The sequence below is a fragment of the Bacillus sp. FF-1 genome (genome assembly GCF_028548245.1).
In the GTDB taxonomy this organism is placed as follows: Bacteria; Bacillota; Bacilli; order Bacillales; family Bacillaceae_G; genus Bacillus_A; species Bacillus_A paranthracis.
In genome coordinates, this window is sequence record NZ_JAQQGG010000005.1 from 57,672 (window position 1) to 115,342 (window position 57,671).

At 37.1% G+C, this 57,671-nt stretch carries 53 protein-coding genes, 1 pseudogene and 1 riboswitch (2 of these 55 cut by a window edge); of the genes and pseudogenes, 23 read left to right on the forward strand and 31 right to left on the reverse strand.

The window, feature by feature from the left end; all coding sequences use genetic code 11:
• The 4 genes from celF to PQF83_RS17745 form a co-directional block, all read right to left on the reverse strand.
• Positions 1 to 56: the 5' portion of a 6-phospho-beta-glucosidase gene (gene celF, locus PQF83_RS17730; protein WP_000145757.1), read on the reverse strand. The gene continues 1,270 nt to the left of window position 1, outside the view; only the first 56 of its 1,326 coding nucleotides appear in the window; the start codon lies at positions 54 to 56; its stop codon lies beyond the left edge, outside the window.
• Between the two features lie 3 nt (positions 57 to 59).
• Positions 60 to 383, reverse strand: a complete 324-nt coding sequence (locus PQF83_RS17735) for a PTS lactose/cellobiose transporter subunit IIA (RefSeq protein ID WP_000989050.1) — start codon at positions 381 to 383, stop codon at positions 60 to 62.
• 183 nt (positions 384 to 566) lie between these two features.
• Positions 567 to 1,874, reverse strand: a complete 1,308-nt coding sequence (gene celB / locus PQF83_RS17740; protein WP_001168828.1) for a PTS cellobiose transporter subunit IIC — start codon at positions 1,872 to 1,874, stop codon at positions 567 to 569.
• Positions 1,875 to 1,890: 16 nt separating this feature from the next.
• Positions 1,891 to 2,193, reverse strand: coding sequence for a PTS sugar transporter subunit IIB (locus PQF83_RS17745; protein ID WP_001023567.1), 303 nt, complete (start codon positions 2,191 to 2,193; stop codon positions 1,891 to 1,893).
• A 383-nt stretch (positions 2,194 to 2,576) separates the two neighbouring features.
• Here PQF83_RS17745 and PQF83_RS17750 point away from each other — a divergent pair, with 383 nt between their 5' ends.
• Positions 2,577 to 3,695 (forward strand): polyamine aminopropyltransferase, encoded by a 1,119-nt coding sequence (locus PQF83_RS17750; RefSeq protein ID WP_001123973.1) that lies wholly within the window; start codon positions 2,577 to 2,579, stop codon positions 3,693 to 3,695.
• 27 nt (positions 3,696 to 3,722) lie between these two features.
• Positions 3,723 to 4,094: an adenosylmethionine decarboxylase gene (gene speD / locus PQF83_RS17755; RefSeq protein WP_000456819.1), complete on the forward strand. Its 372-nt coding sequence runs from the start codon at positions 3,723 to 3,725 to the stop codon at positions 4,092 to 4,094.
• A gap of 109 nt (positions 4,095 to 4,203) precedes the next feature.
• On the opposite strand, the gene PQF83_RS17760 is transcribed toward speD, so the two are convergent.
• The 3 genes from PQF83_RS17760 to PQF83_RS17770 are packed head-to-tail and all read right to left on the reverse strand — an operon-like array spanning position 4,204 to position 6,149.
• A complete protein-coding gene (locus PQF83_RS17760; RefSeq protein WP_000379634.1) occupies positions 4,204 to 4,521 on the reverse strand; it encodes a PTS lactose/cellobiose transporter subunit IIA in 318 nt (105 codons plus the stop codon).
• Positions 4,522 to 4,530: 9 nt separating this feature from the next.
• Entirely contained in the window at positions 4,531 to 5,832 is a 1,302-nt protein-coding gene (gene celB, locus PQF83_RS17765) for a PTS cellobiose transporter subunit IIC (RefSeq protein ID WP_000617774.1), read from the reverse strand.
• 14 nt (positions 5,833 to 5,846) lie between these two features.
• Positions 5,847 to 6,149 (reverse strand): PTS sugar transporter subunit IIB, encoded by a 303-nt coding sequence (locus tag PQF83_RS17770; protein WP_001023546.1) that lies wholly within the window; start codon positions 6,147 to 6,149, stop codon positions 5,847 to 5,849.
• Between the two features lie 223 nt (positions 6,150 to 6,372).
• On the opposite strand from PQF83_RS17770, the gene PQF83_RS17775 reads away from it, so the two are divergent.
• The 3 genes and pseudogenes from PQF83_RS17775 to PQF83_RS17785 all read left to right on the forward strand — a co-directional run bounded on the left by PQF83_RS17775 (position 6,373) and on the right by PQF83_RS17785 (position 9,418).
• Entirely contained in the window at positions 6,373 to 7,590 is a 1,218-nt protein-coding gene (locus tag PQF83_RS17775; RefSeq protein WP_000649370.1) for a dicarboxylate/amino acid:cation symporter, read from the forward strand.
• A 248-nt stretch (positions 7,591 to 7,838) separates the two neighbouring features.
• Complete coding sequence (locus PQF83_RS17780) at positions 7,839 to 8,996, forward strand: acyltransferase (protein ID WP_000194312.1); 1,158 nt, start codon at positions 7,839 to 7,841, stop codon at positions 8,994 to 8,996.
• A gap of 42 nt (positions 8,997 to 9,038) precedes the next feature.
• Positions 9,039 to 9,418 (forward strand): annotated as a pseudogene (locus PQF83_RS17785) (VOC family protein).
• A gap of 40 nt (positions 9,419 to 9,458) precedes the next feature.
• Here PQF83_RS17785 and PQF83_RS17790 read toward each other — a convergent pair.
• Entirely contained in the window at positions 9,459 to 11,459 is a 2,001-nt protein-coding gene (locus PQF83_RS17790) for a YhgE/Pip domain-containing protein (RefSeq protein ID WP_000676361.1), read from the reverse strand.
• Positions 11,460 to 11,594: 135 nt separating this feature from the next.
• Between PQF83_RS17790 and PQF83_RS17795 the strand changes: the two genes are divergently transcribed.
• A complete protein-coding gene (locus PQF83_RS17795) occupies positions 11,595 to 12,479 on the forward strand; it encodes a LysR family transcriptional regulator (protein ID WP_000421916.1) in 885 nt (294 codons plus the stop codon).
• 47 nt (positions 12,480 to 12,526) lie between these two features.
• Here the strand turns inward: PQF83_RS17795 and PQF83_RS17800 are convergent, their stop codons facing one another.
• Together PQF83_RS17800 and PQF83_RS17805 are read right to left on the reverse strand one after the other, a co-directional pair.
• Positions 12,527 to 13,612, reverse strand: a complete 1,086-nt coding sequence (locus PQF83_RS17800) for a hypothetical protein (RefSeq protein WP_001231578.1) — start codon at positions 13,610 to 13,612, stop codon at positions 12,527 to 12,529.
• Between the two features lie 91 nt (positions 13,613 to 13,703).
• Positions 13,704 to 13,853, reverse strand: coding sequence for a hypothetical protein (locus PQF83_RS17805; RefSeq protein WP_000283184.1), 150 nt, complete (start codon positions 13,851 to 13,853; stop codon positions 13,704 to 13,706).
• Between the two features lie 245 nt (positions 13,854 to 14,098).
• On the opposite strand from PQF83_RS17805, the gene cydA reads away from it, so the two are divergent.
• From cydA to PQF83_RS17820, 3 genes are all read left to right on the forward strand, one after another.
• A complete protein-coding gene (gene cydA, locus PQF83_RS17810; RefSeq protein ID WP_000381959.1) occupies positions 14,099 to 15,454 on the forward strand; it encodes a cytochrome ubiquinol oxidase subunit I in 1,356 nt (451 codons plus the stop codon).
• Positions 15,447 to 16,472 (forward strand): cytochrome d ubiquinol oxidase subunit II, encoded by a 1,026-nt coding sequence (locus PQF83_RS17815; protein WP_000544181.1) that lies wholly within the window; start codon positions 15,447 to 15,449, stop codon positions 16,470 to 16,472. Before cydA ends, PQF83_RS17815 begins: the two co-directional genes overlap by 8 nt.
• A 389-nt stretch (positions 16,473 to 16,861) precedes the next feature.
• On the forward strand, positions 16,862 to 18,220 hold the full coding sequence (locus tag PQF83_RS17820; protein WP_000021134.1) for an arsenic transporter: 1,359 nt from the start codon (positions 16,862 to 16,864) through the stop codon (positions 18,218 to 18,220).
• Positions 18,221 to 18,441: 221 nt separating this feature from the next.
• Here PQF83_RS17820 and thiC read toward each other — a convergent pair whose 3' ends face one another.
• Together thiC and lldP are read right to left on the reverse strand one after the other, a co-directional pair.
• Positions 18,442 to 20,202 (reverse strand): phosphomethylpyrimidine synthase ThiC, encoded by a 1,761-nt coding sequence (thiC, locus tag PQF83_RS17825; RefSeq protein WP_000814470.1) that lies wholly within the window; start codon positions 20,200 to 20,202, stop codon positions 18,442 to 18,444.
• Positions 20,203 to 20,314: 112 nt separating this feature from the next.
• A riboswitch (TPP riboswitch) is annotated at positions 20,315 to 20,430 on the reverse strand.
• Positions 20,431 to 20,501: 71 nt separating this feature from the next.
• Positions 20,502 to 22,160 (reverse strand): L-lactate permease, encoded by a 1,659-nt coding sequence (gene lldP, locus PQF83_RS17830; RefSeq protein WP_001099319.1) that lies wholly within the window; start codon positions 22,158 to 22,160, stop codon positions 20,502 to 20,504.
• Positions 22,161 to 22,457: 297 nt separating this feature from the next.
• On the opposite strand from lldP, the gene PQF83_RS17835 reads away from it, so the two are divergent.
• Entirely contained in the window at positions 22,458 to 22,775 is a 318-nt protein-coding gene (locus PQF83_RS17835) for a DUF4870 domain-containing protein (protein WP_001014100.1), read from the forward strand.
• Between the two features lie 63 nt (positions 22,776 to 22,838).
• Here PQF83_RS17835 and PQF83_RS17840 read toward each other — a convergent pair whose 3' ends face one another.
• Positions 22,839 to 23,330 carry a metal-binding protein gene (locus PQF83_RS17840; RefSeq protein ID WP_001139083.1) on the reverse strand — a complete coding sequence of 164 codons (492 nt, stop codon included), beginning with the start codon at positions 23,328 to 23,330 and terminating at the stop codon, positions 22,839 to 22,841.
• A 50-nt stretch (positions 23,331 to 23,380) separates the two neighbouring features.
• The gene (locus tag PQF83_RS17845; RefSeq protein ID WP_000810368.1) at positions 23,381 to 23,746 is read right to left on the reverse strand and encodes a YkvA family protein; all 366 of its coding nucleotides are present in this window, start codon (positions 23,744 to 23,746) and stop codon (positions 23,381 to 23,383) included.
• 547 nt (positions 23,747 to 24,293) lie between these two features.
• On the opposite strand from PQF83_RS17845, the gene PQF83_RS17850 reads away from it, so the two are divergent.
• The 6 genes from PQF83_RS17850 to PQF83_RS17875 all read left to right on the forward strand — a co-directional run bounded on the left by PQF83_RS17850 (position 24,294) and on the right by PQF83_RS17875 (position 33,426).
• Positions 24,294 to 26,222 (forward strand): LTA synthase family protein, encoded by a 1,929-nt coding sequence (locus PQF83_RS17850; protein WP_000665329.1) that lies wholly within the window; start codon positions 24,294 to 24,296, stop codon positions 26,220 to 26,222.
• A gap of 510 nt (positions 26,223 to 26,732) precedes the next feature.
• On the forward strand, positions 26,733 to 27,617 hold the full coding sequence (locus PQF83_RS17855) for a D-amino-acid transaminase (RefSeq protein ID WP_001998631.1): 885 nt from the start codon (positions 26,733 to 26,735) through the stop codon (positions 27,615 to 27,617).
• Positions 27,618 to 27,827: 210 nt separating this feature from the next.
• A complete protein-coding gene (locus tag PQF83_RS17860; protein ID WP_000760287.1) occupies positions 27,828 to 29,567 on the forward strand; it encodes a C40 family peptidase in 1,740 nt (579 codons plus the stop codon).
• 345 nt (positions 29,568 to 29,912) lie between these two features.
• Positions 29,913 to 31,124: a NupC/NupG family nucleoside CNT transporter gene (locus PQF83_RS17865; RefSeq protein ID WP_001051024.1), complete on the forward strand. Its 1,212-nt coding sequence runs from the start codon at positions 29,913 to 29,915 to the stop codon at positions 31,122 to 31,124.
• A gap of 248 nt (positions 31,125 to 31,372) precedes the next feature.
• A complete protein-coding gene (locus PQF83_RS17870; RefSeq protein WP_000654292.1) occupies positions 31,373 to 32,128 on the forward strand; it encodes a GGDEF domain-containing protein in 756 nt (251 codons plus the stop codon).
• Entirely contained in the window at positions 32,125 to 33,426 is a 1,302-nt protein-coding gene (locus PQF83_RS17875) for a glycosyltransferase family 2 protein (RefSeq protein WP_000988773.1), read from the forward strand. The genes PQF83_RS17870 and PQF83_RS17875 overlap by 4 nt, the downstream gene beginning before the upstream one ends.
• A 146-nt stretch (positions 33,427 to 33,572) precedes the next feature.
• On the opposite strand, the gene PQF83_RS17880 is transcribed toward PQF83_RS17875, so the two are convergent.
• The gene (locus PQF83_RS17880; RefSeq protein WP_000833067.1) at positions 33,573 to 33,707 is read right to left on the reverse strand and encodes a hypothetical protein; all 135 of its coding nucleotides are present in this window, start codon (positions 33,705 to 33,707) and stop codon (positions 33,573 to 33,575) included.
• 281 nt (positions 33,708 to 33,988) lie between these two features.
• The gene (gene opuD / locus PQF83_RS17885) at positions 33,989 to 35,506 is read right to left on the reverse strand and encodes a glycine betaine transporter OpuD (RefSeq protein WP_001230133.1); all 1,518 of its coding nucleotides are present in this window, start codon (positions 35,504 to 35,506) and stop codon (positions 33,989 to 33,991) included.
• 666 nt (positions 35,507 to 36,172) lie between these two features.
• Between opuD and PQF83_RS17890 the strand changes: the two genes are divergently transcribed.
• Together PQF83_RS17890 and PQF83_RS17895 are read left to right on the forward strand one after the other, a co-directional pair.
• Entirely contained in the window at positions 36,173 to 37,045 is an 873-nt protein-coding gene (locus PQF83_RS17890) for a cell wall-binding protein EntA (protein WP_000733324.1), read from the forward strand.
• 80 nt (positions 37,046 to 37,125) lie between these two features.
• Positions 37,126 to 37,428, forward strand: a complete 303-nt coding sequence (locus PQF83_RS17895) for a DUF3910 family protein (protein WP_001102521.1) — start codon at positions 37,126 to 37,128, stop codon at positions 37,426 to 37,428.
• Between the two features lie 40 nt (positions 37,429 to 37,468).
• Here PQF83_RS17895 and PQF83_RS17900 read toward each other — a convergent pair whose 3' ends face one another.
• From PQF83_RS17900 to PQF83_RS17910, 3 genes are read right to left on the reverse strand one after another with little or no spacing between them, the layout of a single operon-like run.
• Positions 37,469 to 38,848 (reverse strand): zinc ribbon domain-containing protein, encoded by a 1,380-nt coding sequence (locus tag PQF83_RS17900; protein WP_000666874.1) that lies wholly within the window; start codon positions 38,846 to 38,848, stop codon positions 37,469 to 37,471.
• 13 nt (positions 38,849 to 38,861) lie between these two features.
• The gene (locus tag PQF83_RS17905; RefSeq protein ID WP_000271602.1) at positions 38,862 to 40,415 is read right to left on the reverse strand and encodes a hypothetical protein; all 1,554 of its coding nucleotides are present in this window, start codon (positions 40,413 to 40,415) and stop codon (positions 38,862 to 38,864) included.
• Between the two features lie 5 nt (positions 40,416 to 40,420).
• Positions 40,421 to 40,909: a zinc ribbon domain-containing protein gene (locus PQF83_RS17910; protein ID WP_001281743.1), complete on the reverse strand. Its 489-nt coding sequence runs from the start codon at positions 40,907 to 40,909 to the stop codon at positions 40,421 to 40,423.
• 157 nt (positions 40,910 to 41,066) lie between these two features.
• On the opposite strand from PQF83_RS17910, the gene PQF83_RS17915 reads away from it, so the two are divergent.
• Together PQF83_RS17915 and PQF83_RS17920 are read left to right on the forward strand one after the other, a co-directional pair.
• Positions 41,067 to 42,686 (forward strand): SWIM zinc finger family protein, encoded by a 1,620-nt coding sequence (locus tag PQF83_RS17915; protein ID WP_000939167.1) that lies wholly within the window; start codon positions 41,067 to 41,069, stop codon positions 42,684 to 42,686.
• Entirely contained in the window at positions 42,670 to 45,426 is a 2,757-nt protein-coding gene (locus PQF83_RS17920; RefSeq protein WP_000610069.1) for a DEAD/DEAH box helicase, read from the forward strand. The genes PQF83_RS17915 and PQF83_RS17920 overlap by 17 nt, the downstream gene beginning before the upstream one ends.
• Before the next feature lie 25 nt (positions 45,427 to 45,451).
• On the opposite strand, the gene PQF83_RS17925 is transcribed toward PQF83_RS17920, so the two are convergent.
• Positions 45,452 to 45,937 (reverse strand): VanZ family protein, encoded by a 486-nt coding sequence (locus PQF83_RS17925; protein WP_001080698.1) that lies wholly within the window; start codon positions 45,935 to 45,937, stop codon positions 45,452 to 45,454.
• Between the two features lie 110 nt (positions 45,938 to 46,047).
• Between PQF83_RS17925 and PQF83_RS17930 the strand changes: the two genes are divergently transcribed.
• Complete coding sequence (locus PQF83_RS17930; RefSeq protein ID WP_000257701.1) at positions 46,048 to 46,272, forward strand: DUF1659 domain-containing protein; 225 nt, start codon at positions 46,048 to 46,050, stop codon at positions 46,270 to 46,272.
• Between the two features lie 67 nt (positions 46,273 to 46,339).
• Positions 46,340 to 46,555, forward strand: coding sequence for a DUF2922 domain-containing protein (locus PQF83_RS17935; protein WP_001197597.1), 216 nt, complete (start codon positions 46,340 to 46,342; stop codon positions 46,553 to 46,555).
• A 19-nt stretch (positions 46,556 to 46,574) separates the two neighbouring features.
• Here the strand turns inward: PQF83_RS17935 and PQF83_RS17940 are convergent, their stop codons facing one another.
• Positions 46,575 to 46,973 (reverse strand): DUF4359 domain-containing protein, encoded by a 399-nt coding sequence (locus PQF83_RS17940; RefSeq protein WP_000747726.1) that lies wholly within the window; start codon positions 46,971 to 46,973, stop codon positions 46,575 to 46,577.
• Positions 46,974 to 47,167: 194 nt separating this feature from the next.
• Here PQF83_RS17940 and PQF83_RS17945 point away from each other — a divergent pair, with 194 nt between their 5' ends.
• Positions 47,168 to 47,674, forward strand: coding sequence for a competence protein ComK (locus PQF83_RS17945; protein WP_000997432.1), 507 nt, complete (start codon positions 47,168 to 47,170; stop codon positions 47,672 to 47,674).
• A gap of 55 nt (positions 47,675 to 47,729) precedes the next feature.
• On the opposite strand, the gene PQF83_RS17950 is transcribed toward PQF83_RS17945, so the two are convergent.
• The 10 genes from PQF83_RS17950 to PQF83_RS17995 form a co-directional block, all read right to left on the reverse strand.
• A complete protein-coding gene (locus tag PQF83_RS17950; RefSeq protein WP_000801289.1) occupies positions 47,730 to 48,200 on the reverse strand; it encodes a sigma-70 family RNA polymerase sigma factor in 471 nt (156 codons plus the stop codon).
• Positions 48,201 to 48,417: 217 nt separating this feature from the next.
• Positions 48,418 to 49,086: a Yip1 family protein gene (locus tag PQF83_RS17955; protein ID WP_000449615.1), complete on the reverse strand. Its 669-nt coding sequence runs from the start codon at positions 49,084 to 49,086 to the stop codon at positions 48,418 to 48,420.
• A 16-nt stretch (positions 49,087 to 49,102) separates the two neighbouring features.
• Positions 49,103 to 49,801, reverse strand: coding sequence for a Yip1 family protein (locus tag PQF83_RS17960; protein WP_000387989.1), 699 nt, complete (start codon positions 49,799 to 49,801; stop codon positions 49,103 to 49,105).
• Positions 49,802 to 49,913: 112 nt separating this feature from the next.
• Positions 49,914 to 51,116 (reverse strand): ABC transporter permease, encoded by a 1,203-nt coding sequence (locus PQF83_RS17965; protein ID WP_000054372.1) that lies wholly within the window; start codon positions 51,114 to 51,116, stop codon positions 49,914 to 49,916.
• Complete coding sequence (locus tag PQF83_RS17970) at positions 51,113 to 51,793, reverse strand: ABC transporter ATP-binding protein (protein ID WP_000631616.1); 681 nt, start codon at positions 51,791 to 51,793, stop codon at positions 51,113 to 51,115. The genes PQF83_RS17965 and PQF83_RS17970 overlap by 4 nt, the downstream gene beginning before the upstream one ends.
• Positions 51,790 to 52,983, reverse strand: a complete 1,194-nt coding sequence (locus PQF83_RS17975; RefSeq protein ID WP_000249042.1) for an efflux RND transporter periplasmic adaptor subunit — start codon at positions 52,981 to 52,983, stop codon at positions 51,790 to 51,792. The genes PQF83_RS17970 and PQF83_RS17975 overlap by 4 nt, the downstream gene beginning before the upstream one ends.
• Before the next feature lie 239 nt (positions 52,984 to 53,222).
• Entirely contained in the window at positions 53,223 to 54,557 is a 1,335-nt protein-coding gene (locus PQF83_RS17980) for an MFS transporter (RefSeq protein ID WP_000477605.1), read from the reverse strand.
• A gap of 19 nt (positions 54,558 to 54,576) precedes the next feature.
• Positions 54,577 to 55,611: an ABC transporter substrate-binding protein gene (locus PQF83_RS17985; RefSeq protein WP_001225631.1), complete on the reverse strand. Its 1,035-nt coding sequence runs from the start codon at positions 55,609 to 55,611 to the stop codon at positions 54,577 to 54,579.
• On the reverse strand, positions 55,608 to 56,390 hold the full coding sequence (locus tag PQF83_RS17990; protein ID WP_000826595.1) for a DUF3919 family protein: 783 nt from the start codon (positions 56,388 to 56,390) through the stop codon (positions 55,608 to 55,610). The genes PQF83_RS17985 and PQF83_RS17990 overlap by 4 nt, the downstream gene beginning before the upstream one ends.
• Positions 56,391 to 56,456: 66 nt before the next feature.
• A protein-coding gene (locus PQF83_RS17995; RefSeq protein ID WP_000054049.1) for a HAMP domain-containing sensor histidine kinase crosses the window boundary here: on the reverse strand, positions 56,457 to 57,671 show its 3' portion. Its footprint extends 216 nt past the window's final position; 1,215 of the gene's 1,431 nt are visible here — the last part of the coding sequence; its start codon lies beyond the right edge, outside the window; its stop codon occupies positions 56,457 to 56,459.

The following is a 57,671-nucleotide window of genomic DNA, read 5'->3' on the forward strand; positions in this document are numbered from 1 at the left end:
AACTCTGGTGTATAACTAGATCCACCGCCGATTGTAGCAATTTTAATTCCAGTCATGCTTTATTCCCCTTTCGCTTCAAGCTTTTTATAAAGATCGATAAACTCTGCTGCTAATTCTTTTACTGTAATCGCATTCATTAAATGATCTTGTGCGTGAATTAAAAGAACACTAATCTCTGTTTTTTCTCCTCTTGCTTCTGATTGTATGAGCTCTGTCTGGAAATGATGCGCTTCATTAATCGCTTCTTTCGCCTTTACCATCGCTTCATCAGCCTCTGCCATTTTCCCCTGTTTGGCAAATTGAAGTGCCTCCATTGCAAAGCTTCGTGCATTACCACTATTTAAAATCAATTGGAATGGAATTTGTTCTGCTGTAGTCATCATAATTACCGCCCTCTCTATTATCGTTCAACCGACTTACATACCCCTTCAGTTTGAACATTTCTATTAAAATATTAATTTATGAATGATAGTTTGGTGTTCTTGTAGATGGATCTCATCTTTTTGAACATGATATAAAGGTGATTGTCCTCACAGATAGTGTTATCTGTGAGAACAATTACTGTGTTACATAGGTACAGAGTTGTTATTTCCTTGTGCTGCTGCTTTTTCAGTACGAACAACAGAACGATCGCATAATACAACGAATGGATAATAGATTACCATCGCAATTACAAAGTTGAATAACTGTAGAATTGCGCCTGAAAGATGCCCACCTGTTACAAGATAACCACTAATAATTGGTGGTGTTGCCCATGGAATCATCGCAACTGTTTTTGGTACCCAACCAATAGATATAGCTGTATAAGAAGTAATTACTAATACGATTGGTGTTATGATAAACGGCAAGAATAAAACTGGATTTAAAATAATTGGTGTACCAAAGATTACTGGTTCGTTAATGTTGAATGCACCTGGACCAATTGATAAGCGAGATACACCGCGTAATTGTGCACTTTTTGCTACAAGTAATACAACTACTAAGAACGCTAATGTTGCACCAGAACCACCCAGATATACGAAAGTATCAAAGAATGGTTTTGTAACAATGTTTGGAACATCAAATGCAGATGTACCACCTTGGAATAACTTCATGTTTTTCTCTAATGCCGGTAAGTATAATGGCTCAATAATACCACCAACGATATTCGGACCATGTAAACCGAAGAACCAAAGAAGATGAACAAGGAGTACAATGACAATTGCACTTGGTAATGTCCCTGCTAAACTTTGCAGTGGTGATTGAATCGTATTAAAGATAAATTCATGAACACTTGTACCAGCTAATTTCACTGCTAATTGAATACCTGCAACTACTGTTAAAATAACAAATGCTGGAACTATAGCTGCAAAAGATCTTAAAACTGCTGGTGGTACTCCATCAGGCATTTTAAAAGTAATGTTTCTTTGTACGAAGAAACGGAATACTTCAGTAACAAGGAGTGCCACAATAATTGCTACGAATAACCCTTGTGCACCTGTCCAAACTAAGTTCAATCCGCCTTCTTTCGGTGTTGTTGGCGTAAGAATAATTAACGCACCAAATGAAATAATACCTGCTGACAAACCATCAACGCCGTAAGATTTTGCTAAGTTATAACTTGTTGTAAATGCTATGATTAGTGCTAGAATCGCGAAAGAACCAGTCCACATTCCACCGCCAACTTGTTTCCACGTTTCACCAAACAAACCTTTCATGAAATCTTGGAAAGCTTCAGATGGAAAACCATTAATTAGTGATGCCAGTGCACCAACTAAAATAAGTGGCATAACTGCAATAAATCCGTCACGGATCGCAGCTAAGTGACGTTGCGATCCGATTTTACCAGCGACAGGAACAATATATTTCTCCATGAATGCAATAAACTTTTGCATTTTGCTTCCCCCCTAATTATTTTTTAAGTGTTAATGCGTGATCTAAAACTGCTTCTCCATTCATCATGCCGTAGTGCATTGGATTGATAACGTCAATTCCAACGTTTTTCTCATCAGCAAGCGTTTTCATTGAAGACAGCATGTAACGAACTTGTGGTCCTAGTAATAATACATCTGCTTGATCGATATTTGTTTTTACTGCATCCCCAGATACAGCCCAAATCTTTCCTTCTAGACCGCGAGCTTTTGCAGCCGCTTCCATTTTTGTAACTAGTAAACTTGTAGACATCCCTGCTGAGCAACATAATAAAATATTCATTTGAAAATCCCCCTTGTGTAGTATAAAAAATTTATATTTTATTTATTTTTCTTTACGCTATTTATTAATGCAATTAGCGTGCCAACTTTTTAAAACCACTAAAATCAGCACTTTTTCGACTATTTTCTTTGTGTGTTAACGCTTTCAATTAGTGTGTCGATCAAAAAACACACAGTGTGTTATAAAACAACACGCTTTTAACACATAACTGTATGAAAATAGATTAGTGTTTAGTTGTCTAGTTGTGTTTAAAACAAAAAAAACACTAAAAAATTTTTTTAGCGTGAAAATCTATTAAAAAAACTCCTCTATCTATTGTCCAAGCAAACTCTACTAAATCACATAGAATAGAGTAAAGTAACACAATTCGAAAGGGGATTCCTATGCCAAAACATAGAAAACAAAGCAAAATAAAGATTTATAGAATAACAAGCTATAAAAAAGACAAACGTTCTGAATTAGACTCTAACAAATTTGAACTAGAACAGCAGGAAATAGAAAATAAGCAGGACAAGCACGGTAAACAAGGCAAACAGGACAAGCACGACAAACAGGATAAACAGGACAAGCAAGCACAAACGGAAAATGTAGTCATAGTACCCACGGATTCACACAACCTAGATATATGGGATGAAATTTCTTTAAAAGAAATACAAGCTGGTGAACATACAAGTTTATTGAATGAAAAAAGCAATTATCAAAATATTCATTTGCTACAAGTAAGCGATATCCGTTTATATTTGGACAAGCAACTACAATTCAGTTCCGTCGATGAGCAAATTTATCATGAAGCACTTGTACATCCAATTATGTCAAAAGTAATTGATCCAAAACGTGTTCTCATATTAGGTGGTGGCGATGGCCTTGCCCTGCGAGAAGTTTTGAAATATGAAACTGTGCTACATGTAGACCTTGTTGATTTAGATGAGGCAATGATTAATATGGCACGTAATGTTCCAGAAATAGTATCTTTAAACAACAATGCATTTTTGGATAGTCGCGTGAATGTGCACGTATGTGATGCGAAAGAATTTCTAAATTCTCCTTCATCCTTATACGATGTAATTATTATTGATTTTCCTGATCCAGCAACAGAAATTTTAAGTACTTTATATACAAGCGAACTTTTTGCTCGGATAGCTACATTCTTAACAGAAGATGGGGCATTCGTCTGCCAATCTAATTCACCTGCTGATGCACCTCTAGTATATTGGAGTATCGGTAATACAATTGAACATGCGGGATTAACTGTGAAAAGTTATCATACAATCGTTCCTTCTTTCGGAACTGACTGGGGATTTCATATTGCCGCTAATTCTGCCTATGTACTCGATCAAATTGAGCAATTATATGTAGTGCCAACGCCTCGAACATTACCTTCCCTTCTTTCTCCTTTATTTCAATTTAGAGAAGAACATTTAGAACAACGTAATCTCGCTCTTTTAAACTCAGAATCGAATCTTATCTTGCATCAATGTTACAAACAGGAAATGGAATTTTAACAACATTATAGTAAGGAGCGCTACCTTATGGAATATTCTACTTTCGGTAAGCATATAATAGTAGATTTATGGGGAGTGGATTTTTCCCTATTAGATGATATTTACTTTTTAGAACATCATTTAGTTCACGCTGCTGATCAATCTGGTGCCCACGTTTTAAACGTAAGTACAAAAGAATTTAATCCGCATGGTGTTACTGTTTTAGTTTTACTATCAGAAAGCCACCTCTCTATTCACACTTATCCAGAAAAAAACTTTGCCGCCATTGATTGTTATACGTGCGGTACAACCGTTGAACCGCAAATAGCGATTGATTATATCGTAAGTATATTGAAACCAAATGAGATGCATATAAAAAAACTGATTCGTGGTATAGGAGAAATTGTTACTGTCGATTAAATACCACTCTTACTCATTTGTAAAAAGGAGGATTGTAAATACCATCAGTGGAACAAACACTCCACTGATGGTACAGACACATACATAAAAAACCTTGCATACGCAAGGTTCATTCAGCTACCGACATCTTCTTATATAATTCTACAAATTCACTCGCTAATTCCTTCACCGTAATTGCATTCATTAAATGATCTTGTGCGTGCACCATCAGAAGGGTAACTTCGGTCTTTTCACCACCGGCTTCTTTCTGTATGAGATCCGTTTGTACACGGTGTGCCTCTTTTAATTCCTCTAACGCTTCTTGTAATTTCGCTTCTGCTTCTGTAAACTCCCCACGCTTCGCGCAATCAATTGCTTCCATTGAACAACTTCTCGCATTTCCCCCATGCAAGATTAAGTGAAAGGCCTTCGTTTCTATCGTATCCATTTTAGTTCTTTACTCCCCCTTTTCTTCCGCCACTTTTTGTTTATCCCATATTTTTAAGAACGGTAAATAAATAAAGAATGCAAGCGCAAAGTTAACAAGTTGTAAAACAACACCTGAAATTTTCCCACCTGATCCTAAATATCCACTAAATAGAATTGGTGTCGTCCAAGGAACAGCAGCACCGCTCGGACGAGCAACTAATCCCCATTCCATTGCAAAGTAAGAAACAATTGTTAACACAACTGGAACCAATATAAATGGAATTAATAAAATTGGATTCATGACAATTGGCATCCCAAAAGTTACCATCTCATTAATATTAAATATACCAGGCGCAATTGACAATCTACCTATACTTTTTAATTGCTGACTTCGGGCAAATAATAACATTCCTACAACTAAAGCAAGCGTTGCACCAGATCCGCCCATATAAATCCATAAATCAAAAAACTGTGCAGTAATCGTATTTGGTATATCTTGCCCTGCTTGGTAAGCAATTCGGTTTTGATCCATTAACGACAACCAAACGGGACTCATTACACCACCAACAATAGTAGCTCCATGAATTCCACATGACCAAAGAACATGAACGAGAATAACAGCTATTATTGCGCCCCAAAGACTAGCACCAAGTACACTAAGTGGTTCCTGTAAAATTTGCCCTACAATATTATGGATACTGCCAAAAGAAGTATTTTCTATAATTAAGCGTAAAAGCCAAATAACCGTTACAACAATAAATCCTGGAACAAGCGCGGCAAATGAACGTGTCACAGCTGGCGGAACTGTCTCTGGCATCTTTATAATTATCTTTTTTTGTACAATAAACCGATAAAGTTCAGTAGATATAAGTGCAATAATCATTGCTACAAATAACCCTTGGCTTCCCATTAATACAGCTGGGATAGCACCTTCTACAAGTACACTCTCTTTTGTACTTGGTATAATATATGCAACTTGAAATGGTGTCGCAAGTAAAAACGTCACAAGCGACAATGCCCCGGATGCTAAAGCGTCCACTTTATAATATTCTCCAAGTCTGTAAGCGATTCCAAAAACAGCTATTAAAGCCATTATATTAAAAGTTGCACTAACTGGATACCCCAAAGCCCTCTGCCAATTCTCCCCAAACAAACCTGCCATAAAATCATTATAACCTGGTATTGGTAAAGCACTAATGATGAGGAAAAATGATCCTATAATTAAGAACGGCATCGTCAATACAAGTCCATCACGAATTGCTAGCAAATGCCTCTGCTCTGCAACCTTTCCTGCTACCGGCATTACATATTTCTCTAAAAACCGTATCATCTATCCCACTCTCCTCATGGTTTCATTGACAAAGCTGCTTGCAAGATAGCTTCCCCATTACAAAGTCCGTAATGAACGGATTGAATGACATCAACAGGTACCCCTTTCTCCTTACATAATTCCTTCATTTTCGGTAATAAATAACGTACTTGTGGCCCAAGTAAAAGTACATCGGCTTTATCAATATGGCTATTTACTTCAGAACCTGATACAGCCCAAATCTTTACCTCTATTCCTCTTGCCTCTGCTGCTTTCTCCATTTTAGTAACAATCAAACTGGAAGACATTCCCGCTGCACAGCAAAGCAAAATATTCATCTCGCTTCCCTCCCCCTTCTTCTCAACCTAAATGATGGCGCATCCCTTACCACAACTAGGTTACAAATATATATGTCTAGATTTCCTGCTGTATGCCGAGCTTAAAAACAAAAATTTCTCGGTTTTCACGCTATTCCATCTATCCGTATTCTCCTAGTAAAGAGGACTTTAACTCGCTATAATAATTCAGTATGATTTTTTTAATTGATAGGAGGATATATTTATGAAGGCATATCGCTTTCCACTTATTTTATTATCTTCTATCCTAATTGGTGGTTTCATTGGTTATTTCATGGGTGCCGATGCAGTTGCTTTAAAGCCGCTTGGTGACATTTTCTTAAACTTAATGTTTACGATTGTTGTACCGTTAGTGTTCTTTAGCATCGCGTCATCTATTGCTAATATGGATGGATTAAAACGTTTCGGTAAAATTATGTCTAGTATGGCTGGGACTTTCTTATTTACAAGTATTTTAGCTGCTATTTTTATGATTATTGTCGTGAAAGTATTCCCGCCAGCACAAGGTGTTGTATTAGAACTAACCCAACCTGACAAAGCTGAAAAAGCAGTTAGTGTTGCAGATCAAATCGTCGGTATTCTAACAGTATCTGACTTCTCGAAGTTACTATCTCGTGAAAATATGTTAGCTCTTATTTTCTTCTCTATTTTAATGGGGATTGCAACTTCAGCAGTTGGTGAAAAAGGAAAACCATTCGCTACATTCTTACAAGCTGGTGCAGAAATTTCAATGAAAGTCGTATCTTTCATTATGTACTACGCTCCAATCGGACTTGCTGCTTACTTCGCAGCATTAGTTGGTGAATTCGGACCACAGCTTCTTGGAACTTACTTCCGAGCAGCAATGGTATACTATCCAGCGTCTCTTATTTACTTCTTTGTATTCTTTACGTTCTATGCATACCTTGCAGGTCGCAAGCAAGGTGTACAAGTATTTTGGAAGAACATGGTCTCTCCTACAGTTACATCTCTTGCAACTTGTAGTAGTGCCGCAAGTATTCCAGCGAACTTAGAAGCAACGAAGAAAATGGGTATCTCTTCTGACGTTCGTGAAACAGTTGTCCTTCTTGGATCTACACTTCATAAAGACGGCTCTGTTTTAGGCGGCGTATTAAAAATTGCTTTCTTATTCGGTATTTTCAACATGGAATTCGAAGGACCGAAAACATTAGCAATCGCACTTGTTGTTTCTCTATTAGTAGGAACAGTAATGGGCGCTATTCCAGGCGGCGGTATGATTGGTGAAATGTTAATCGTTTCTTTATATGGCTTCCCGCCAGAAGCATTGCCAATTATCGCAGCAATCAGTACAATCATTGATCCTCCTGCAACGATGTTAAACGTAACAGCAGATAACGCTTGTGCCGTAATGACAGCTCGCCTTGTAGAAGGTAAGAACTGGATCAAAAACAAATTTGCTTAATAGATAGAAAGAGGATGCTCGTTTTGAGCATCCTCTTTTTGTCGTTATTTGTTGATAAGTCGATATCCCTTGTCGAAACGTCGATATATTGAAAAAATCGTTGATATATTTGAAGTTATGAACGATATATCCGAAAAATCGTCGATATAATCTATTCCGCCACAATTTTGTTAAAAACTTCACAAATATTCCACACCTCTTATCTATTCTCCGTACTATAATCATGTATGGAAAAGGAGATGGACCTAATGACACAAAGCGCACCTGAATTTAAAGTTCTGCAAAGCATTGCATTTCTTGCTGTCGTTTTGCAAAGTTCGTTATTATATACAATGAATCAAGGAAATGTCTTACTTGAGCAATCCCTCATTATGGGCATGCTATTTAACCTTGCAAAATTTTCAGCACCTGCATTCATATTTATCGTCGGCTTCCACTTAATTCGTCACTATACAAAGCAATTAGTATACAAAGAATATATTTCTGAAAAAGCCGCACATTTACTCATTCCTTATCTCTTCTGGTCTATTCTTTACTTATTAACAACAAACGATATGATCACATTACAAGGCGGAATAAAAAGTTTATTACTCGGAACAGCCGCACCCCATCTTTGGTATGTGATTATGATGTTTCAAATTCACCTACTGTTCCCTTTACTGTGCACACTATTTTATTGGTTTCAAAAACGAACAGAAAATAAAAAAGACATATATAAATATATGACCGTCTTTGCTTGCCTATATTTCCTCTTAATGTGGTATTCTTCGCACTACATTTTTAATGGCGAGAAATTGACTAGCTCAACCATTTTACATTATACAGACCGTTCCTTCTTCTTCTACTCATTTTATTTCGTCATGGGAGGAATCGCTGCTGTCGCACTAAAAGCGTGGCGTACATTTGTCATAAAACATATTCCGCTTATTACAATCTTATTTTTTATCTTATTTTTATTCATCAATTATGAGTTATTTAGTTTTTACGGAGCAAACTCTATTCATTTAACCGTTTCGACTTATTTAAAGCCATCTATGTTTTTATATATCGTATGCGAAATTATCATACTTTACGTGCTTTCTATTACAATCGTACAGAGACGCGGTTTCTTATATAAAGCTTTACGATTTATCGGGAATTACACATATGGTGCTTATTTAGCTCACTTTTTCTTCTTGCAACTATGTACAAAGTTTCTTTCTCTATTCACACTGCAAGAAAACACAATATTATATAGCCTATTATTATTTACAATAACAGCCACAATCTCGATTTCAGCAATGGTCATATGCAGTGCACTACCATTTCATACATGGATTACAGGACCTTCTCCTACGACAAATATGAGATGGGCGAAGATTGTACTTCGGAAAAATCACGAAAAGGTATTCAAACCATATCTTTGATATAATAGAATTCCATACACGAAAAGAAAGTAGGACACACCTATGATTAATCAAATTGGACAATTATGCTATATGTAAATAATCAAGATGAAGCCATGCAATTTTGGACTGAGACAGTAGGATTCCAAATTATTGCGGAAGAAAATAACGGACAAGGTTTTCGCTGGATTGAAATTGCACCGTCAAAAGAAGCAGGAACAAGCATCGTCCTTCACGATAAAGAGTTAATTGCAAAGATGCAACCTGAATTAAACTTAGGTACTCCTTCACTTATGTTCTTCTCTAACAACTTAGATCAACTATATAAAGATCTTTCTGAGAAAAACGTTACTGTTGGACAAGTTGTAGATTTACCTACTGGCAGAGCTTTTAACTTTGCTGATAATGAAAACAATTACTTTGCGGTAATGGAATGCAAATAAAAAAGAAGCTATCCGAAAAAGTCGGATAGCTTCTTTCATTTTAAGAAACTTGTTCTGCATTCGTTTCCCTATGTTGTATATGGCTCGTGATCCAAGCAATTCCACCAGCAACAACGAGATAGCATAACAATATTAAAATTTGCATTTGTAATTGCGACCAATCTCCTAAAGAAATCACATCTTGCAATCCTCTAAGAGAATGGGACATTGGGAGAAATTGTCCAATCTTGCTAAGAACAGTTATATTTAATTCTCCTGGGAAAGTCCCACCGCTCGTCGCTAATTGCAAGACGAGAAGCGTTACCGCTAAGAACTTTCCAACAAGACCAAATACCGTTACTAACATAAGAATAAACGTCATGAACGTAAAGGAAATAACGATACTTGATAAAACAAAGAGTGGCACACTTGCAACTTCTAATTTCATAACTCCTAGCACAACTACATCTACAAGCAATGCTTGAATAAGTCCAATTACATATACTAAGCCTAATTTGTTAATAAAATGTACTGTTCCACTTACTTTCATATTTTGTCTACGGCCAAGCGGTAAAATATTCGACGCCATAATTCCGCCAACATAAAATGCAAGTGATAAGAAATATGGTGCAATACCTGAACCGTAATTAGGCACGTCAGAAACTGTTGACTTCACTAATTGAACTGGCTCTGAGAACATCGTATTGCGTGCATCATCATTGCGAACATCCGCTATCTTCTCTGCGCCCTCTCCCAATTTCGTAGAAAGTTCTTTCGCACCATCGTCAAGTTTAACAAGTCCGTTCGTTAACTGATCAGCACCATGATTCAGCTCTGTTCCCCCGCTCGCAAGTTGATTTACACCTTCTTGTAATGATGTAAACCCAGTTCCCCATTTCGTAAATCCACTAGCTAAATTTGTAGCACCATCTGCTATCTTTTTCGTTCCAGCAGTAGCTTCATTTAACTTAACTCCGAATGTATTCATACCTTCTTCAACCTTATGCTGACCATCTGCAAGCTTCTGTGCGCCTTGTGTCAATTGTTTCTGACTATTATTTAAAGTGTTTGTTGCTTGAGCTAATCCATTAGAAGTAGCGATAATCTTTTGAAAAGCAGGGTCTTGCTGCACCTCTGGATGACTTTTCACGTACTCTTCTAATTGTTGTTTTACACTATTTGCTGCATTGTCCGCTTTCACTTGCCCGTCAGCAAGTTTCTCACTTCCGTTCACCCATTCATTTGTACCAGCACTTAATTCACTAACCCCTGATTGTAAGTTTTTTTCACCTTGTGCTAATAACTCCATACCACTATGAAGGGATTTTGCCCCTTCACTCAGCTCATTCGCTCCATCAGTTAAAGCTGATTGACTAGAAGCAAGTTTTTCACTTCCCTCTTTCACTTTTGATGTCCCGTCACTTAAACGATGAATACCATCTGCAAGCTGATTTGCCCCATTTCTTGCATCTGTCGTTCCTTCATGTAACTTCCCAGCACCATTACTTGCATCACTCAACCCTTGTGCTAAGTCTTGAAACTTTGAAAAGACACCTTCTGTATAAGATTTCGTAATACTATTTGAAATTTTTGTTTTCATATTTTCAACAGCTGTCGTTCCAATTTGCGCTGCTACAAAGTTTTTACCCGGATTTACTTTGTACTGCAATTGTGCTGGTTCTGGTTTTTCATCCATAAGTGTACTTACCTTTTTAGAGAAATCGGCTGGAATCGTAACAACCATATAGTACTTATCTTCTTTTAATCCTTCGTCAGCATTTTTTTCTGATACGAAATGAAAAGCCAGCTCCTTATTCTCTTTTAAATTTTTTACAAAATCGTCTCCTGCATGAATTGTTTTCTCATCCATTGCAGCACCCTTATCTAAATTTACAATCGCAACAGGTAATTTATCTAATTTTCCGTATGGATCCCAATATCCAGCTAAAAAGAACCCTGAATAAATTAAAGGAACGATTAACAAAAAAATTAAAGCGATACGCCCATGTTTATGGTGCCACATCGCTTTCCAATCTTTAAATACAAGTTGAATTCCTTTCATGAAACATACTCCTTCTCCGAATTTCACACCATTACAATGGTTTAACAGATTTACTATACACGTCCATTTCCATACTGTATAATACATCTTTAATTATCAATCCATTCCTTTTGGTCTATAGAAAGGAGAGTCAAAATGGAACTTCTTCAACTAAAATACTTTCAAACAGTTGCACGATTAGAGCATATGACAAAAGCCGCTGAAGAATTGCATATCGCACAGCCTTCACTCAGCAAAACAATTGCTAGATTAGAAAAGGACTTGGGCGTTCCGTTATTTGACCGCCAAGGGCGACAAATTACATTAAACTCTTTCGGGAAAGTATTTTTAAAACGAGTAGAGCGCATTTTTCATGAATTAAGTGAAGGCGAACGAGAAATTAAAGATTTAGCTGACTTACAACAAAGCTCTATTACGTTGGCTGTTTCTATTCCAAGAATATTACCCGAACTAATTGGTTCTTTTTTACTAGAACATCCTAACGTTCGATTCCAACAATTTCTCGCATCTACTCCTTCTATGAAACGACAACTAGATAATATAGAAATTGACTTTTGCATTTCTTCTGTGCCAATTGAAGGCGAAGAGATTATTTGGGAACCACTTATTACAGAAGAAATTTTCTTAGTCGTCCCTTCAGGGCACCGTTTATCAGAACGTGAAAGTGTATATTTGCATGAAGTAAAAGACGAACCGTTCATTAGTATGAACACTGGTTACGGATTTCGGCACTTAACAGATGAATTTTGTAAAGAAGCTGGCTTCACTCCACATATTGCTTTTGAAGTAGATGAACCAACCGTGATTAGCGACCTGATTAAGCAAGGCCTCGGCATCGCCTTTGTCCCAAGTTTAACTTTATTAAAAAACTCTACTTTAGCATTAAATAAGTTACGTATTATTGAACCAAATTGTGAGCGAACGATTGGGTTAAGCTGGTCAAAAAAACGTTACTTATCGAAAACTGCTCAGAAATTCCGTGAATTCGTAATTGATTACTTCTCCAATATTAGGACTTAAAATGATATTAAACAATAAAAGATGCCATCCCCATAGGGTGGCACCTTTTATTTTTCACTCTTCTCTAATTCTATTTCAGCTAAAAGCGGCAAAACATTATCAAAAATATGCGTATTGTTATTTTCGCCTGTTACATATCCACCGTAGTATCTACTAAATACGTTGTCATTTCGGAATGTGGCCATATGATCATATAATTCCTTTGCGAAATTTGTATCACCTGTTTGTAGTACGTACAAAATCGTTAATCCGTAAGCGGCTGGCGATTCATAATTCACAGTTTGTTTTCCCGTTTCTAAATTGTAACGACCGTATAGCTTTCCATCCTCCTGGAATTTCTTCTTTATAAATTCCAAATAAGCATCTGATGAAAGACCACCTAAACTACGATGATATGCAACGTATGATTGGTCAATCAGATTCACTTCTTTGTCGTACGTAAATGTACCATCTGCTTTATACTCTTTCGGGAATGCCCATCCATGCCTTGGATAATCCGCTAAAAATTGAACGACTTCCTCATATTGCTGAGCAGAAACTTTTCCATACTTTTTCATATAGGAGAATGCATGCGGATTTACATATGACGTTGTTGCAAAATCATTTTGTTTCCTTGCATCTGCATCATAATAATCAACATAATAATTATCTTTCTTATTATAACGAATTACAGCATCACTCAATTGATCTGCCAAGTTTTTATAGCGCTCTTCCTTGTACATTTCATAAGCGCGATATAACTGTTCTATAATACGAAGATCATCAATAAGTGCATTTGTAGCTGACTGCATTTCTCCCTTTTCAGAGATTTTCCATAAAACAATTTGGTTCTTATGTACAAAGTTATTTTGAATAACCTTAACTTGTTCATCGAATAACGCTTGATCGTCTTTATCGAGTGTATATTGCAGCCATAGTCCTGCTGATTCCGATAAAGCTTCACGGCCTTTCGCTTCACCAGTACCTGCTTTTGTATCCTCTAAACGATATGTAGCAAGCGTCCCATTTTCATTCACCATATGTCTTAAAATAAAATGTTCCGTACGGTTTCCTTGCAAAGCTGACCAAAATACAATTCCACCTAAAGCGATTAAAAGAATAACGCCAATCACTATATATATACGTTTCCGCAAACTTTTCACCTCCCTAGTAAGGCTATCCTTAATTTTACCAGAACATACGTAAATGTAAAAAAGACAATCTAATAGATTGTCTCCCGTTCCTTTATCCCTCACAAGCCTCTTTAGAAGGTCTATATAGCGATTCTACGAGTCGATCATACTCACTACGCGTAATCTCTTTATTATACAGCTTCAATAATAAATCTCTATGCTCTTTTGAAAATGCCATCTTTTTAATGACTTCAGGATACATAAAACATCCTCTCCATTTCACATAAACTTCTTCACTCCAAAAAACAGAACTTATGTTCGCATAAAAGATTATAAAATATTCCTCACTAAAAAACAAACAAAATATTAACTTCTTTCTATTTAGAATATTCAAACATTATATTACCATATCCACTTTTTAAATACATATATATTTTTGGTAGTTTTTTTGAATAAATCTTCCAATTCAATCAGAAAATAATGGCAAAAAAGAAGAGGAGTTTACATATGGATACGGTAACATTAGCAAGAGCATTTTTCGGTTCTTCACTAGCATTCCACATTATCTTCGCAACACTTGGTGTCGGACTTTCATTAATGATTTTTATAAGTGAAATACTCTATCACTGGAAGAAAGATTCCGACTACGCCATTATGGCGAAAAGATGGACAAAGGCTTTTGCCATCCTTCTCGGTGTAGCAATTCCAACTGGAACAATCGTTGGTGTGCAAATCTCACTGCTTTGGCCTGGTTTTGCCAAAATTGTTGGGCAGGTTATTTCTGTTCCCTTTCAAATTGAGATTTTCGCCTTCTTTTTAGAGGCTTTGTTCATGTCCATTTATGTATATGCAGCTGACAAACTACCTCCATTCATGAGATTAATCTCGCTATTCTTCGTCATGATTGGTGCCACGGCATCCGCCGTGCTTATTACATCGGCAAATACATGGATGAATACACCCGCGGGCTTTTCAATGGGACCAGATGGATCAGTTTTTAACGTTGATCCGTGGAAAGCTTTCTTTAATCCGAGTTTTGGTACGAGCGCATTCCACGTTGTGATTACAGCCTACGCAACTGGAGCTGCCGTCATTGCCTCTATCGCCGGATTTAAATTATTAAAGAAGAATGTAAGTGAACGTGAAGTGGCATATCATAAAAAAGGACTACTGTTAGGACTCGTCGTGACATTTATTACAGGCGCTACGATGTGGCTTTCGGGACACGAATCGGCAATTGCTTTACATAAGCATTCCCCTGAAAAACTGGCATCTGCTGAAGCTTTATTTGAAACGACATCACATGCACCGTTATCAATTGGCGGCGTTGTAGATCCTAACACACTTGAACTAAACTATGCACTAGAAATTCCGAACATGCTTAGCCTACTAGTAGGACTAGACCCTAACACTGTCGTAAAAGGACTAAAGGAATTTCCACAAGAAACATGGCCACCATTTTACACGCATACACTGTTCAATTTAATGGTTGGCACTGCTGCCTTTACCTTTGCAGTTGCAGCAATTGCCCTCTTATATTGGTACTTTGTTTACCGAAAAAAAGAAACAGAGCTACCGAAGTGGCTTCTTTGGGGAGCTGCCGCATGTGGACCAGTTATGATGCTCGGCATTGAATTTGGGTGGATTTTCAGCTGTAGCGGTCGTCAGCCATGGACCATTTACGGTATGCAACGTACAGTCGATGCTTCTACACGCGCCGATTTTGTCGGTCCTTTATTTATTCTATTCATCATTTTATATATTGGACTCGGTATTTTAACAGTTTTTGTACTACGGACATTCTTTAAGAAACATCCGCTTACAAATGATTTACATCACGAAGGAGGCGATTCTCGTGCATGAGGAAAGTATTGCAATCATCATCTTATGGGCTCTTATTTTCGTATACAGTATATTAGGGTCCATCGATTTTGGAGCAGGTTTTTGGGGCATGGTATACGCAAAACATCCAACGCTAGCTGCCAAGCTTGCCAACCGATACTTATCACCGACTTGGGAAGTAACAAATACATTTCTCGTCTTTGTCGTTGTCGCTTTTCTTGGCTTCTTTCCGAAAGCCGCTTTTACCCTAGCAACGGTAATGTTCGTACCCGTTATGTTAATTCTAGTACTCGTGGCAATTCGCAGTACATTTATGGTATTTGCTTATTCCCTGCCGAAGTACCAACACCTTCTTCGTATTATTTCAGGTATTACAGGACTCTTAATTCCAGCCCTATTAATTACCGTTTTACCTGTTACAGAAGGTGCCTATATTACAATGTCTGAAGGAAAAGAAGTACTCCTATATGGAAAACTTCTTTCTAGTCCTGTTATTTATTGTTATATGCTCTTCGGACTAACTTCGGAACTATTTCTTTCCTCTCTCTTTCTTGCTGATTTTGCGAGAGAACAAGGTTCAGAAGATGCATATAGAATTTATAGAAGAAACGCGATTATCCTTGGTCCTGCAACGCTCGTTACGGCGATTATTGCCCTCGTTGTAATGGATCCGGAAACACACTGGCTTATGCAAGGGCTAATAAAGCAATTCACATGGTTTACAGTTTCTATCGTTTTATTCATTATCGGATACTCTTCTCTTTGGTGGACAAACAAGAAGTATGACACACTAGGATACCCTCGCATCGCTGTTTTAGCAGTCGTCGCTCAATATGCATTTGCAAGTTATGCTTACGGCGTTGCGCATTTACCGTATATTATTTATCCTGATGTAACTGTATTTACAAGCTTTACAACGGTCGAAACATTCTATGCATTGCTTATTCTATATGCAATTGGGATTGCAATTTTATTACCAGGATTTATTTTCTTCTGGAATTTATTCTTGAAGGATCGAACTTTTTTGAAGGAAAAATAATATTGTAGGGCCTGTTCCAAAAGGTATTTTGGGGTGGGCTCCTTTTGTCATGTTTTGTCGATAAGTCGATATAATTTAAAAATCGCTGATATATTTTGAGTTGCGCCGATATATTTCAATAATCGCTGATATATTTTGAGTTGCGCCGATATATCTCCATAATCGCCCATATAAATTTCATTTACTATCTTACTGCCCCATTAATTTCTAGACTCCTCTCACAATAGTTATTTCACTAAGAGAGATACTTGTCCCATAACTTGAAAAACACATATTTATTGCACTCCGTTATACGTCTAGTTCTTCTTATTTTTTGCTGAATATACTACCAATACAAACCTTAAGACAAGCTACATTACTTTAAGGAAAAGTAGAAAGGTAGGTAAAATATGAGCATTGAAATATGGATTACTATTATTGTATTCTTCTTAACAATGATTGTTATCTTTTGGCGACCTCGTGGTTTAAATGAGGCGTGGCCGGCAGCAATTGGCGCTGGCATTATCCTGATTACTGGACTTGTATCAAAACCAGACGTCATGGACATTATTAGTAAAATTGGCGGTGCCTCCATAACAATATTAGCGACCATCGTTATGGCGGTTATATTAGAAAGCTTCGGCTTCTTCCACTGGTCCGCAGCGAAACTTGCAAACCTAGCAAAAGGCTCCGGGCGCCGCTTATACTGGTATATTCAATTATTATGTTTTCTTATGACTCTTTTATTTAATAACGACGGTAGTATTTTAATTACAACGCCAATTTTAATTCTTCTCCTAAAAAATCTTCAATTAAAACCGCATCAACAAATCCCTTATTTATTAAGCGGTGCTTTAATCGCTACTGCATCTAGTGCACCAATTGGTGTAAGTAATATCGTAAACTTAATCGCATTAAATATCGTGAATATGACTCTTTATATGCATACTGCTATGATGTTTGTACCTGCAACATTAGGACTATTGTTTATGTCATGGCTTATGTATACGGTTTTGAAGAAAAAACTTCCGAAAAAATTGCCTGTTTCTTCATATGATATTGAAGAAATATTCTTCACGAAAAACTTTCATCCGTTAAAAGGAAAAAATTCAGTTGATACGAAACAAAAACGGACAAGGTTCATGCTAAAAGTATTAGGCTTCGTCTTCCTTATGCGCTGTCTTCTATTCGTTGCATCCTTCTTATCCATCCCAATCGAGATTGTTGCCGTACTCGGTTCACTCGTTCTTCTCATTTGGAGATGGTACTACTTACGAACGAACCCTGTCGATATTTTGAAAAAGACACCGTGGCACATTTTGATTTTTGCTTTCTCTATGTATGTCATTATTTACGGGCTCCACAACGCAGGATTAACAGCAGCGCTTGTCCAATGGCTTGAACCAGTTGTAAGTCAACATCTGCTTTATGCTAGCTTTGCAATGGGTGGACTCGTTTCTCTCCTCTCCAATGTCTTCAATAATCACCCTGCACTTATGATTGGGACCATTACGTTAACAGAAATGGGATTAGATCCAGTCACATTAAAAACTATCTATCTCGCAAATATCATTGGTAGTGACATCGGTTCACTATTATTACCAATCGGTACGCTAGCTTCTCTCATTTGGATGTATATCCTGAAACAAAACAAAATTAAAGTAAAATGGAAAGACTATTTAAGTGTATCCCTTATCGTTATTCCACTCACAACAGTCGTTACATTATTCCTCTTATTCTACTGGGTACATCTCTTCTTCGCCTTATAAAGTGAAACTTTAATCAGCCCTAACTAATCGGGCTTTTACGGGCAGTTGCCCCCCACCTAACTTCTTTGCTTCCGCTGAATTTTGAGGCGGGGGTCTTACTGCCCACAAATAGCGGAATAAACAACAGAAGCCCGCTTTGCTACCGTCTTAGCAAAGCGGGCTTCTTCTATATTTAAGTTAGGTACTACAGTGTGATCAATCAAGTAAAGAGGTGTAACGTGTTATTGGTATAAATGACTACCTGTTTCTTTAAATTCTTTCGCTTTCTCTTTCATTCCTTTTTCAATTGCTTCTGTCGTTTCTAAATCATTTTCTTTTGCATATTCCCGAATATCATGTGAAATTCTCATACTACAAAACTTCGGTCCACACATGGAACAGAAATGAGCCGTTTTCGCACCTTCTGCTGGCAACGTTTCATCGTGATACTCCATCGCGCGTTCAGGATCTAAAGATAAATTAAATTGATCGCGCCAACGGAATTCAAAACGAGCTTTTGAAAGTGCATCATCACGCTGATGAGCCGTTTTGTGCCCTTTCGCCAGATCAGCTGCATGCGCAGCGATTTTGTACGTAATAACACCTTCGCGTACATCATCTTTATTCGGTAAACCTAAATGTTCTTTCGGCGTTACATAACAAAGCATCGCTGTTCCAAACCAGCCAATCATCGCAGCTCCAATTGCGGATGTAATATGGTCATAACCTGGTGCAATATCTGTCGTTAACGGTCCAAGTGTATAGAATGGTGCGCCCTGGCAAATATCAAGCTCTTTCTCCATATTTTCTTTAATTAAATGCATCGGTACATGCCCAGGCCCTTCAATCATAACTTGCACATCATGTTTCCAAGCAATCTTCGTTAATTCACCAAGTGTTTCAAGCTCAGAGAACTGCGCTTCGTCATTTGCATCTGCAATCGAACCTGGACGTAATCCATCTCCAAGAGAGAACGAAACATCATACTGCTTCATAATTTCACAAATCTCTTCAAAATGAGTGTATAGGAAGTTTTCTTTATGATGGTATAAACACCACTGCGCCATAATTGAACCACCGCGCGAAACGATACCTGTCGTACGCTTTGCAGTAATCGGAATGTAACGAAGTAATACGCCAGCGTGAATCGTAAAGTAATCTACGCCTTGCTCCGCTTGCTCAATTAACGTATCACGATACACTTCCCACGTTAAATCTTCTGCAATTCCGTTTACTTTTTCAAGCGCTTGATAGATCGGTACAGTTCCAACTGGTACAGGCGCATTACGAATAATCCACTCACGCGTCGTATGAATGTTTTTACCTGTAGATAAATCCATAATCGTATCTGCACCCCAGCGAGTAGCCCACGTCATCTTCTCTACTTCTTCTGCAATAGAAGAAGATACAGCAGAGTTTCCGATATTTGCATTCACCTTCACGTGGAAATTACGTCCAATAATCATCGGCTCTGCTTCAGGATGGTTAATATTCGCTGGTAAAATAGCGCGACCTTCCGCAATTTCCTTACGAACAAACTCAGGTTCTACCCCTTCACGAATCGCAACATATTCCATCTCAGACGTAATGATGCCATTACGTGCATAATGCATTTGCGTAACATTTGCACCTTGCTTCGCTCTAAGTGGTTTACGATCCATTTGCGGGAAAACAGGTGTATGTTTCGAAGCCACCTTCACACCGTCATCCTCTGGTTTCACTTCGCGCCCTTCGTATGCTTCTACATCATTACGCTCCAGTATCCAAGAGTGGCGTGGCGTTGGAATCCCCTTTTCCAGCTCCACTTTATACGCGGGATCCGTATAAGGACCGCTCGTATCATATACGCGAATTGGCGGATTCGGAACGCCGTTTGTATCGCTTTGTTCAATCTCACGCATCGGCACTTTCATACCTTCTCGTGGTCCATCCACATACACTTTCTTACTTCCTGGTAAACTCGATTTCAATTCAATTTGCTCAGCTGAAACAGACTGTTTCATAACCTTTGTTGCCCCCCTGTACGTGACAAGGACGAGATATGGCCAGCGTATGCCAAAATAAAAAGAGCCAGGTCCATAAAAAAATAAGGACCTGGCTCATAAAGACATCATTATGTAAAGCCGTTAACTTCCCTACGCTGGTACGAGCCAGATCAGGTCCAAAGGGTTAAGAAGTTCACGCGCTTCTCTCTCAGCCTACGCATACGTTAGGCACCCCTAGTTTATCACTGATTTAATTTTCAATACTTTCTCATCATACACGATAATCTGAAAAATGCAAAGTTTATTTCTTTTGTTGTTTATGGAATCATCCACGTTAAATAATATGCCTGTACATACGTCATAATACCAACAATAATTACGAAGAATAAACTATGCTTCACTGTAAACCGGAATAAATCTGATTCTTTTCCAGCAAGTCCAACTGCTGCACAAGCAATGGCAATCGATTGCGGAGAAATCATTTTTCCGGTTACACCGCCCGTTGTATTCGCTGCAACGAGAAGTACTTCAGATACACCGACTTGCTGCGCTGTAATTGCTTGTAAATTTGAAAATAATGCATTCGCTGAAGTATCAGACCCTGTTAAGAATACACCAATCCATCCTAAGAATGGTGAGAAGAACGGGAATAGTCCGCCAGTTCCTGCTAGTGCTAACGCTAGTGTAGAAGATAGCCCAGAATAGTTTGCGATAAATGCAAATCCTAATACGAATCCAATAGATAGAATTGGCATTTTAAGTTCACTTAAAGTTTCTTTAAATGTTACCACTGCATCTTTTACACTCATTTTCAAAATAAACATGGAAATGAGACAAGCAATTAAAATTGCTGTTCCCGTTGCTGATAATACATCAAACTTCAAAATTGCCTCGTAAGGCGTCGCTTTATTTACAATAGGCTCTGCTTTCATTACTAAATTGTGCAAGCCTGGAATTTCAAACTTAAATACAAGGCTTTCTAACGCGCCTCCTGGAGCAAATAATGCTTTAAAGAAACTTTGACTCCAAATGACTACCATAACCGTTAATACGATAAATGGAGACCATGCCTTTACTACTTTTCCTAACGTTAATTTCGGCATCGATGCCGCTGTTGTTGCAGCTACTTCTCTATTTGCTTGCCCTGATTGATAAATTTCTTTTGGTTGCCATACTTTTAAGAACAGCGCTAAACTAACTAAACTTACAAGTGCCGACGTAATATCCGGAAGTTCTGGTCCTAAGAATGTCGCTGTTATGAACTGCGTAATTGCAAATGAGCTACCTGCTACAAGTAAAGCAGGCCACGTTTGTCTTACTCCTTTCAACCCGTCCATTAAAAATACGATAAAGAATGGAACAAATAATGATAAGAACGGTAATTGATGTCCAGCCATTTGTCCAATTTTATGTGGATCAATACCTGTTACTTGTCCAGCAACTGTAATCGGAATACCCATCGCTCCGAACGCTACTGGTGCTGTGTTTGCAATTAAACAAAGACCTGCCGCATATAAAGGATTTAGCCCAAGGCCTGCAAGAAGCGCTGCCGTAATCGCTACTGGTGCACCGAATCCCGCTGCCCCTTCTAAAAATGCTCCGAATGAAAAACCGATTAAAATAACGAGTAAACGATGGTCATTCGTAATGGATAATACAGATGCACGAATCACATCGAATTGACCTGTTTTCACAGATATTTTATATAAAAATACCGACATAATGATAATCCAAGCAATTGGCCATAGTCCGTATAAAAAACCATATCCAGTCGCTGCCATTGCCATCGTGAACGGCATCTTATAAGCGAATAATGCCACTAAAATTGTAAGTACAACTGTAATAAATCCTGCCACATACCCCTTCATGCGGAAAACTGCTAAAGCTAAGAAAAAAAAGATAATCGGAATAAGTGCGACCGCCGCCGAAATCCAAATGTTTCCGAACGGATCATAAACTTGTGTCCATGTGTTCATTGTTCTCTCCCCCTAAAGAATCCCCTTTTAAGTAGAATAACCTCATCAATAGACTATCAGGTCATCATACCTTTAAGTCTAAAAATAAAAAAACGTTTAAGAAAACGTTTTCAATAACTTTCATTTATACTGTACCATAACAATTTCCATTTAAAAAGATTTTTTTGAAAATTTTATTATTTAACAAAAAAATCTTACAAAACCGTCATGTTCTTGTAATGTTCATCGATAGAAAGCTTGCCAAAACTATTGCATAATAATAGTATAACAACGGACATTATTTATGAGGTGATATATATGAATGGAAACAAAATATTAGCAGCTTTATCATACTTTAGTGTATTATTTGCCCCTATCTTATTCCCTATTATTGTGTGGATTGTAGGCGATGCTGAAACGAAACCACATGCAAAACGTGCTCTATGGACACACATTATCCCAAGTATCGCTACATTCATTGGCGTAACTATTTTAGGAATTATGGGTCTTGGATCTGATCAACCGGATGTAACACTGGGCATCGGTACAATGATTGTCTTATGTATTTGCGGAATCATTAGCTTATACTACTTCATTTGGAACATCGTGAAAGGTATTAAAGTACTGAAAGCTTAATTTTAAACAAACGTTTGATTAATAAGAAAAAACCGTCCCAAAATACTTTTTGGGACGGTTTTTTTATCTTCTGCGTTTCTTCTTTTTTCTCATCATTTTCTTACGGCGCGTATTCACTTTATCCGCTATAATGTGAAGCGTGCTTGCCACAACAATTCCCATTACGAACGTTACAATTTCAACCTCATGTTCCTTCGCCATTTCTATTAAATTCCCGTCAAGCGCGATTACATTTAATAGGAATAAAAACGGAGAAAACACAATTAACATGTATGCAATACGAATCACATCACCAAGTATAATTGTGTGTGTAAAGAAGGAGCGATGCGGCATCACCTTCTTATACGGATACCAAAATATACGCAGGAATCCCCATTTATTATACGCATTACTATACGTATCTAAATCCGGTGTTAAAAATGTAGTACCTACTAAAAAGCCAATTGCAAAAGTTAATAAAAAATCAAAATTTGTTAGTCCATACGAAAAGAGCATAAACAAAACAACCGGAAGGGATATTAAGTTTATTTTCGTATGCGTTCTTCCTGACGGCATAATGCACTTCCTCGCTTACGTTCGCCCTGTCACCATGTGACAGTTCTCACCTATTGATCTAATTTTTGATCGATAAAGGATGTGTCTATATCCGAACCAAACCATTCTGTCAACTTCACTCGTGCCTTATCTTTCACATCATCATTAACGTATAACGACGCTTGTAATAGCGCAGCCATTAACGCCCCTAAATCATCCGTATAACCAATTCCAGCAACGAAATCTGGAATCGCATCAATCGGTGCAATAAAATAAGCAAGTGCTCCAATTACAATAATTTTCACTCGCTTTGGAACATCTGGTTTCTGCAAAACGTAAAACAATAATAAACTTGCATAAATGACCGACTGCCCTGCTTGCTTTGCGACATGTTTTACTTTCTTCCAAAATGCTTCAACTGAAAATTTTTGTTTCATGTAAAAGCCTCCCTATTTTTTTAAAAGAAATAAGCTACAATATGTTTTCAGTAAAAGTTCATCAAAATTACACATAATCTATCAATGAACTTTCATTGTAACAAACAAACCGAAAAAGAACAAGTGTTCGTTAATTTTTACATACTTCCCTTCATATAATAGGTTTCTAGATAACCACTTACCCATTGTCATTTCTTATTTCTCAACAAAGAAAATTTTCACTTTCACTTAACATTCTGCTCTACCTTTGTTATATTTTCTAGTTGACGGACATATAAACGAATGTTAAAGTTTTCTCTGGTAGTGACAAATCTCATACAAAAAATGTAAAATGTTATAGTGTTTCTCAGAAATGAATTTTGTTGTATAATACAGAAATGACGTTATGCTTATGAGTAACACAAGAAACTAAAAGGGTATGCATAGTTATAGTCGTATATGGGTGAATATAGAACCTCTAATTATGGCCAAGAAAACTATGTATTTTTTATTTTAGCATTTTTCGCTCCAAAATCGACCAAGCCTGATAGAGAAAGGGTGGAAATGAATGAAAGAAACCTTGAAATCACAATTTCAAAATGTGCGTTTCACTGCATTCGTAGCTTTAGCCTTATGGTTGAAGACATATCTTATTACACGCACAAGCTTTGATTTAAAACTTGAATCTTTCATGCAAGAATTCATTTTATTCCTTAGCCCATTAGCAGCATCATTACTGCTTGTTGGTCTTGCATTATTTGCAAAAGGGAAAAAACGTAACTATATAGCACTTGGAATTAATTTTGTCTTAACAATCGTTCTTGTTGGTAACGTAATGTTCTACGGATTCTACAATGACTTCGTTACTTTACCAGTACTAGGACAAACATCTAACTTCGGAAGTTTAGGTTCTAGTGTAAAAGAATTGTTTAACTACAAAATTATCCTCGCATTTGCTGATATTATCGTATTCTTCATTTTATTGAAGAAGATGAAGAATTTTGCACCGACAGAACGTGTAGCACGCCCAATGCGTTCCCTATACTTCGTGTCAACAATTGCTATTTTCTTCGCAAACTTAGGATTGGCAGAAGCTGAGCGTCCAGAACTATTAACACGTTCATTCGACCGCGTTATGCTTGTTAAAAACTTAGGTTTATATGTACACCAAGTATATGATCTTGGCTTACAAGCAAAATCAAGTTCACAAAAAGCATTTGCTGACGGTAGTAAGTTACAGGAAACAGAGAACTACGTAAAAACAACGCAAAGCAAACCAGATCCAAATATGTTTGGTACTGCAAAAGGGAAGAACGTAATCATTGTCTCTCTTGAGTCATTACAAACATTCTTAATCGGTGCAACAGTTAACGGACAAGAAGTTACACCATTCTTAAACCAATTTACGAAAGAAAGTTATTACTTTGATAACTTCTTCCATCAAACTGGGCAAGGAAAAACATCTGATGCTGAATTCTTAGTAGATACTTCAATGTATCCACTAGACCGTGGTGCTGTATTCTTCACACACGGTAACAACGAATACACAGCAACTCCAGAAATTTTACGTCAGCAAGGATACTACACTGCAGTATTCCACGCAAACAACGCAACATTCTGGAACCGTAACATTATGTATCCGGCACTTGGTTATGATCGTTACTACAACGAGCTTGACTATAAGATTACGCCAGAAACGAAATTAAACTGGGGATTAAAAGATATCGAGTACTTTGATCAATCTATCGATATGTTAAAACAAGTGAAGCAACCGTTCTATACTCGCTTCCTTACTTTAACAAACCATTACCCATTCACTTATGATGACAATACAAAATTAATTGATGAATACAATTCTGGTGATGGCGTATTTGACCGTTACATGGTAACAGCTCGCTACTTAGATGAAGCAATGAAACACTTTATTGAACGTCTAAAAGCAGAAGGTATTTACGACAACTCAGTTATCGTATTCTACGGTGACCACTACGGTATTTCTGAAAACCATAACCGTGCAATGGCACAGTTCTTAGGAAAAGAAGAAATTACTGCGTTTGACCATATGAACTTACAAAAAACACCAATGTTTATTCACGTTCCAGGTCAAAAAGAAGGTAAAACAATTTCAAAACCAACTGGTGAAATTGACATTAAACCAACTATTCTAAACTTACTTGGTGTAGATTCTACGAATGACGTTCGATTCGGTCATGACGTATTCTCACCTGACAATAAAGGATTCGTTGTTCTTCGTGATGGTAGCTTCGTTACAGATAAGTACATGTACACGAACAGTACATTCTACGACCGTGCTACTGGCGAAGTTGTACAACTACCAAAAGAAGAATCTCAACCACTTATTGATCGTGCCCAAAATGAATTGAGCATGTCTGACAAAATCATTGAGGGTGATTTACTTCGCTTCTCTGAAAGCAACAAGATCAAAACTGGTGAAGTAAAGACAGCTATTAAAGAAGAAAAGAAGAGCGCTGAGTAATCTCAGCCTCTTTTTTTATATTCCTCCATACAATTACTTATATTCATTAACTTTAACATTACATAACCTTTACCAAATATTCATATAAAATTAATGAAGTATCTCTATAATAAAATATGTAAACGAGGTTCTATATATTTCTTATCTCTCATCTGTAATAAGATCCCTTAAAGAAATATGTGAATCGTTTATTTCTACTTTCTTATAATTGTCTTTCAATATGTTTTGTTTCCATACACAAAACATTCAATAAGACGATGTCCCTATGAAAGATAGCTACCCTCCTTGTGCAGCATTCCATAAGAATGTTGCTTTTTTTTATTTAAAAGCAGGATTCTTATTTCTTATTTTCGAATTTGTATATACGAAATGCTGTAAATCACTACCACTTCTCTACCATTTACAAATACATATACGTCATATGTAAAGAATTACTCACATAAAAATTACTGTAGTGATTTTTATTCCAAATGAATGAAAACTTCACTTTACTTATGCACTTACGAAAGGATGGGACGAAAATTGGCATATGAAAGATTTGTACTTTGGAATGATGCAGTTATTGATACAACGAAACAAAAAACGTACATAGACCTTGAGGAAAGAGGCTTGCAGTTTGGGGATGGTGTCTACGAGGTTATTCGTCTATATAAAGGGAACTTTCACTTATTAGATCCGCATATCACAAGATTATATCGCTCCATGGAAGAAATAGAATTAACACTCCCTTTCTCAAAAGCGGAACTGATTACCCTACTTTATAAACTAATCGAAAATAATAATTTCCACGAAGATGGAACGATTTATTTGCAAGTATCTCGTGGTGTACAAGCTCGTACCCATACGTTCTCATATGACGTCCCTCCAACAATCTATGCCTATATTACAAAGAAAGAAAGACCAGCGTTATGGATTGAATATGGTGTACGTGCCATATCAGAACCGGATACGCGCTGGCTACGCTGTGATATTAAATCATTAAACTTATTACCGAATATATTAGCTACTACGAAAGCGGAACGAAAAGGTTGTAAAGAGGCCCTTTTCGTACGAAATGGTACTGTAACTGAGGGCAGCCACTCTAACTTCTTTCTCATTAAAAACGGAACTCTTTACACACATCCAGCTAATCACCTTATTTTAAATGGCATTATTCGTCAATATGTTCTTTCTTTAGCGAAAACCCTTCGTATTCCAGTACAAGAAGAGCTTTTCAGCGTTCGTGATGTTTATCAAGCGGATGAATGCTTTTTTACAGGAACGACGATTGAAATTTTGCCGATGACTCATCTTGATGGAACCGCAATCCGAGATGGTCAAGTTGGCCCTATCACGAAAATGCTGCAACGATCATTTTCTCAGAGTTTGTTACAATCCAATATGTCATCTTCTTAAACACGAATAATTTCTATCCTTTCTACATTCAATATATGTATTTAAATGGAAATCAAGGTATAGATTTATGCCTTGATTTTTTCTTGTAATCTTTTTGTCATATTCAGATTCCCGCATAAGTCTTGACAGTAATCGACATGCTCTTTAGAATTTTTAACAGTTGGTAAATATTTCTTCACTACATTACAGACAGAAAGGAATCGACAAATTATGAAAAAATACCTTGCCGGTCTTGCGGCAGTGTCTGTAGCAGGAGGAGCAGCACCTACACTTGATAGTGTTCAAGCTGCCCCTGAACAAAATACACAAAAAGCTGCTACAACTGTCCAAGCTTCTGCATCAAACAGCTCATCTTATAAGGTTAACGCTGACGTATTACATGTTCGTGCAGGATCAAGTACTTCTCACGACATCATCTCGCGCGTTTATAACGGTCAATCACTAAACGTGATTGGCGAAGAAAATGGTTGGTACAAAATTAACATGAATGGACAAACAGGCTTTGTTAGTGGTGAATTTGTATCAAAAAATGGTGCGAGCAATTCAAATGTAAGTACAACAGGTGGAAAAAATAAAGTTACTGCTGATGTATTACGTGTACGTACCGCTCCTAACACTTCTAGTTCTGTTTCAGGACGTGTATATGAAGGACAAACATTAAACGTAATTGGTCAAGAAAATGGTTGGGTAAAAATCACCCATAATGGACAAGTAGGTTATGTAAGTGGTGAATTTGTATCTGGCGTTTCTGCTAATACAGGTTCTTCAAACAACAATACGAATAATAACAACCAAGAATCTGTAAAACCAGCAAGCGGAAACTATACAGTAAATGTATCTTCCCTTCGTGTTCGTACAGGTCCTAGCACTTCTCACACAACTGTAGGTTCTGTTACAAAAGGACAAGTCGTACAAGTTGTTGGCGAAGTTCAAGATTGGTTCAAAATCAATTATGCAGGCCAAACAGCTTACGTAAGCAAAGACTACGTAACAAAAGGCGGTTCTAGCGATAACGCTACACAAGGAAACAACCAAAATAATAACCAAAACAATAATGTAACTGTTCAAACTGGTGGTACTTACGTTGTTAACGCAACATCTCTACGCGTTCGCACAGGCCCTGCTACTTACCATAGCGTAATTGGTGGCGTATTAAATGGTACGACATTAAACGTAATTGGCTCTGAAGGTAGCTGGTTTAAAGTTAACTATCAAGGAAAAACAGGCTACGTTAGTAGCGAATTCATGAAATTCGTTAAAGGTGGCACTACTACTCCTGAGCAACCAAAACAACCTGAACAACCTAATCAAGGTGCAATTGGTGACTACTACATTAATGCTTCTGCCTTAAATGTACGTAGTGGTGAAGGTACAAATTATAGAATCATAGGCGCACTTCCACAAGGACAGAAGGTTCAAGTAATCTCTGAAAACTCTGGATGGAGCAAAATTAACTACAACGGTCAAACTGGTTATATCGGAACACGTTACCTTTCTAAAACACCAGTTGGCGGCGCAGTAGATAATAAGCCTAACAACAATCAAAATAACAATCAAAACAATAACAACAATACAGGTAATAATAGCGGCAACAGTTCTTCTATACTTGCATATGCAAAAGGAATGCAAGGCGTACCATACGTTTGGGGCGGAACTTCTGCTAACGGTGTGGACTGCAGTGGCTACATCTACCACGTATTTAAGAAATTTGGTCATAACATTAGCCGTCAAAGTGTTGCGGGATATTGGGGTAGCCTACCACAAACTTCAAATCCACAACCAGGCGACTTAATTTATTTCCAAAACACTTATAAATCGGGTCCTTCTCACATGGGTATTTACCTTGGGGGCGGATCATTTATCCAAGCCGGAGATAAAGGTGTAGCAATCGCTTCATTAAGCAATTCTTATTGGAGTAAGCACTTCTTAGGTTATACGAAAGCACCTTAAGTTATATTTTTAGAGCCTTCTAGATTACTAGAAGGCTCTTTTTAATGTGTATAACCTATTTCCCTAAAAAAATAATGTATCTATTTTCCTATTTCATACACTATATTCTACAATAATGATCCATAACGTTATCATAATGTATATTTTCACATAAAAAACATAACCTATTTCATGTCTAATCATTTTATATGTGTTTTTTTGAAGAATTTTCTTTTTATTTAAACTTTTCGTTAGACGTTTGACCTCTGATGTCCATTATGATAAGTTACTTAAGATGTTATATTTGCAGAAGTATAGACAACTGTTTTATACATTTTTTTACTATGAGGAAGGAGCATACACTGCATGAATCTTTTATGGGGAATTGGCGGCGTGATTGGAGTATTAGCAATCGCTTTCTTACTATCTTCCAACCGCAAAGCTATTAATTGGCGCACGATTTTAATCGCGCTAGCATTACAAATGTCATTTTCATTTATCGTATTACGATGGGATGCCGGAAAAGCAGGTTTAAAACACGCTGCAGATGGCGTTCAAGGATTAATTAATTTTTCTTACGAGGGAATTAAGTTCGTTGCTGGGGATTTAGTCAACGCAAAAGGACCTTGGGGATTTGTATTCGTTATTCAAGCACTACTTCCAATCGTATTTATTAGTTCATTAGTAGCAATCTTATATCATTTCGGTATTATGCAGAAATTTGTTAGTATCATTGGTGGCGGGTTAAGTAAACTTCTTGGAACTTCTAAAGCAGAAAGTTTAAACTCAGTAACAACTGTATTTTTAGGACAAACTGAAGCTCCAATCTTAATCAAACCTTACTTAGCACGTTTAACAAATAGTGAATTCTTCGCTATTATGGTAAGCGGTATGACAGCTGTTGCTGGATCAGTTCTTGTCGGCTATGCAGCAATGGGTATTCCGTTAGAACACTTGTTAGCAGCAGCAATTATGGCAGCTCCATCAAGTCTATTAATTGCAAAACTAATTATGCCAGAAACAGAAAAAGTAGATAATAACGTTGAACTTTCTACAGAGCGTGAAGATGCAAACGTTATTGATGCAGCAGCACGTGGTGCATCAGAAGGTATGCAACTTGTTATTAACGTAGCAGCAATGTTAATGGCTTTCATCGCATTAATCGCTTTATTAAATGGCCTATTAGGATGGATTGGCTCTTGGTTCGATATTAAACTTAGCCTTGATTTAATCTTCGGTTACTTACTATCACCATTTGCAATTTTAATCGGGGTTTCTCCTGGTGAAGCCGTACAAGCAGCAAGCTTTATCGGTCAAAAACTTGCAATCAACGAATTCGTTGCATACGCAAACTTAGGACCACATATGGCAGAGTTCTCTGCAAAAACAAATCTAATTTTAACATTCGCAATCTGTGGATTCGCAAACTTCTCTTCTATCGCAATTCAATTAGGTGTAACAGGAACATTAGCTCCTACTCGCCGTAAACAAATTGCACAATTAGGGATTAAAGCAGTTATCGCTGGTACACTAGCTAACTTCTTAAACGCAGCAGTTGCAGGTATGATGTTCCTATAAAATAAAACAAGTCCCCTCTTTCTAAAGAGGGGACTTGCTTTATTTTCTCAGTATATATTAAATACTTTATGCTGAAATATAAAAACATTATGATACAATAATTATCAAGTCTGTTTATTTTTTCTTACAAAAGAGGGATACTACTTTTTGTTGCCTCTCAAAAAGAATATAGTCATCCGGTCTATTTCTTAATAATTGCGCATACTACAAGTATCCTTGTATGAATTATCTTTAAGGAGGAAAGTTTTGTGAAAGATAACTTCTATAAAGTCCTCTCTATGTGGATTTTACAAATTTTATTTTATTTTACAACTGTACATGTAACGCAATATGAGCATGCTCTCATTTTTACAATTATATATGTAATTGTTAATGTACTATTTCTATTTTTGCCTGATAAAACTGCATTTGTTTTCTTCATATTAGGAACCATTATTTCGGTATTCTACCTGTTCTACCAAGCATGGCTTTACTTATGGAGTACATCAGAACAATGGGAATACATTATTACTCACTTCCTAATGGCAGCAAATTTCTTCATTGTATATATCTCCACTCATCTATTAAAGAAGGTTATTCATGAAAATAAAGAATTAACCGAACGTGTGAGAACGTTAGAACAATACATCGGAGAATCGAAATTATTAACAAGACAAGAATTTGAGAGACGACAAGCATTATTAATCAATGCAATGAATCGTCGTAATGAAACAGGCGTTATGATTTATTTTGATTTCACTTCCTTTAGTAAATATACGAAGGAAAGTGTTATGGACCGTGTAGCTTCCTTATTAGTTGAAACGGTAAGAGCTGACTTTGACCTTGCTGCTAAATATGATAATAATACGCTCGTTATTTTATTACAAAATACAAATGAAGCCGGTGCTGACATTGTAATGAACCGCCTAAAGCCAAAAATGGAGCAATGGCTTGCTGCTGAAGCGATCCAAGATATAAAAATTTCACGCGAGCAAATTGGGAACAAAGGACAGACGTTATTATGATGACACTCGTTATACTTCTTTTATTCCTCCTGTTTTGCGTACTTGTTTTTTGGATTAGCATCACATTTTCGATTAAGTATGTACTTATTTTTACAGCCTTTCTATTCTCTGGCTTACTCGTTTACTATTCTTTCTTAACACTCGCAGGTTTAGTTCACCGAAGTAGGAAACGAAAAGATCGTACGCTAGAACATTACCCAAGCGTCGATATTTTAATACCAGCTCACAATGAAGGCGTCGTTATTAAAGATACTTTAGAGGCGATGGCAAAGATTGAATATCCAGGCAAACTAACTGTTTATTTATTAAACGATAACTCGCAAGATGAGACACCTGAAATTGGTGACGATTTTGACAAAGCTTATGCTCATATTCGTCACATTCGCGTTCCCCCTGGTGAACCAAAAGGAAAATCACGTGTATTAAACTATGGCCTTAGTATTTCAGATGGTGAATACTTCTGTGTTTATGATGCAGATAACCAGCCTGAACCACATGCATTGCGAATGCTTGTAGAACACGCTGAAACAACCGAGGATGCTGTTGGAGCTGTTGGGCATGTTCGTACTGTAAATGAAAAAAGAAACTGGCTAACACGAATGATTTCGTTAGAATTTCAAATCTTCCAGCTCCTTATGCAATCCGGACGCTGGTTACTATTCCAAACAGGTTCACTAACAGGAACAAACATGCTTCTTCGTCGCGCTGCATTAGAAGAGCTTGGCGGCTATGACCCTTATGCAATTGCTGAAGATGCTGAATTAACATTACGAATTACACAAAAAGGTTATCTCCTGCCAATCGTTCCAGAGTCAATTACATGGGAACAAGAACCTGAGCATTTAAAAATCCTTATTAAGCAGCGTACACGTTGGCTCCAAGGGAACTTGTACATTTTAGAAAAAATGTTTTCTTCATTAAGTTTCTTTAAAGGAAAACTGCTCGTCCATTCTTTACAACAAGTTTTAGTATATGTTGTATTTTGGTTATTCTTAATCATTTCGAACGTTTGGTTTGTAATTGGGTTACTCGGGATATTCCAAATTCAATATAGCATTCCGCTACTATTCATGTGGTATGTCGCATACGTTACATATGTTTCTCAATTATTTAGTGCCCAGAGTGTGGAACGAACCTTTACACCAACTAATATTTTTATTAGTGTGATCATGTACTTTACGTACGCACAGCTCTTTACGTACTTATTCATTCGTAGCTTAATTTTATACTTACGTGCAAAGAGCAAGAAACAAGTCATTGGCTGGGATAAAACTGTTCGATTCAAAAAAGATAAATAATAAAAATAAGCACAGAGCGCCGTATGCTCTGTGCTTATTTATTGCCGTATAAAATATATATCAGACAATACCCCTTAGCTGAAAGTAATTTCACGTCCATCCCCCAACGAACGATCGACCTTCATTTATATACGAAAAAGTGATTGCTATTTTTGTAGAACCAATTGCTTCTCTTGTTGCTCTTTACGCGTTTCAGTCTTAGGTTCCGTGCTTTCTTGGACACTACGATGTGCCACACGTTTCAAACAAATATGCTTCCACTTTCTTTCGTAACGTTTCATTATTCTAGATGTCCCCCTTGAATACGCTTTAAAACTATTTGAAATCGCTTACAGGAAATAATATAGCACATATATATAAACGTGACAACACATTTCCGACAATTTTTTGTCAAAAATACGAATAGAATTTGCAAAACATCGAACATTGTCGAAATATATCGATTTTCATTCGTATAAAAGGCATACTACTAATATAGTATGCCTTTTATTTCCCTTACTTGCAGTTCAAGTTCCTTCTATATAAAAAAGAGCTGATACATAATCAGCTCTTTTTCCTTCTATTATTTATGACGCTTCATACGTCCTTCTTTTTGTAACTCTTTAAATAAGGCTGCCATCATAAAGAAAATAACGAAGACGAATGGGAATGCTGCAATGATAGCTGCCGTTTGTAAGGCTTCTAATCCACCTACATATAATAAGATAGAAGCTAGAGCAGCTAAAACGATACCCCAGATCATTTTAATGCGATTTGGTGGATTTAAACTACCATGTGTCGTTAACATCCCTAAAACGAATGTCGCTGAATCTGCAGATGTAATAAAGAATGTAGAAATAAGAAGAATAGCTAGAACAGATAAAGCCGATCCAAAGCTTCCCATCTGGTCAAACATAGCGAATAACCCTACTTCTGTTCCCATCTCTTTCACTTTTTCAAAAATATGTGCATCACCGAACAGCTCCATATGAATACCAGTTCCGCCGAAAACAGAGAACCAAAGGGCACCAATTACGGTCGGTACGAGCAACACACCGATAACAAACTCACGAATGGTACGTCCTCGTGAAACACGAGCAATAAATGTACCTACGAATGGTGACCATGCAATCCACCATGCCCAATAGAAAATTGTCCACGATTGAATCCATTGGTTTCCACCTTCATCTAATGGACTTAATCGGAAACTCATGCTTGGTAATTCCTGAATGTAAGCACCAATTGTTGAGGTGAAGTAATTCATAATAAAGTTTGTTGGACCCGCAAATAATACAATAATCATAAGTGCAAATGCCAAAATAATATTCGTATTACTTAAATATTTAATTCCTTTATCAAGACCTGTTTGCGCAGATAACATAAATAACACTGTTACGATTGCAATAATAACTAACTGAGTCGTTAATGAATTCGGGATAGATGTTAAATAACTAACACCACCGGCAATTTGTTTTGCACCAAGACCTAATGATGTTGCCACGCCAAACACAGTCGCGAAAACAGCTAACACATCAAATAAATGAGCAATACGTCCATGGTCCCCGCCTTTAAATAACGGTCCTACTGTCGCACTAATTGTACTTGCTTTTCCTTTTCTAAAAGTAAAGTAAGCAATACAAAGCGCTACAAATGCATATAGTCCCCAAGGATGTAATCCCCAATGGAAAAATGAAAAACGCAGTGCAAGACGTGCACTTTCCTCAGTTGCACTCTCTCCAAACGGAGGTGCATACAAATGGTTTAATGGTTCCGCAACGCCCCAGAAGACTAAGCCGATACCCATACCAGCACTAAATAACATAGCAAACCATGTCATATAACTATAATCAGGCTCGTCATCATCTTTACCTAAACGAATAGAACCGTATTTCGAAACAATTAAAAAGATAGACACACCTAAAATAATAGAAACAGAAATAATATAGAACCATCCAAACTTACTAACTAATGCAGTTTGAATTGCGGTTGTTACATTTCCTAGGCTACCTTTTCCCATAATAGATTCGGGAATAATCCCCCAAAGTGTAAATGCAATACATAATGTTAATGAAACGATGAATGTTTTTGTCAGTTTCCTCATCAAATCCCCCTTCGTAGGTTTCACTTTTGTAAATAACATAAATTCCGATATGTAAAATCGGATAGAAAACTATGATTTTTGTGGTGTTTTTCTTACTTTCACCTTCACCAATTCGAATTCTTATGGACAGCCTTACCTTCCGTATAACCTTTTTCACTCTGCAAGAGCTATAAGATCGAAATACTGCTGTCAAATTGTGCGAGAAAAATGCGGATGGGAATATATTTCCCCAAAAAAAGGTGTGTTACAGATGTAAAAAAGGGCATTTTTCTTCCTTGCAACCCTTTCTTTTTGTAACAATTATGCGGTTTTTTTGCTAGTATATAGCACGTGTTTATAATTTCACAAATGAAATGTTTATGTTTATATAACTATATTACCCATAAAACGGTAAAATACTCAAGGAATGTAATCGTTTAGTAAACATCATGTAACACTCCTGTAATATTTTTATTTACGTCGAAAACAATATGTTGTATTAAATATTTTGAATATAAGTAGAAACCTACTAATCATATAGAATGAAAAACGCTTTCCTATATTTTTTGTTATATTACAGCATGTTAACGACTTATTACGAATGGTTTGTAATTGTGTGTTTTCCCCAAATCCGAAAAAATCTGTTGCTATAATGAGGACACGAAAACAAACGCAATGGAGGCTATCATGAAAAAATTAATTGGTATAGCAACAGCAGCAGTTTTTGGTCTTGGGATTTTCACATCATCTGCTAATGCAGAAACTGTTGTAACAACAGACGTACTAAATGTACGCGAAAACCCTACTACTGAATCAAAAGTTGTCGGTAAATTACTAAACGGTAATAAAATAGATGTTCAAAATACAGAGAACGGATGGTCAAAAATCACTTTAGATGGTAAAGACGCATTCGTAAGTGCAGAGTTCACTAAAAGCATCTACTACGTAACAGCTAACGTATTAAACGTACGTGCTGAAGCGAACACAAACTCAGAAATTCTTGGGACGCTTAAGAAAGATGATATGATTGAAACAACGAACCAAGTACAAAATGAGTGGTTACAATTCGAATATAACGGAAAAACAGCTTATGTTCACGTTCCTTTCTTAACAGGTACAGCACCTGTTATTGAGAAACAAGAACAACCTGCTCCTGCTAAAGCTGTAGCACCAGCTAAAGCACCTGCAGCACAAGCAAAACAAGCTGCTAAGCCTGCTGTAAAAGCTGCTAACACTAGCGCACCTGCTGGTGGTCGTGAGTTAACAGTTGTAGCTACAGCATATACAGCTCATCCGAGCGAAAACGGTGGCACATATGGCGGCCGTGTATTAACTGCAATGGGTCATGACTTAACAGCGAACCCAAACATGAAAATGATCGCTGTTGATCCGAAAGTAATCCCATTAGGATCTAAAGTATGGGTAGAAGGTTACGGAGAAGCTATCGCTGGAGATACTGGCGGTGCAATTAAAGGTAACCGTATCGACATCCTACTTGGATCAGATAGCGCTGCTCAAAAATGGGGCCGCAAAACTGTTAAAGTGAAAATTTTAAAATAACCAATGACTGCTAAAGCCAGTTCTCTTTGTTGAGAGCTGGCTTTTATTTTTTATATAATACATATAAGGAGGTTATACCCATGAATGTACAAGCGAAAGTAGACTGGATCGGTACACCAAAACCGTATATATATAAAGATGAAGTAACATATGACGCTACTTCTATTGATTTTTCACTCGCTGGCGACGACAATCGCTATAAATTAATTGTGCTCAAGTCTGAAGAAAATACACATTACAAATTTGTCCAATATGGAATCAAACCCGGCTCACAAAAGCCATTCCCTATCGACATTCCATTCGAACAAAACATGTTACCAATCATAGAGCAAATATTACATGATCCGTATGTACAAGCGATATTAAAAGAAACCCGCTTCTAATCGAAAAAAGACTATCTCAATCATGAGATAGTCTTTTGCATTAATGAGTTGGACCAGATACTTCCTCTGATTTCAACGTATTATTCGCTCCAAGAGAATGGTACAATATCTTTCCATTTCCATTCACAGTAACGATATGATCATTATTAAAGCTTTTGAACTTCACAGAGCCATCACCGTAACGAATATGATACTCTTCATATGTCGTTACTTTATATTTCGTAGCACTTTGACGCTCTACATTACGAATTTCCATTGTTAATAAATCTTCTGTAATTCCTTTTTTGTGTAAATACTGTATATAATCACGGTCTTCCTTGTACGATTTCCCGCTCTTATCATAATTATTTTCAATTAGGCTAAAATCATTTAATGAAATCGCACGCACATTATCATAAAGATGATTTCGTACAAAGTCGCCGACAGCCGAACTTGATGTTTCTTTCGGGAATTTTAAGTAATACGTGCTCTGGTCTCCGATTTTAACACTTTCAGATTTCATCACACCAAAATCAGTAGTTTTCTCTAAATGTACTTCTACTGTTTCATCTGTGGATACAGGACCAAGCTTATAACTTCCATAGCTTAATTTTCCACGTTTTTTTCCATTCACAAATACAGTTGCATCATTTTCATCAGAAGAAATGGTTACATAATTTCCTTCTAATGATAATGTCACATCCACTTTCGCCTCTTTTTCATCTGCCAAGTCCACTTCTTTTTCTGTTTCTAACTCAGTTAGTTCCGTCTTCGCTTTTGCCTTTACAACGTAAGAACCAGGGAAATATGGACCAACTTCTTTTGAAGTTTTATCACTCGATAACTCTGTCTCTTTCTTATCATTCACATATATTTCAGCGCTTTTCGCAGTTGTGCTTACATTCATATAATAAGATTTCATATTAAATTTATATTTCGGATATAAGAACCATTCTTTACCGTCTTCTATAATTTGACCATCTTTAAATGATGCTTTATCACTTGCTAGTTTTTGATCTACTGTCTCTCTTTGTAAATAAGATAGCAGTTCTTTATTATAAGAAGGATTTTCTTTTAAATAACGGATATATCCTTTAATATCGTCAACTTTCACTTTCAAACTCGGATCATCTACTTTTACAAACTCATCAATTGCATTCGCATCTTTCTTTTGGAATGCTTCAATCATAGCATTGACCTGCTTTTCTTTCGAAAACTTGCTTGCTCCAAATTTATACGCACCAAACAATATAGCAAAGATAACAACAAAGCCTATAAGTAACATTATATTTTTCTTACTTTTCACTGGCTTTATTTCTCGTTGTACTTCTGAACGAGAAGAAGTTGCCTGATCAGCAATTACATCTACCTTACTTCCACACTCGGAACAAAAGTTCAAATGATCTGCAACTTGTTTATTACATTTCCCACAAAACTTCAAATGGCTCTCCCCCTTATTTTTTCCCTAACTTCATACCGGCGAATGTTAATGCGTAAGAAAGAAGAAAACTACCTACAATTAAATACAGCGCGCTACTTTGAATAGAAAACAATGGACCGGAAATCCCAGCAAATTCTTTCATCACTTCTTTACTCCCTGAGGCCTCAACATGAATTTTGGCCAATCCATTTACACAAAGCATCATCACAGTATACACCACACTAAACACAGCGATAGTTACGTACATATTTTTCATCGGATATTGAGCCAATTTCATTCCAGCTCTAAATAGTAAAATACATGGTAATAAAATTAATAACCCCCACCAGTGCATATAGGAATTAAAGTCATCAATTTCTTTTACTCGTTGAAGATTAGCTCCGTTAGCAATTTCCAAATCTTTTAATGACGTACCATTTATTGATATTCCTGACGTATAAGATAAATGCAATGGCCCTTTTTCCATTGCGTATCTTCTCATTTCTCTATCCATATCTCCCCATTCAATTGCTGTTGGAGCAAAGTGAGCCATATTCCACATGTATGGTGTTGCTTCTAATGAAATGAATGTTTTATATGTTTTCTCTGGAAAATCAATTGGTCCCACTGACTTTGAACTGCTAAATAAAATTGTAATAAGTATAATACCAAATGTAATAAGCAATCCTTTTAATACAGTTACCACACTATAATAAATAGATGTTGCATATGGAATACTTCGACTTATAGAAGATAATAGACGGTGTGGCCCGGCTTGAATACACATACCAATAAAGGTAAATAATAAACCAAATATAATGCCATACAATAAACTACTAACATGTGAATAACCAATACTGATTGTCATCGTTTTATAGAATTGAGAAATTGTCGTAGAAGAACCTGCAATAAAGCTAACAATACACAAGAAAATTCCATATACGATACCGATGACACTCGATGTTAGTAACTTCTCACGCCAAATAGCAGAAGGGTTGCTTTTCTCTACAAAGAATCCAATTCCACCTAATATAAGTGCCGGAATTGCTAACAAGATGAACAATGGGAAATGAAGGATAAATGACATCGTATATGCTCCGCTCCCACTAACTTCAAGGCCTATTAAATGATACATTAAAATTAATGGTGCTATACCAATGAAAGATTGATTAACATTAGTCTCATTCAGCATACCGTCCATCTTTGTGAGCATCGTTCTCACTAGATCGTTAATCGCCGCATCGACAACTAAGCTACCAATCCAACCGGCTATAAACATACATGCAATTGCAAGCCCACCACCAAGTAAACCCTTTTTCAAAGTGCTTCCAGATGGACTTACATGCAATTGTAAACCTTCGTCTGGTAATCTTGTTTTCATTTCTTTTTTTATAATACCTAATAAGGAATCCCCGCATTTCTCACAATATGTAGCGGTCCCTTTACTTTCCACTCCACAAGTTCGGCAATACTTTGAGTCTTTCGGTGCTAACGTAACTTCACTTTCTACACTACCTGTACTTGATCCATCATGTGTACAATAATTCGCTACATCCGATTGTTCTAAACCACAAGTTTTACAATACATGTTCCTCACTCCTTACTTTGCTTCATACCACAAACTGGACAGAATGTAGCCTCTGTTGCAATTTGTTCACCACATGAAGTACATGATTCATTTTCATCATTTTTTGATTGAAGGAGTAACTCATTTTCTTTCCCACACTGTCCACAAAACTTATCATTTACTGATAAGGGACCGCCACAGCTACATTGCCCTTTCTGTCCTTGATTCTGTAAATTAGCTATTTGCTTACGTGTGTTATAAATAGCTACATCCAGCTCTTGTACTGGTTCTATAATATTTTTTAACACATCTACTCGAACTTCATCATTGCGGAGTTGCATATAGGCCATTTGACCAAGTTCCAGCAAAATTTCCGTTTTCGCCTGTAGTTTCTCTTGCGTAATTTTCTTTAATTGCGCAACCTCTTGAGCTACTTGTAATTTCATCTTCCCTTGCTCGATTCCCTCTTGCAATTTGTTCATACCGCTACCAAACTTCGATTGTAAATCTGACAAAACCTAATCCCTCCATAAATATATAGTAATATACAAAATTAACATTTTATATATTACCATGATTTTCAAGTAATGTAATCTAAATTTCATTTTTTCTGTTTTGAGCATTTTTTGTTTATAATGGTAAAGGAAAGAAATATGTGTACGGAGGAATATTATGCTGCAACACTCAATTACGAAAGATGAAATTATGATGATTGCGAATGAGTTCGTTCAAGGACTAGATCCACAGCAAACAGCTGATCAGGAACATGTCGCTACAGCTCGGCACCTATATCGTAGTGGTGTTGTCTACAACGTTGACTTTGATGGCTATACGCTATCAGGAACTGTAGATGCTGAAGGCAGCGTATATAGCGTCCATATCCCGATTCGTAACGTAGCTGAAAGCTATTGCGATTGCTTCGCACCAACGCAGTGTGAGCATATGCTCGCTGTGTTACTATCGGCAGCATCTAGTTTCGGGCAAGTAGGAGATGTATTAACTTTATTCAAAAATAATACGAAACCTTCCCTTCCTCCTATTCGAACTGCAAGACAAGTATTGCAATCATCAGCTTTTGAAGAAACGGATTATAAAAGTTGGCAATCCTATTTTGATAACGAATATGAATCATTTAAAAAAGAACAAGCTCGGCTTACTTATAAACAAATGTATTTTCTTATGAGTATTTTTACGGACTTCTATACGAAACTCGAGCGGAAAGCCCCGCGTATCGTTGTAATACATGAATTGTTCAGGCTACATGCAGCGCTTTATTGCTTTCAAAAATTATTAGAAGAAATTCAGGACTTTGAAGCAAATAAAACGTATTCTTATCATCAGCCTGTTAACGTCGTTCGCCTATTTGTAGATAAAGTGGAATCCATCGTTCGGGACTTACAATCAGAATCGATTCCTTCAGAGTCTAAATCAATTCTGCAAGAAACAGCTCGTCTCGTTCACGAAGTATTTTTCTCCACCGATGCCTATACGCAAGAGAGGTTCTTTATTTATCGTCACATATGGAGTGAACTGTTACACAATAACGAGCAACTACAAGAAGAAGAAAAACGAATCGATACGAAAATGAATCCACTTTCCAAAGCATTAGCATCTTCTCATCTACTCTTTTTAAATGACGAAGATCGATTAGCGATGGACTTACTAAAGAAACAACCTGCTTCTGTTGTAAGTCTGTACTTCTATTGGTTAGAGGAATTATTAAATGCAATGAAATGGGATCGTGCGAAAAACTGGCTTTCCTTTACGTATAAACAAGTGAAGAAAACGATACATGAGCACGAAAATACAATTTTCATAAAAGATATCGTTCGCTTATTCGTCATCATGTATGAAACATATGCAACCCATACAAATGAACAAGCAGGACTCGAAATGATTTTGCAAGAGCTATTACCATATAGTTTCGCAAACTATGAACAATACGTACTGGCGAAAAAGCAGTATCGCACATGGGCAGAACTTCAGCTCTTACACGGTTTTGAAGCAATTGAACTTTTGAAAGAACCGCTGAAAGATATTGAGAAGGAAGCACCAGAAGCAGCCCTTCCTCTTTATCACCTTGCTGCTACCGAAGCTATTGAAGAGCGAAATCGCAAATCATATAGACGTGCAGTTCGCTACTTAAAGAAATTACGTACATTATATAAACGATTAAAGCGTACCGATGAATGGGATGCTTTCATTATTCACATCGCAAACTTACATTCACGTCTGCGTGCACTACAAGAGGAATTACGGAAAGGAAAATTAATCGATGATCAATCAAACTGAAGTAACAATTAGGCTCCAGCACGTTAGTCACGGTTGGTTCCTTTGGGGAGAAGATGATAGCGGTACTCCATTATCCGTAACAAGTTGGAAACAAAATGCATTTACATGGCACTCCACTTCCTTCTACGGCACGTTTCTAAAAGAAGCAAGCTTTGAAGGAAGACAAGGTGTTATGCTAACAAACGCACAAGCATTTGAATACATCGCGAATAAACCGATGAACTCCTTTGCCCGTATTCAAATGAACGGCCCTATTACAGCACTTACGGAAGACGCGAACGAATTGTGGGATGCCTTCACAAGCGGTAGCTTCGTACCTGATATGGAGCGCTGGCCTAAACAACCATCTTGGAAAGTTCAAAATACTCCAATCGAAGATGAAACATTGGCATCTCTTTTCTCGGCTGCAGTAAATGAAAGCATATTACAAGATAACCGTTCAAATGACGGATGGGAAGATGCAAAGAGACTTTATGAACATTACGACTTTACGAAAAGACAATTAGACGCAGCACTACATGAAGAAGATTGGCTTCGAAAAATTGGTTACATTGAAGATGACCTTCCCTTTACAATCGGACTACGACTACAAGAGCCGCAAGAAGAATTTGAAATGTGGAAGCTTGAAACAATTGTTACACCAAAGCGCGGGGCACATCGCATATATGTATATGAAAGTATCGATTCTTTACCAAAACGATGGCACGATTATGAAGAACGTATTCTTGAAACACAAGAAAGCTTCAGTAAGCTCGTACCGTGGTTAAAAGAAGGGGATACATTCCGAAGTGAACTCTTTGAAACAGAAGCGTGGAACTTCTTAACAGAAGCAAGTAACGAATTACTCGCCGCAGGTATTACAATCTTATTACCATCGTGGTGGCAAAATTTAAAAGCGACAAAACCAAAATTACGTGTGCAACTGAAGCAAAATGCTACGCAAACGCAATCTTTCTTCGGCATGAATACACTCGTTAATTTTGACTGGCGCATTTCAACGAACGGCATTGATTTATCAGAAAGCGAATTTTTTGAACTCGTTGAACAAAACAAACGGTTATTCAATATAAATGGTCAATGGATGCGACTAGATCCAGCCTTTATTGAAGAAGTACGAAAGCTCATGAATCGTGCTGATAAGTATGGACTTGAAATGAAAGATGTCCTTCAGCAACATTTATCAAACACCGCTGAAACAGAAATTGTAGAAGAGGATAGTCCATTTAACGATATTGAAATTGAACTAGATGGATATTATGAAGAGCTATTCCAAAAACTATTGCACATTGGAGATATTCCGAAAGTAGATGTCCCTTCTTCACTAAACGCTACACTCCGCCCGTATCAACAACATGGCATTGAGTGGTTATTATATTTAAGAAAGCTTGGATTCGGCGCATTGTTAGCTGACGACATGGGGCTTGGAAAGAGTATTCAAACGATCACTTACTTACTATATATAAAAGAAAACAATCTCCAAACAGGTCCTGCTTTAATCGTGGCTCCGACATCTGTTCTTGGAAATTGGCAAAAAGAATTTGAGCGTTTCGCACCGAATTTACGTGTTCAGTTACATTATGGAAGTAACCGAGCTAAAGGGGAATCCTTTAAAGATTTCCTTCAATCAGCAGATGTTGTATTAACGTCTTATGCATTAGCTCAGCTTGATGAGGAAGAACTTAGTACGTTATGCTGGGATGCTGTTATTTTGGATGAAGCACAAAATATTAAAAACCCACACACGAAACAGTCTAAAGCAGTGCGAAACTTACAAGCAAATCACAAAATCGCATTAACTGGAACACCGATGGAAAACCGCCTTGCCGAGCTTTGGTCTATTTTCGACTTCATTAATCATGGATATCTTGGCAGCTTAGGACAATTCCAGCGTCGCTTCGTCTCACCGATTGAAAAGGACCGTGACGAAGGAAAAATCCAACAAGTTCAACGTTTTATCTCGCCGTTTTTACTGCGTCGTACGAAGAAAGATCAAACAGTCGCATTAAACTTACCAGATAAACAAGAACAGAAAGCTTACTGTCCACTAACTGGTGAACAAGCTTCCTTATATGAACAACTTGTTCAAGATACATTGCAAAATGTAGAAGGATTAAGCGGAATTGAACGACGCGGATTTATATTACTCATGCTGAACAAACTTAAACAAATTTGTAATCACCCTGCTCTTTATTTAAAAGAAACAGAACCGAAAGACATCATCGAACGTTCCATGAAAACGAGCACGCTCATGGAACTTATTGAAAATATAAAAGATCAAAATGAAAGTTGTTTAATCTTCACGCAATACATTGGTATGGGGAACATGCTAAAAGATGTGTTAGAAAAACATTTCGGTCAGCGCGTCCTCTTCTTAAACGGTAGTGTACCGAAGAAAGAACGTGACAAAATGATCGAACAGTTCCAAAACGGAACGTATGACATCTTCATTTTATCGTTAAAAGCAGGTGGTACAGGGTTAAACTTAACAGCTGCCAACCATGTCATTCACTACGATCGTTGGTGGAATCCAGCGGTAGAAAACCAAGCAACAGATCGTGCATATCGCATTGGTCAAAAGCGTTTCGTTCATGTTCATAAACTGATTACAACGGGGACACTTGAAGAGAAAATCGATGAAATGTTAGAAAGAAAACAGTCATTAAACAACGCCGTCATTACAAGCGATAGTTGGATGACCGAACTATCTACAGATGAGCTAAAAGAATTACTTGGTGTATAAACAAAAGGAGCTAATCTTTTCGAGATTAGCTCCTTTTTCTATTCCAAAACCAATTACTTATTATAATCCCTGTTAATCCGCCGCACGTATCTAGCAATGAATCTTGCCACATCGGTGTACGACCTCCCGTAAACCATTGATGAATTTCATCAAATGTTGCGTATCCCGCAACGAAAAGGAGAGCGTATATAAAACACCTTTTTCTCGAACAACCTGATCGATGAAAAGCGTAATACGTCAATGAACCGAGCATAAAGAACACCATAAAATGAGCACCTTTACGAAGGAAAAACTCAATAAATCCGCCTACACCTTTATTTGCAATACTAACAGGTGTACCACCGCCGTAATCGATAGATACCCATGAAAAATGCTCTTTCACAAACTCCACATTTACATATTTTTCAATATCCGAACGCATATCCTGCTTTTTATACGGTTGTGCCGAGGAATAGAAAATCAGGCCCATCCATAGTAAAACAGGAATCCAAAATAACCATTTACGATTCATTCTTCCGAAACCCCTCTCTTATTCTTTTAAGAGTACCAAAAAAAAGAATAAATTTCACGCCAAAACATGACATTTGCATCCTATTTATATAGTGAAAGGGGGTGATAAACATGGCAGTCGAAACAATCGTAATGGATTTAACTTTACGTCTCGTCTTAAACAATGGATTAGATAAGAATGGAAAAACAGTTTTTAAGAACAAACAATTTAAGCGCGTAAAAACAAACGCAAACTTAGAGAAAGTACAAACCGTAGCTCGTGCTCTAGCTTCTCTACAAGCATCACCACTTCACGCTGTACAACTTGTTAGCACATCAGATCTTTCTAACCTTTAAGGTGGCAATGTAATCAGTGGGGATGCCCCCACTGATTACAAGATAAATAAAAAGGAGGAATCAACGTATGCAAGTACTAGAATTAATTTTCGCGAAAGAAGATGGAAAAACAGTTGTCTTTTCTATCGAGAAGCCGATCACACCTATTGATGCACAAGTCGTAAATCAAGTAATGGATACGATCCTTGCCTCGTCTGTATTTTCATCAATTAATGAAAATACCCGAAAAAAAGGAGCTCGTCTCGTAGAAAGGACTGTATCTGAAGTTCCTATTACCTTATAGACAAAAAGACGAATCTGCATCATTTTGCAGATTCGTCTTTTTTCTTCGGCATTTCAATTGGAATAAAGATTTTTGAAAAACCGACGCATACATATTTATAATGTTCTCCGCCGATATCAAATTCCGTCTTATATGTTGAGAAGAATATATAATCATCTCGCTTCGTATAATGATCGATTAATAATCCAACTTGTGGCTCAACATATTTTTTCGCCAACTTCTTACCAGCCGATGCTAAATCGCCAAGGAGACCCTCTTCATTTTCCTTTTGAACTTCATCTAGCTTCTTACTTACATCATTACGTTTCATAAACTGCTTTGCTGCCCAATCTGTATATTCACCTTTACTCGGATTACTATTTGCTAAATATACTAGAAGAACAACAACTAGAGCCATAATAATATACCTTTTCTTCATACTATCTCACCGCCTACTCTTTTCTATTTTCATATATATGTACAAGCGATGCAAATTAGAAAGACTATCATCTATTGATTGTAAACGAATAACCAAAGTTTACAATACGAAACAGAATATTAACAATCAATTTACTTAATTAGTATATAATTATATCTAGAATTATCACTATTTATAAAGGGGGAGTCAAATTTATGAATGACGAAAATGCTATTATTATTTCTAATTCAACAATGATGTTAGAACCTTGCAAGCACCCTTCTTATTACACAAAAGTGATCGACAGTAGTGGGAACCATCTTTACTCCTGTCAAACCGCTCTCCAGCTCATAAAAAAATCTTGTTTAACCAATGTTCACTCTACTTATCAAGGCAGACGGAAAGCAGTTCAAACAAACTTTCATTTCAAACAAAATGTCCCGATTCCAATTAATCATCGAGAATATATTTGTGCTTTCCCAACAGAGTCTCCTTCTTCTCCAAACTGTATATGGCTGTTTTATAACCATATAGATGACATAGAGTTTTTCAAAAAAAGTAAAAAAGCTACCATTCATTTTTCAAATGGCACAACTACAACTATACATATCAGTCCCCATAAGTTAAAACAACAATTATTAAAAGCTGGATATGTATTATCACGTATGAACATGCAAGATTCACTACAATTCAAAAACCTCTTATTACATTTACTACCTTAACAAAATAAGTAGAATGGAAAGCAATATCTCTTGCCTTCCATTCTTATGATACTATTTATCCTCTTAAGCTATTTCGCATTTTCTCAAGCGCCTGCCGATATATCCACCTCACTTGATAATAGGTCATCTCTGTCTCTAAAGCGATTTCCCCCATCGTCTTTCCTACAAAAAAACGTTCAAAAATAATATACTTCTCCTTCTCATCTAATACACTCATAAAATCCTTCACTTTCATTTCAATATCTTCAAAACGAAAGATATCCTCATACTCTCCTACACATACACACTTTTCTTGCACTGTGAATTCTTTTTTCAACCTCTCTAATATATAACCACGTACCGTTACAACTGCATATGCAGGAAAGCTCCCTTTCTCCGCATCAAACTTTTCATACGCATGCCAAAGACCGATTAACCCACATTGATAATACTCTTCATAATCTTGATAAATCCCTAACTTCTTTATTTGATTCACAATCATACCTTCATACAACACAACTGCCTCTTTAAAAGTCGCTGGTTTCACACAGTACCCACTTCTAAAAGGTATACCTCTTTGTTATTCCGCCGGTACCTCCACAATATAAAAATAAAGAGGGGAATTCACTGTGAGTAATTTTAAATAGTATCGCTGAAATTTGAAATTACAATGGGTAGAATTTGAAATTTTGTTGGTGCTATTTGAAATAAGGGTAAAAATAAAAAAGGTGACTCCGAAGAGCCACCTTTTTTATTTTATTTCCTTATTGGAACATACCTTGTAAAGCTCCCATTCCAAGAGTTAAGACAAAGAAAACAATAGTAATAATTGTTGCCTGTTTTTTAGTTAAGCCTGCTGTAATTTGAAGACCTAACCATGTAACCACATATCCCCAAATTGTAAACACTTCAAATTTATCTACAATACCTTTTACAACACCACTACTCGAGGCGAAAATTGGTCCTAGGCCAGTGTACATTTCTTGACCCGATCCGCCTAAAATATAGGCTAAAATTATATTTATTAATACACCAATTAATGTAATAACACTTGAATATACAGTAATCGCCAATAATTTTTTATAAGAAGTATCATTGCTCATAAACACCATTAATACTTTATACACCACAGCACTTATTAAGAAACTAAACCCCATACCAAGGGCACCTACACCGAATCCCATACCATATGTCATTCCAGCTGAAACAGTAACACCTAGTTCCTTATTAAGCTTAATAGCTTCAGGTGTTAGAGAATATACATAAGCAGCAAATCCCCCAACAAGTCCACCTAATAAAACAAGTATCCAAAATGCACCCCAAACTGCATTACTAGTCTTCATTCTCTCAAACTGTTCACCTGGAGAAGTAATCATTCCAAATAATGATGGCTTTTTTGAACCTGCATCTTGCGTATTAATATTCGTTTCCATTATAACGCCTCCTTATTTATACTAGCATATTTGGTAAAAATGCCGCAATTAACATAACAATTGCTGCTAAGAATAATGCTTTAATGATAAATAAAACGATAATCGGAATAGCTGCTTTTACTTTACTTACTCCCGCTGTAATTTGTAGTCCTAACCAAATTAAAACGATATTCCATAAATAGAACACTTCAATTGTATTACCGATTCCATAAGCGAGTGAACCTTGCTCAAATAGTGGTCCTAAACTTGTATATGCATTTGGTGCTTCACCTAAAATTAAAGCTATAATTCCATTAATAAATCCACCAATAATAACAACAATGTTCGCATATACAATAATCGTTACTAGTTTTTTATAAGGGGTATCATTCCCATAGAACATCATAAATATTTTATAAATAGCTGCAACAATGAACGTTACCAGCATACCACCTACAGTACCCGACACAAGACTGGAAATAACATCAGATGTCAGTGAACTCTGTCCTGCAAATTCACCTAGTTCTTTTTTCATTTTCACCATCTCAGGTGACGTATTCGTAACGTACGTAGTAAGACCACTTAAAAGCCCCTGTAATATCGCCATTAAGAAGAACATACCCCAAACTTTCTCGCTCGTCTTCATTCTCTCAAACTGTAAACCAGGAGAAGTAATCATTCCAAACAATGACGGTCTCTCTCCGCCAGCTTTTTGTGTATTCACATTAGCTTCCATTATACGCCTCCTTCTATGTATATAACCCGTTCTAACGGGCGGTTCACTTCCTCATATAGAGGCTACGAACCGCCCACTAGAACGGTAGTGTATAGTTCTACTACACTAGTAATTACTCATAACGTAATGCTTCAATTGGATCTAATTTCGCAGCTTTGTTTGCTGGAATTAATCCAAAGATAATACCAAGTGTCATAGAGAACAGTACGCCTCCAACGACAACTTCCCATGAAACGAGTGGTGGCCATTTTGCGAACGTGGAAACGATATATGCTCCGCCATATCCAAGACCAATTCCGATCAAACCACCTAGAAGTGTTAACATAACTGCTTCAATTAAAAACTGTAATAAAATTTTACTACGCGTTGCCCCAAGTGCTTTACGTATCCCAATTTCGCGCGTACGCTCCGTTACAGATACGAGCATAATGTTCATAACGCCAATACCACCAACGACTAATGAAATACCCGCGATACCACCGATAATCATCGTCATAATATTAGTTACCTTAGAAACATTTTCTTGGAATTCTTTTAAGTTTACCAGTTCATATTTACCTGGAATTTCACTTGGCTTACGACTATTTAATACATCAACAGCCTGTTTCCCAGCTGCTTCTAAATCGTCTACATTTTTAGCTTGAATTGCGATGTTTTGAATCTCATCTGTTCCGTATAAAACAGGCCATAACGTAAGAGGGATTAGCGCTTCTTCCATTTCAAATCCCATAAACTCATTATCAGAGGTATACACACCAACAATTTGCATTGGCTGCCCCTTCATCTCAATAATTTGTCCAACTGGGTTTACGTCCTTAAATAACGTTTCTTCTGTTTTTGTACTAATCATCACAACGTTATTTGCATGAGTAATATCTGATTCACTTAAAGTACGTCCCTTTACGACCTTTACTTTATTAACTGCAAAATATTCATTATCAAGACCAATAACATTCAGATTTGCCTTTTTATCATTTACATCAAGCACCTCTGAATTCCGGTTTGTCGTAATAACGTGTGAAACATCTTTCACTTGTTTTACTTCCAAAATATCCTCTTCCGTTAACTTTGGCATTTCAAATCCACCCATAGCAAACTCATCATTAATATCTGGTTGAAATTGAATTGGCATAAGATTATTACCACCAGAACCTGCGAATTTCGACTTCAGCATTGCTTCCCCGCCTTGCCCAATTGCAACGACAGTAATAATAGAACCTACCCCGATAATAATACCGAGCATCGTAAGAGCTGAACGCAGTTTATGAGCTAAAATAGAAGATAGGGCAATTTTTATACTATCTAGTAAACTCATACCGCACACCTTCTATCTTCTGTAATTTTCCCGTCTCGCAGTACAATGCGTCGGGAAGAATACGCTGCTACTTCCTCTTCATGCGTAACCATAACAATTGTTGTACCTTCCGCATTAAGCTTCGTGAAAATATCCATAACTTGCTCACCAGACTTCGTATCAAGTGCACCAGTCGGCTCATCGGCCATAATGAACGTTGGATTATTCGCAATCGCTCTTGCAATTGCGACACGCTGCTTCTGTCCACCTGACAATTCGTTCGGTAAATGATGTACGCGGTCCGCTAATCCAACTTTACCAAGCGCCTCTAAAGCACGCTGGCGACGTTCTGCTTTCTTTATGCCACCATATACGAGCGGAAGCTCAACATTTTCGACTGCTGAAAGACGCGGCAGCAAATTAAAGTGCTGAAACACAAAACCGATATATTCATTACGAATTAAAGCAAGCTTTGACTCGTCTGCTGTTAAGATATTCACATCATTGAGCATATATTCGCCTTCTGTTGGACGATCTAAACAGCCGATAATATTCATAAGCGTTGACTTACCAGAACCAGACGGTCCCATAATCGAAACGAACTCCCCGCCTTGAATTGTTAAACTAATACCATGCAAAATCGGCACTGCCAATTTCCCTTGATAATACGTTTTAGCAATATTATTTAACGTAATCATTTCTCTTTCACTTCCATTCCGTCATACACATCGTCGGAAGGATTTTTAACCACCTTTTGCCCCACTGTTACGCCTTCAGTAATCTCTGTCCAGTCTCCATCAGTAGAACCTTTTTTCACATTCTGTTTGCGAAGCTTCCCTTTATCCTCAACATAAACAAATGCATCATCGTCTTTTTCTACGATGCTCTTAGTCGGAACAGCAACCATCTTCTTATTCTCTAAATTTACTTGCAGAGAAACGTGATAACCTGGAGATAAACCATCTTGACTATCAAGACTTGCTTTATATGTATATTGAGACATATTTTGAGTCGCTTCACCCATACCGCCAGCTTGCGCCATCTCTGCACTCGTTGGGAATTCACTTACCTCTGTAATTTTACCTGTCCACTTCTTCTTATTATTTGCTTTCGCAGTTACAGTAAATGTTTGATCCTTTTGAATTTGTGATTTTTGAAGCTCCGTTAACGTACCTTGAATTTGGAATGGATCTTTAGAAGCCACTTGTAAAAATGCTTTCCCTTGACCACCTAACGCTTGAGATGAACTTTGCGCCGCATCTTTATCTAACTTTTGAACGACACCAGCAAAATTACTATAAATCGTAAGCTCTTTCTGCTTTTTACTTAACTCTTCTTTCTGCAACTTCCCTTTTTCTTTCTCAAGATCAGTTGTCTTTTGCGCTATCTCTAACTCACTTACTTGCTCTTCCATCGGATCTGTTACTTCTTTCCCAGCTCCGCTATCTTTCGCTTTCTTAATTTCTTTCTTCAGCGAATCAATTTTCTTCTTCCCTTGATCATAACGCATATCTGCCATCTTCTGATCAAGCTCAGCTTGCTTCATTTGAAGATTAATCTCTTCATTATCATAAGAGAATAACTTCGCACCTTTCTCAACCTCTTGTCCTTCTTTTACCTCAATATCTTTCACTTTTCCTTTGGCCGGATCCGCATAAAAACTTTCAATATTCCCAGGTTTCACCTGACCAGAAATTAACTTCGTATTATTCAGCTTACGCTCCGTTACCTTCTCGAAACTTACAGCATCAGCAGATGTTGATGCCCCCTTCTTCTTCCCTTGCATTACAAAAATATTAACTGCTGCTACAATAACAATTAGTGCAATAACCCCGATAATAATCCATTTCTTCTTCTTGTTTGGAGTACGAACCGTATTTGGTACCATATTCTCTCTCCTTTTTATAACTTAATAGTTTAATATAAAATTGTATAAAACTTTCTGAAAACGAATTACATATTATTACATTCTTTTTACAAAGTTTTACACATCCATTTATATTGTAACAAAAATTCCAATGATTAGAAATATGACATTATGTCTTTTAAGATAGATTTAAGGAAAGATTATCTTAATATAAGAAAAGCTATCCAAAATAATAATTGGATAGCTTTTCAAACAAAATATTACGCTGCTTTAGGCGCTTTGCTTTCATGTCCACGTTGAACAATGAACAAGAAGATTGTTGATAAAATAGCACCTGTTAATAGTAAGATGAAGCAACCATCCCAGCCAGAACGATCAACAATAACACCAATTGCTGCGTTTGCTACAAGACTTCCGCCTACGTAACCGAACAGACCACACATACCAACTGTCGTACCTACTGCAAATTTCGGTACTAATTCCATCGCACTTAAACCAATTAAGAATTGTGGTACATAAATTAAACAACCGATAATAGAAACTGCAATACTTACAACAAGTATGCTAGTTGCTTGCCAATATACAAACGTACCAATAACAACTCCGACCATACTAATGATACATAATGGCATACGTTTTCCTTTAAATAATTTATCACTTAAAAGACCAACGATTAATGAACTTGGAATTGCCATACCTTCAAAGATTGCGTACGCCGCATGTGCTTCATTTTTTGAGAAACCTTTAACTGTCGTTAAATAAAGTGGAACCCAGTTAATAACGCCGAAACGAATTAAATAAACGAATGCATTTGCAATACATAAGAACCATACAAATTTATTTTTCACTACATACTTCATTAAAATTTCTTTTGGTGACATCTTGTTAGCATGATCTGCTTTTTCAAGATTTTCATAGTCATTACGATACTCATCAATTGGAGGAAGACCTTCTGATTCCGGTGTATCCTTCGCATTAATCCAAACAAGAACTGCAATTACCATTGCGATAATCGCTGGGAAAATAAACACGCCGCCTTGCCAATGGTTTTCACCAAAAATACCTACACCAATTCCGACAAGTGGTGGCACAAGCATTCCACCAACGTTATGTGAAATATTCCAAAGACCTGTTTTCGTACCACGTTCTTTCTTCGAGAACCATTTCGTCATAACGATACTACAAGGAGGTGCACCCATACCTTGTACAATACCATTCACAACAAGTAATGTAACGATCATCCCAAATGAAGATGCAAAACCGAAGCAAATATTTACAAGCCCTGATAAGAATAAACCGACTGCGATAAAGCGCTGGGCGAAAGCTTTATCTGATAAATTCCCCATAAAGAACTTACTAAATCCATAAACAATTGCCATTACTGAACCTAGTAGACCAATTTGAGCTGTACTAAAACCATATTCTTGTACTAAATACGTACTTGATAACGTAAAGTTACTACGAACTAAATAATAAGCAGCATATCCAACTGAAATTCCGATTAACACACGAATACGTAGTAATCGATATACACGGTCGATCATATCCGCAGGCAATCTTTCAATTGCAGGTGCTGGCTTGAGCCATTTAAACATATTCTTTCGTCTCCTTTTCTCACTTCTGAGAGAGACGTTGTCTATTCCATATCTCGATTATTCCACTATTTGATATATGTTGGTTTGTTCTTCTAACCGGCTGTCCTTCTATTTCTTTCTCGTTCTTCGTAAACATCGTTGGTACGCCAAACGAAACCTTTTCTAAAATGTGACCCGCTTCTTCTGATAAACAATAATCAATAAATAAATCCGCAATAATACCATTCGGTGCACGCTTTAGTTTCGAAATCGCATTAACAGATAGCCCTGTTTGCTCAGGTACGATACTTACAACTGGAAAGCCTTGTTTTTGAAGCATTCTTTGATCTCCCATAAAATTGATGCCTATCATATATTCACCACTCGCAACAAGCTCTACTGGCATGTAACCATTCACCGTTACTTCACCAACTTGCCCTGCAAAGTTCTTAACATATTCTTTCGCTTTCTCTTCACCTACAGTATCAATAAGTGATTGAAAAAACGTATAAGCTGTTCCTGAAACATTTGGATCTGGCATAACAATCTTTTCCTTATATACTGGATTTAATAAATCTTGCCACCTTGATGGATAAGGAAGTCCGAGCGGGGCTAATTCTTCGTTCCACCGCTCTTTATTAATCGCAATTGCCAGCTTCTCTACTTCATAACCGTACCAATAGCCGTCTTTATCTTTAACAGTTTTTGAAATACGGTTCGCATGCTGGCTCGTAACAGGAATAGATAGGTTTTTTTGCTTCATCATTTGATGCGCGTCTACCGTACCGCCAATAATAATATCCGCTTTCGGATTTCCAGCTTCCTCTTCTACCCTCCGAAGAAGCTCTTCTGTCGAAAGACGAATAAATTCATACGTACAGCCGCGTGGTTTACAAAATGATGAAAGCAACGCTTCCCCAACTTCCTCGCGAGCCGCTACATATGCAACAAGATGACGATCATTCAAAATAGGAAGACCACTTTTATTATATTTAATAGAGGTTGTATCTCGAGAGCAACTAGACATCGCTCCTCCAATTACTAGCAAAAAGAAGAAAAAGGCTATCTTTCTCATGACACATTCTCCTTTACAAATACATTTGCGAGGGAGCTTTTCATATACATGACATTCCCATTATTATCACCGAGATATTGCACAACAAAATACGATGGATACACAGAAATAGTAAGAATGTCTTCACGCTCATTCTTTATACGCTTACCAGTTTTATAAGCGGTAATATAAGCGATCGGTTCATTCTGTGATTGTAATAACTTCTGAATTTCTCCGTAATCTGTAATTTGCTTTGCATACCGAATCGAATCAAGTATGTGCGTAACATTCACCGCACGTTCTACATCACCTTGGCGTACTATGACATCCTGTGCTGACGCAAAAAAATCATGAATACGTTCCGGTGTGTAATACAGGCTTAACAAATACGTTTGCAATGCTGAAATCATTGGATCCGTACCATTCTTTCCGTACATATCAGCCCCGTACTGGAACAAGTCACCTACTGCAAAAGTACGTTTCTGACCATTCAAGTACGTTACTTCTCCAGTAAATACTTGTTCTTGATTCTTAGCTTCACTCGGATTGATTTGAATTCGGTCAAAGAATGAAACAATCGTATGCAAACGAACTTCATCCGTTATAACAATTTCTCCCCACTTTTCATGCCTAACCTTCATTTCAGTAGGCAGGGATTCATTCACTCTTTGTAAAACAGCTTGTTTGTCATTCACAATTGTGATCCGATTATATATTTGCTTCTCCATCACATAAAACAAAATAAGAGAAACAATGATACAAAAGACAAACATAAGAATTTGAAATGATAGCCTTTTCATTTCTGCCTACCTCCAAGATAAAAAAACGTTGTTTCGAAAATACCGCATAATTGTTTCATAAATGTATCATTTAACCGCTTTCAAGTTTTTTATGTCTTCCATCCGTCTCGGAAGTAAGAATGTAATAAATATGGTAGTACCAACCTCTTCACTACTCTCAATCCGCATACTTCCGCCCTGCTTATTCATAATCTCCTGACAAATATACAAACCATACCCATTCCCGTAACTAGAAGAAAGTACCTTCCCTTCTGGCGATTCATTCCACTCTGCCAGCACCCCTTCATCGATACCAATGCCATCATCATGAACAAACACCTTCGCCTCACGCTCATTTACAATGACATTCATACGAATTTGCGTAGCATCGCTATATTTTATCGCATTATCAAGTACGTTTAAGAAAATCTGTTTCGTCTTATCGAAATCGGCAACAACATATACATCTGTTAACTCATTGATAACTTCAATCTCAAACTTCTGCAGACGAGGTTTCACGATTGAAACTGCTTCTTCGGCTAACTCCTTTATATTCACAACTGTAGGTGATATTTCAAACGTACTCGTTCCGTACTTTGAAGACTTAAGTAATTCCTCTACAAGTGATAATAAGCGCTCACTTTCTACAGCTACATAACGCAAGCTCTCCTGTACATCTTCCTTCGCCTTTAACTTCGGAATTAAATCCACATAGCCAATAATCGCCGTTAGCGGTGTTTTTAGCTCATGCGTAATACGGTCTAAGAAATCTTTCTGCTTCTCTTTCTCCTCTTTCAATTGCTTAATATGTAGTTCAATCCCATCAGCCATCGCATTAAAAGACGCTGAAAGCTGCGCAATTTCCACATATTCATTTAGCTCAATCTTACTTTTATAATCACCATTCGCAAGCCGGTGCGCCATTTGTCTTAACTGATCAATCGGCTTATGAAGAGACTTCGCCAAACGAATTGCAAAGAAAATACCTGCAGCTACAAGACAAAGAGACGTCATTAAAAACGTCCAACCAACATTTGTTAAAACTTCCTTCTCACCCGTTAACTCATTTATAAAACGAACACTACCAATGACATCGTTTCCATAATAAACCGGGCTTGAAAACAAAAGAATTGGAGCTGGGTCTCCCTCTTCAAACACATAAGATTTCTTTCCCTTCAAGGAACTCTCGATATCAATATTCCGATGAAGAAGCGCTCCCTTTTGCGTATCCGCCACAACATCTCCATTCTTCCCAATCATCTGTACACGGACATCCATGCGCTTCGCTAAATACGAAGCAAT

Excerpts from the sequence above, each read along its gene's own strand:
- opuD (WP_001230133.1), bottom strand. The coding sequence starts at position 35,506 with ATGAGGAAACTGACAAAAACATTCATCGTTTCATTAACATTATGTATT.
- PQF83_RS17790 (WP_000676361.1), bottom strand. The coding sequence starts at position 11,459 with ATGAAAGGAATTCAACTTGTATTTAAAGATTGGAAAGCGATGTGGCAC.
- PQF83_RS17805 (WP_000283184.1), bottom strand. The coding sequence starts at position 13,853 with ATGTATCCTGAAGTCATTAAAAAGATGGCATTTTCAAAAGAGCATAGA.
- PQF83_RS17850 (WP_000665329.1), top strand. The coding sequence starts at position 24,294 with ATGAAAGAAACCTTGAAATCACAATTTCAAAATGTGCGTTTCACTGCA.
- PQF83_RS17980 (WP_000477605.1), bottom strand. The coding sequence starts at position 54,557 with ATGTTTAAATGGCTCAAGCCAGCACCTGCAATTGAAAGATTGCCTGCG.
- PQF83_RS17860 (WP_000760287.1), top strand. The coding sequence starts at position 27,828 with ATGAAAAAATACCTTGCCGGTCTTGCGGCAGTGTCTGTAGCAGGAGGA.
- PQF83_RS17930 (WP_000257701.1), top strand. The coding sequence starts at position 46,048 with ATGGCAGTCGAAACAATCGTAATGGATTTAACTTTACGTCTCGTCTTA.
- PQF83_RS17760 (WP_000379634.1), bottom strand. The coding sequence starts at position 4,521 with ATGGATACGATAGAAACGAAGGCCTTTCACTTAATCTTGCATGGGGGA.
- PQF83_RS17990 (WP_000826595.1), bottom strand. The coding sequence starts at position 56,390 with ATGAAAAGGCTATCATTTCAAATTCTTATGTTTGTCTTTTGTATCATT.
- PQF83_RS17745 (WP_001023567.1), bottom strand. The coding sequence starts at position 2,193 with ATGAATATTTTATTATGTTGCTCAGCAGGGATGTCTACAAGTTTACTA.
- PQF83_RS17795 (WP_000421916.1), top strand. The coding sequence starts at position 11,595 with ATGGAACTTCTTCAACTAAAATACTTTCAAACAGTTGCACGATTAGAG.
- PQF83_RS17750 (WP_001123973.1), top strand. The coding sequence starts at position 2,577 with ATGCCAAAACATAGAAAACAAAGCAAAATAAAGATTTATAGAATAACA.
- PQF83_RS17920 (WP_000610069.1), top strand. The coding sequence starts at position 42,670 with ATGATCAATCAAACTGAAGTAACAATTAGGCTCCAGCACGTTAGTCAC.
- PQF83_RS17880 (WP_000833067.1), bottom strand. The coding sequence starts at position 33,707 with ATGAAACGTTACGAAAGAAAGTGGAAGCATATTTGTTTGAAACGTGTG.
- celB (WP_001168828.1), bottom strand. The coding sequence starts at position 1,874 with ATGCAAAAGTTTATTGCATTCATGGAGAAATATATTGTTCCTGTCGCT.
- PQF83_RS17965 (WP_000054372.1), bottom strand. The coding sequence starts at position 51,116 with ATGAGTTTACTAGATAGTATAAAAATTGCCCTATCTTCTATTTTAGCT.
- PQF83_RS17855 (WP_001998631.1), top strand. The coding sequence starts at position 26,733 with ATGGGACGAAAATTGGCATATGAAAGATTTGTACTTTGGAATGATGCA.
- PQF83_RS17865 (WP_001051024.1), top strand. The coding sequence starts at position 29,913 with ATGAATCTTTTATGGGGAATTGGCGGCGTGATTGGAGTATTAGCAATC.
- PQF83_RS17840 (WP_001139083.1), bottom strand. The coding sequence starts at position 23,330 with ATGCCGTCAGGAAGAACGCATACGAAAATAAACTTAATATCCCTTCCG.
- PQF83_RS17775 (WP_000649370.1), top strand. The coding sequence starts at position 6,373 with ATGAAGGCATATCGCTTTCCACTTATTTTATTATCTTCTATCCTAATT.
- PQF83_RS17960 (WP_000387989.1), bottom strand. The coding sequence starts at position 49,801 with ATGGAAGCTAATGTGAATACACAAAAAGCTGGCGGAGAGAGACCGTCA.
- PQF83_RS17925 (WP_001080698.1), bottom strand. The coding sequence starts at position 45,937 with ATGAATCGTAAATGGTTATTTTGGATTCCTGTTTTACTATGGATGGGC.
- PQF83_RS17915 (WP_000939167.1), top strand. The coding sequence starts at position 41,067 with ATGCTGCAACACTCAATTACGAAAGATGAAATTATGATGATTGCGAAT.
- PQF83_RS17845 (WP_000810368.1), bottom strand. The coding sequence starts at position 23,746 with ATGAAACAAAAATTTTCAGTTGAAGCATTTTGGAAGAAAGTAAAACAT.
- PQF83_RS17975 (WP_000249042.1), bottom strand. The coding sequence starts at position 52,983 with ATGGTACCAAATACGGTTCGTACTCCAAACAAGAAGAAGAAATGGATT.
- PQF83_RS17955 (WP_000449615.1), bottom strand. The coding sequence starts at position 49,086 with ATGGAAACGAATATTAATACGCAAGATGCAGGTTCAAAAAAGCCATCA.
- PQF83_RS17940 (WP_000747726.1), bottom strand. The coding sequence starts at position 46,973 with ATGAAGAAAAGGTATATTATTATGGCTCTAGTTGTTGTTCTTCTAGTA.
- PQF83_RS17735 (WP_000989050.1), bottom strand. The coding sequence starts at position 383 with ATGATGACTACAGCAGAACAAATTCCATTCCAATTGATTTTAAATAGT.
- PQF83_RS17875 (WP_000988773.1), top strand. The coding sequence starts at position 32,125 with ATGATGACACTCGTTATACTTCTTTTATTCCTCCTGTTTTGCGTACTT.
- PQF83_RS17935 (WP_001197597.1), top strand. The coding sequence starts at position 46,340 with ATGCAAGTACTAGAATTAATTTTCGCGAAAGAAGATGGAAAAACAGTT.
- PQF83_RS17890 (WP_000733324.1), top strand. The coding sequence starts at position 36,173 with ATGAAAAAATTAATTGGTATAGCAACAGCAGCAGTTTTTGGTCTTGGG.
- speD (WP_000456819.1), top strand. The coding sequence starts at position 3,723 with ATGGAATATTCTACTTTCGGTAAGCATATAATAGTAGATTTATGGGGA.
- PQF83_RS17820 (WP_000021134.1), top strand. The coding sequence starts at position 16,862 with ATGAGCATTGAAATATGGATTACTATTATTGTATTCTTCTTAACAATG.
- PQF83_RS17945 (WP_000997432.1), top strand. The coding sequence starts at position 47,168 with ATGAATGACGAAAATGCTATTATTATTTCTAATTCAACAATGATGTTA.
- PQF83_RS17780 (WP_000194312.1), top strand. The coding sequence starts at position 7,839 with ATGACACAAAGCGCACCTGAATTTAAAGTTCTGCAAAGCATTGCATTT.
- PQF83_RS17895 (WP_001102521.1), top strand. The coding sequence starts at position 37,126 with ATGAATGTACAAGCGAAAGTAGACTGGATCGGTACACCAAAACCGTAT.
- cydA (WP_000381959.1), top strand. The coding sequence starts at position 14,099 with ATGGATACGGTAACATTAGCAAGAGCATTTTTCGGTTCTTCACTAGCA.
- PQF83_RS17985 (WP_001225631.1), bottom strand. The coding sequence starts at position 55,611 with ATGAGAAAGATAGCCTTTTTCTTCTTTTTGCTAGTAATTGGAGGAGCG.
- PQF83_RS17905 (WP_000271602.1), bottom strand. The coding sequence starts at position 40,415 with ATGTATTGTAAAACTTGTGGTTTAGAACAATCGGATGTAGCGAATTAT.
- lldP (WP_001099319.1), bottom strand. The coding sequence starts at position 22,160 with ATGAACACATGGACACAAGTTTATGATCCGTTCGGAAACATTTGGATT.
- PQF83_RS17835 (WP_001014100.1), top strand. The coding sequence starts at position 22,458 with ATGAATGGAAACAAAATATTAGCAGCTTTATCATACTTTAGTGTATTA.
- PQF83_RS17770 (WP_001023546.1), bottom strand. The coding sequence starts at position 6,149 with ATGAATATTTTGCTTTGCTGTGCAGCGGGAATGTCTTCCAGTTTGATT.
- thiC (WP_000814470.1), bottom strand. The coding sequence starts at position 20,202 with ATGAAACAGTCTGTTTCAGCTGAGCAAATTGAATTGAAATCGAGTTTA.
- celB (WP_000617774.1), bottom strand. The coding sequence starts at position 5,832 with ATGATACGGTTTTTAGAGAAATATGTAATGCCGGTAGCAGGAAAGGTT.
- PQF83_RS17970 (WP_000631616.1), bottom strand. The coding sequence starts at position 51,793 with ATGATTACGTTAAATAATATTGCTAAAACGTATTATCAAGGGAAATTG.